The sequence below is a fragment of the Bifidobacterium sp. ESL0764 genome, assembly GCF_029395515.1.
Classification (GTDB): Bacteria; Actinomycetota; Actinomycetes; order Actinomycetales; family Bifidobacteriaceae; genus Bifidobacterium.
Genome location: NZ_CP113919.1, coordinates 288,357 through 346,027, shown reverse-complemented (window position 1 = coordinate 346,027; position 57,671 = coordinate 288,357). Strand labels below are relative to the sequence as shown.

The window sequence follows — 57,671 nt, the reverse complement described above, 5'->3', positions numbered from 1 at the left end:
GCACGCTCGCCGGCTTGTAGCCGATGGCGTGATAGACGGCCTCAACCGGATAGTCGGTGAATTCGCCGGTGTGGCGCATCACGCCGTCCGCGCCGGTCTCGGTGTGCTCGACGTGCAGGCCGACCACCTTGCCGCCCTCGCCCAGAACCTCGGTAGGCGCGGAGTTGAAGTGCATGTAATACTTCTTGGTAGCGGGGTTGCCTTCGAAATCGACGCCGCCGTCGTCTTGCATATCCTCGGCCATATCGCGAATGGCGTAGAGCTCCTCGACCATCTGGCGGGTGAGCTTGTCTTTGCCGGCCTGCTCGATGGTGGCCTCGTCGAGGTCGAAGTCGTCCTCGTTGATGATGATCTGTACGCCCGGCAGCTTCTCGAGCTCGCGCAGCTCCTGCACGCTGAACTTGGCCTGCGCGACGCCTCGGCGGATAAAGAGGTGCAACTCGCGGGCCGCGTTGCCCTTGATGCCTTCGTAGACATTGTCGGGGATATCGGTGCGGGCCTTCAAGTCATCGGCGCGGCGCATCAGTTCGCGCGAAACGTCCATCGCCACGTTACCGCCGCCGATGACCGCGACTTTCTGCGCATCCAGCGGCCAAGTGCGAGCGCCGGTCGGATAGCCGTCGTACCACTCCACGAACCGCGCGGCACCGTGCACGCCGTCGAGGTCGGCTCCGGGGATGGTCAGCGGACGGTCGGCCACTGCGCCAGTGGCGAAAAGCACCGCGTCGTAGCGCGGCATCAGGTCGTCGAGCTTCAAGTCGCGGCCGAACTCCACATCACAATACAAATGGATATCAGGATTATCAAGCGTCTTCTCGAGCGCATCGGCGATGTACTTGATGGCCGGGTGGTCGGGGGCGACGCCGTAGCGCACCAGGCCGAACGGCACCGGCAGCTTCTCGAACAGGTCGATACGAGCGTGGTCGGGCAGCCCGAGGTCGGCGGCCTTCTTCTTCAGCTCGCGCAGGAAGATGTCGGATGAATAGACTCCCGCAGGGCCGGCGCCGACGACGGCGATGCGGAGTTCGTTGCTGTTGTTTTCACTCATGTCTCTAGATTATCGCAACCAGCCCGACCACGAAAGAGCTTGCGCCATTCGAACAACCTGTACACCTGACATTACGCGGCCGGAAAGCCAGACCATTCAGAACGCCCGGAGCACCCAGGACTCGCCGTAAATTCAGCGGCTCTTGGTGAAGCGATCGCGCAGCACATGCGTGACGGCAAGCACCATCAGCGAGATGCCGAGCAACGCCGCCAGCAGCACCAGCATCCGCGGCGACCTGCCGGTGAAGGGAAGGACGGAACCCCGCCTGAACCAGATGGCATATAGGGTGACGTCAGTCTCCGTGGCGGTGCCGCTCTGGTCGAAGTAGGCGTCGGCATCGGTCCACAGGTCGTTGGCCACATCATGCTTCGGCCGTTTGTCGTCCTTGCCTGCTCCCTTAGCGCCCGAATCCCTGTTCCATCCGAGGAGGTCGAACTTGTCGGGTTGCGTCAGTTGCATATCGCCCTGGCCAGGCAGCGTGATCAGCCCGTTCTTCTCGTCGTAGTCGATCAGCGCCCTGAGCTCGCCAGGCGGGGTGCCGGAACCGTTGTGAGCCGCATTCGCGTCGAAAGTCGCCTTGAGCCAAGGCAACGTACCATCCAGATTGGCTGGATCGGAGGCGATACCGCCGACGTTCAGACGCACGATCAGATGATGTTCAGAACCGATATGGAATTTGGCGATGAAGGTCTCCCGCGGGTAGGAGATCTTCCAGTCCTGCACGCCCTTGCCATGCAGCTGGACGTACATGTTGTCGGTGCCGGACGTCTCCTCGCTGTGTTCGGGATAGCCATATTTGGAAATCAGCTTGATTGGCTTGTCCTTGTACTCGAAGTGCTGATCACGACGATAGATCCAGATGTCATAAAGACCGGGACCGTTCTTGAAATCGCTGTCGGAAGTGGTCCACTCCTGGTCTTCAACCCTGGAACCAGGATCGAAATGGCCGCCGATCCTGAATCCGTTGCGCTTGTCGGTTATGCCCATGCTGTGCAATTTGCCGTCGTTGCTGTTTTCGGTGAGCATCTCGATGTTCGAACACAGCGGATTGTCCGGATTGCTGGTCTCGCCGTAGTTGGGGAAATTCGGGAACGGCGAGCCGGCCGGGCAGACCAATGCCTGCACCCAAGTGCCCTGCACACCGGTCGTGAGGCTGTCGGCCGTGCCGGTGATGGCGATCCTGCCGCGGTCGTCAGGGTCGACCTTCATCTTGTCGACCCTGACGCCCGAATCGTTCTCGCAGGCGTTCGAACCGCCCTCGCTGGTCATGCACACGGAAATGACGCCATCGGAATCGTTGCCGGTGTCCACCTTGCCGGTCACGTCCACCGTGTCGGTGGAGCGATGGTAGTGGATTTCCATATCGTAGGGCTTGGGTGGGTCGCCCCATATCGCATAGAGGGTGAGGACGGTGCCATGGCCGGAAGGCGAGGCGGCGCCGTCGGTGGATCGGATCGCCTGTTTGCCTGTCGCGTAGATATTGCCGGACGACGATCCGGCCTTCGGGTCGGCGCTCCAGCCGAGCAGGATCTTCCTGGCGACCGCGGGCATGGCGGCCGCGCCGGGCAAGGTGAGCGTGGAACTGCCACTGCCGCCGTCGACGAACCCGTAAAGGGGCGAGAGAGACGCGGCGGGCCCTCCGTTGGCGCTGTTGCTGTCGAGATTGACCTGCACCCATGGCAGCACGTCCGACTTCCTGGTCACCTTCGAGGTGGCGACGGTGGTGTGGTAGCCGCCGCCGAGCGTGAGGAACGAGGAGAGATAATAAGAGGCGTCGCGGGGGTACCAGCCGATGAAATCGGTCGCCGAGAAGGTGACGCTCCATGGCTGGCTTCCCGCGCCCTGAACCCTCACTTCCTGGGCCTTGGAAACGATGGGGCCGGAGCGCGTCGAGACGGCACCGGACGAGAATGGCGTCGCGGCGACTGAAGACGAGGCGCGGGAAGCGGACTTCGTACTCGCCTTGGAACCCGAATCCGACAAGGACTGCGGGGCGGTGTATTGGTAGCCGTGGGCCACGCGCTGCGGCGTGCTGATGACTTCCCAGTTGCGGCTGCGCGTGAACATCCAGACATCGTAGGAGCCGGAGCCGTTCTTGAAATCGCTGTCGATGGTCGTATATGTGTGGTCATTGGTGTTGTAACGCCCGCCGATGGAGAAGCCGTCCACGTTGGTGCCGAAGCCGCCGCTGCCGCCGTTGGTCAGTATCTCGATATTCGAGCATTTGGCGTTGTCGGGATTGCCGGCATTGAATTTCGGGAACGGGGTGTCGACCGGGCAGACCAGCGCGCCCGCCCAGGTCAGATCGGTGGTGCTGAGCCGGTTGGCGGTGGCCGTGACGGCGAGCTTGCCGGAATCGCTCGGGTCGGGGAAGACCGCACTCACCCGGATGCCGCTGGGCTTGCAGGAGGTGGAGTCCGCCGCGACGTCGGCGCAGACGGTCACGGTGCCGTAATGGTCGTCGAGGTCGTCGGCGTTGCCGGAGACGGTCACGGTGTCGCTGGCGTGGTGGTAGGCGGCCTTGACGTCGGTGGGTGCGGGCGTGGTGCGCCAGACGGCGTACAGCGTGAGCGCGTTGCCCGTCAGCGTCGAAGGATCGTACTGGTGGCTGCCCGGGTCATAGGCGGTATCCGCCGTGGTGGCGGAGGCGCTCGCGGACCATCCGCGGAACGACTGGTCCGAGCTGGCGGGCGTCATGCCCGTGGACTCGGGAATCTGCACAAGGCACATGCCGGCGCCATCGATGCGACCGGTGACGCTGGCCGGCACTCCCATAGCGCCCTTGCCGTCAAACGAAACCGTCAGACACGTATCTCCCGTACCTTGCGTCGAGACCTTGCCGCTCCCCTTAGCCGACGTTGACGCAGCCCCTTCTGGAGAAGACGCGGCCGTGCCATTCCTTGGATTACCAGCCAGATTTGACGGCGCAGACACCTTCGTATTCGTCGTGCCCACGGATTCGCCGGATACAGCCGCCTTGTCTGAACGCAGAGAAGGCGATGAGCCGGAATTCGCAGCGGAAACACTGGAAGAACCCGCACTGTGCCCTTTATCTTGCGCAACACTCGAAGAAACCGGAGCCGAGGCCGACTTTGTCGGAGATGCCGCACCTGCCGGGACCACGCTGAAAAGGCCTGCGGCGACGCATACCGACGCCATAACAACACGCCAGACTTTACTACGCACCGCTTACCTCCAGTAATACATCTTCATCGTATTATATGCCCCTCTATCGGTGCCACAACTTTCAACCACTTCCCCCGTGGAAGTACTTACCACACCTTCGCAGCATATGCCTATCTAACACGATAATATTGCCATACTTTTAGGACAAACGTTATACAACATTCTGTCGGGTAAAAACTAAACAGGGCGCACTGTCTTAAAAAATCTACAGGCAAACACCTCGTCCGCCAGGTTTTCAAAAACCCACTTCGACCCCATAAAAACGTTCTTGCGACTGGCAACAGCAGGTTTGCTCGAAACTCCAACAGCGCAACAACTTGAGCAACAAGAATGGCACACGACGCACATTAAAGAGAAATTGAGCCGTCACATGAACTTCATAAATCGTTTCATTCAGCCATCAGCAATAGCTTTGGTTATCACGAATTATATGTCGTGGACCTCTTGCGAACCCTTGCGGCTATACTGAGCAATGTTCGCGCGGTTGGTGGCAGCAGCTGCGCCAAGACGATAATCCAGTACACGCAAGGGTATGAAAACGGCATCGCGATATGCTCCGTTCCACACCCGGCATCGGTCTGATTCGTCGCGCGGACTCCTCACCTTTCCGCATGCGTCGCCTCGGGCCGCAATACACAGGCAAGGTGATTCACGGTGAGCAACAACAGAGGTTTTTCGCGGTTTTTCGGCAATATCCTGAAGCGGGCAGAGCTTCGGCGCCATACTTCTATAAGTGTCGGCCATAACACGGCCACACCCGATCGCAACTTCCGGCAACGAACGAATCAAAACCGACGCGAAGGCAAGCAGGCGAGTACGGCAGTCAGAACAATCTTGGCAATCATCGCGACGTTCGCGCTCGGACTTTCGTCGGCAGCCTGCGGCAACGCGTCCGGCAACAGCGGCAGCACGGCCGGCTCCAACGGCAAGCCGACCCTGACCTTCATGCTCGACTGGACACCGAACACCAACCATGTCGGCCTGTATGTGGCCCAGCAGCTCGGTTATTTCAAGGACGCCGGCATCAATGTGAAAATCCTGCCGACCGCCCAGGCCGGCGCCGAGACCAGCGTGCAGAACGGGGTGGCCAATATCGGCTTTTCCAAACTGACCGACCTCGCCAACGCCGACGCGCATGGTGCCGACTTGAAGCTCGTCTTCGACCTGACGCAAAAGCCGATCGCCCGCTGGTGCAGCCTGAAGAACCGCAACGATATCAAAACACCCAAGGACTTCGCAGGCAAGACTTTTGTCACCTTCGGTTCGGCCGAGCAGAGCGCTTCGGTGCGTCAGATGATCCGCTACGCCGGCGGTTCCGGCGACTTCAAAACCGCAACGGCAGGCACCAACACCTTCCGCACACTCACCAGCGGCAAAGGCGATTTCGCCGGTTTCTACGCCAACTGGGAGGAAGTGGAGTCACAGCTCAACGGGCCGGCCCTGAACTGCTTCGCCGCCGACAAGTGGGGCGTGCCCGGCAACCCCGACCAGCTCGGCTTCGCGGTGAAGAACTCCTGGCTGAAGAATCCCCAGAACACCGCCAATCTCAAGAAGTTCCTCAAGGCCGCACGACGCGGATACGACTACGCACTGGCCCACCCGGACAAAGCCGCCGACATCCTCGTCAGCCAAACCAAGACCTCGCACCTCGACCCGAAACTCGCCCGCGCCTCCATGGAAAAAGTGGTGCGCGAAGGCTATTGGAGCGGCAACGGCATGGGCGACGAGACGACCTCCGGCAAGCCTAATCAGAAGCTCACCGGCACCGTCAACACCGCAGACGGCCAAAAGTATCTGGACTTCCAATACCACGCCGGCACCTACACCGGCTTGCACGAGAAGAAACTTCCCTATGCGCCTCAGGCCACCGAGCTTTCGACCAACAAGTATGTGCAATGAGATAGCCTCTGCAGAACTTCGGGAGCACTGGGATCGCAACCAGCAAGTGCGTGGAATGAAGGAGCCGATACTCAAAAAGCTCACGCCATCGAGCAAGTTCCTTCCTGCACAACCCAGAAACTGCTCATAATGCATGCTCACAGCTCATTGCAAGCGACAATACAAAATTTGCGCGCCCGAATAACGATGTTGGTGCCACCGAGCACCCTCTATTCCATAGATTGTGCCCCAAATTCTCTGAATTCAACGGCGTTGGTGCCACCAAGTACCCCGATTATCGAAGAAATCAGAGCAATTTGCTCAAAAATGGGGGTCTTGGTGCACCAAGCACCCCAAATATCGAAGAATTAACCCCCAATTGACGAAAAACAGCCATCTTGGTGGCACCAAGATACTATGAAGACAAATGAAGGAGAGATGATCATGGACTCTGTGGCACATCACCAACACCATGCCGCACAACAGTGGTGGCGCAAAGTCCTGCCGCCGACCATCACCATTGGTGCGGTACTCGTGCTCTGGCAGGCCGCGGCGAGCGCACACCTCGTCAATGAGACGACGCTGGCCTCCCCCGCCGCCATCGTCTCGTCGATGATTGCCACATGGCCCGATCTGATGGCGGCGACGGCCGTGACCACCGTTGAGGCTCTGGCCGGCTTCGCGATCGCCGTCATCGCCGGCATCGCCATCGGTATCGGCCTTTATGCCTCAAAAACCGCCAACCGTGCCATCTATCCGCTGCTCGTGGCGGCACAGACCATCCCGATCATCACCATCGCGCCGCTGTTCATGATCTGGTTCGGTTTCAGCCCGGTCGGCAAAATTACGCTGGTAGCCATTTTCGGCCTGTTCTCCATCGCCGTCGACACCTCACGCGGGCTGGCCGCCGTACCCTGCTTCTACCAGGACGTGGCGCTGACCTGCGGGGCGACAAAACTCTGGACAATGTTCCACGTGAAACTTCGCGTCGCCGCGCGCCAGGTCTTCTCCGGCATCCGCATCAGCGCCGCCTACGTTTTCGGCACGGCCGTCACCGCCGAATATCTGGGCGCGACCAACGGCCTCGGCGTATGGTTGCAGGGCGCGTTCAACTCGTTCCAGACGGCGATGATCTTCTCCGCCGCCATCGTCGTGGTCGCATTGACCGGCATCCTGCTCGGCTTGGTCTCGCTGGCCGAACGCCTGCTACTCGGCCCGGCCGACGAGGATGACGCGATCTCACTGGATGACAGCGAAACCTGATAAAAACCCTGTAAAACCGGACAAATCCCGGTTGTTTAACAAAAATGACTGTAAAGTATCCACCTCGATACTCTGGGCTAGACTGAGAATATGTATGAGGCCATATATTCACGATGTTCCTGAATGCTGTGGGTATCCGCCAGCTGTGAATGCATATTGAAAGTGATCTTCAACGAAAGGAAATCGATGAACGACACAAGCTCTGAACAAAACGGAGGCAATGCTTCAGCGGATCAGAATCCGTATAATGGCTATAGCGAAAACAGTCCTTCGAACACTTCCTTTAACCCCGCTGCGACTTCATCGGCACCGCAATATCAATATCAGACGGACCAGCCATCAAGCGATAACTTCGTCCAACCGACGATGCAGCAACCCGCAATGCCACAGCCCGGCGAATCTCAGAATTTCGCCGGCAACCTTCCTCCCCTGCCCGGTTCCGGAACCTCCCAAACCGGTTCGGCACCGCAATACCAATACAGCGCCCCGCAAGCGGAGCAGGGTAACGTTCCGCCCCAATATGCAGGCAACCAGCCAACAGACCAAGGCGGCGCTCCGGCATTCCCAGCCGGCGCCCCGGACCAGCCCCAGCCATACGGAGGGCCGAATCCCAACGATTTCGCCGCTTCAATGGCCGTTCCGCTGAACATGCCCTATTACGGGTGCTCGTTCGTCGATGCCGTCAAGCGTTTCTTCCTCAAATACGTCAAGTTCTCCGGCCGCGCCAGCCGCAGCGAGTTCTGGTGGGCGCAGCTGTTCCTGTTCATCGTCGCCATCGTGCTGAACATCATCGATCAGGCGCTGTTCCACAAGAACGACACCTTCCTCGACACCATCTGGAACCTGGCGGTATTCCTGCCGACCCTCGCCGTAGACATCCGACGCCTGCACGATACCAACAAATCCGGCTGGTGGATCCTGTTTCCTTACGGCCTGGTCATCGGCGGAGCCATTGTCTTCTTCTTCACGGCCATCGCCGCAGGATTGTCGGTCGGCTCGGTCATGGATTCAAGCGAGGCCCTGCTCCGAACAGTCGGTGCCGGTGCCGTGGGCGGGGTGATCGTAGGAGCGATCATTTTCCTGCTCTGCATGCTGGCCGGATTCATCGTCGGCATCGTCTTCATGGTGCAGGGCCCCAACCCGCAGGGTGCACGCTTCGACGAAAACCCGCCTTTGCAAGCCAGCGTCCAAGGCCAGTACATGCCGCCGATGGATCAAGGTGCCCCTATGAGTCAGGGGATGCCGATGAATGCTCAATACGATCAGGCGGCAACACCGGGAGCTTTCGCAGGCAATCCGTATGAACAAAACGCCAACCAGCAGGCCGGCACCCCTGCACAACCTCAATATGGTGCAGGCCAGCAGAGCCAAAGCCAAGCCCCGTACGACCAACCACACGCCTCGGGATTCGGAAACGAAAACCTGAACAACGACGGCAACGCCAATGGCAACGGCAACGGCAATGTCGGCAATGGTTACGATTCCAATCGATAAATCGCAGCCGTTGGTAAATCGTTGTTATGCGGAAGGCCCTTCGTCCTATGCGTGCGGAGGGCCTTCCGCATTAACGGACAGATGGATTGACATCGCTTCCTGAAAACGATTTTGAGCCCCCAAACGATATTGTCTGCAATGCATCAATACAAATGCGTCAACATCAAATCCACAACTATTGTGGCAATAAAAATCACTATACGAAAAAACATAATTCTCACGTAGAAATTTGCCGTGTGCCCTATTACAATAGGTAGCACGAGCCTGTATACGTCCGGCACTTGTTGGAGCCAAATCGGCGCACTACGACGTGTGCGACGGACCAGAAGGAAAGAGCAATGATGACAGATTCAACCAGAGACTTCAAAGATGCAACTCTCAAGGAGCCGCCATTCGATGCGAACACGCGCCCCGGCGGCGGCCATGACGGCAAGACGGAGTTACCGGGCTCAGGCGGGGAACCGGCGCAAGGATACATGGGACCGACCGATATGAACCCTGCCGGCACGAATTGAAAAGCAGCCGAGTAAAGATCGAGCGTTGATGCTCATATGAAACGTGCGTTACCGCGATGTTGTCGATAACGCACGTTTCATATATCCAACCGTCCGGGCCAACCGGAGCCCGCAACCCCTTCGGGTTGGTTTATCGGTCAAGCCCAAGCCTACAGCTCCACCGGCGGCTTGTTCTTGTCCTCCGGAATATCCTTGAATTTCTCGGCCAGCTTGGCCTTCTTGATCTTCTCTTCCTTTTCCTTTTCGGCCTTCGCCACGGCCACCGGATCGTAGATGACGTCATTGTGGTGCTTTTCCCACTCGGCCTTCGCAAGCGGAGAGACGAACCCGGCCACCGCGTCGAGTGAACCATCGTCCGTTCCGGAACCTGCCGCCGCACGATATTTCGCCACCAAATCCTTGAACTGCTGGCTGGTCAGGTACATGCGCGGAATCGACATGCGCTCGCACAATTCGTTGATATAGAGCATGATCGGAGTCGCATTGCACGCGGCGGCATCCGCGTCGTCTGAAGTATCATCAGCGCTTTCGACCAGACCGAACAACCCGTTGATTGCAGCCAATACCACCGCAAGACGCTGGGCGACGGACTCGACGTCGGGACCGTGCGGAGTGGAATCGTCTTCCTGCTCGCTGCCCTGCCCGTCTTCGCCCGACACGGCACTGGCACCCGCGGCCTGCTCGATCTCTTCGAGCGCGGCGGCCACGGCCTTCACCGTCTTTTCGTCCCAACCGACATTGAGATCGCCAGCGCCGGCCATCACGAGCGTTGTGTCGCCAGTGCGGGAATAGTCCTCCATCTGCTCGTACGCGTCGTTGACGTCAATCAGCGCGTCGACCATCGACTGCGGACGTCCGGGAATGCTGACCGCGCCTTCATAGACGAATTCGGCGTCGGCCATGGGGATTTCCTCGCCGGTAATGACCTCGGCGACGGCCCGGCAGACCAGAACCTGCAGATCCTCGGCATATTTCGCGTCGTTGCTGAGCTTCTGAGCCGTGTCCAGCGGCCAAAGCGCAATGAGATCGACGCCAGCCTGCGCCGCATCCCGCACACCGGGCATCAAAGCCAAACGAGCCAATTCGCCATCTTTGATGATGCCACCCTCAATATCAACCGCCATATTCGCTCCTTTGCCTCTACTGCCAATTGCCGGTTCTTGTTCTCACTCTATCGTAATCCATCCGCGCCTATGACAACGCCGACGCGCCTCACTTCACATCCTTCGCCGGGTCAACATAGGAGATGTCAAGCATTTTGCCGGTCGCGCTGTCGTAGGTAATCGAGGTAATCGAGGCGAGCGCGGTGTGACGGAGCAACATATTGTGTTCGGGATGACCGGTTTCCAGCATATGTCGATAACTGAAAATCGGCGATTCGTGACTGACGATAATCACCTGCTCCCCTGGGTGGTTCCGCACCGCTTCCTGCGCAAAATCGCTGACTCTCGCCGCGATGTGCCGATAGCTCTCCCCCCAGCTCGGCCGCCAAAGGTTACGCAACAGCTTCAGGCTTCGCGGCCGCCACAGCGCGGCCTTGCCATAGCCGATACGAAGGCCGCGGAAATCGTTGCCAGCCTCGATGAGCCGCGGGTCGGTTTCGATACCAAGTTCCGCCTCCCCGCGCGAAACCCGTACCGGATTGAGCTCGGCCAGAATCGCCTGCGCCGTTTCGCGCGTACGATCCAGAGGCGAGGAATAGAGCGCCACCGCCTGGTTCATCTGCGCGTTTGCCGCAATGTAACGTCCGCTGGCCTGGGCCATACGCAATCCCAGCCCCGAAAGGTGGAAGCCGGGAAGACGTTCGTAAAGCAGGTGACCGGGATTCTCGACCTTGCCGTGACGGACGAAATGCAACGTGGTCTGCTTCTCGGTTGACGACGATGATGACGACATAGATGGCCTTTCATTGGCTCCGGTTACTTGCTTACTTTTAAAATACCAGCGTATCTGCACGCATCGCGCAACGAGGTTAATCCGCCCCATCCTCCCACCACATCCAACACATTTCTGGCACATCCCCGAATCAGAACGAGGCCGATACTGCATCTTTTCGCCGTCTTGGTGGCACCAAGCCCACCAAAATTTGAAGAATTCAAGTGAAATCATCCATTTTCCAGGTACTTGGTGCACCAAGATACCTCAATAATGAAGAATGGAGGCCCAATTGACCGATATCGGGCAACTTGGTGCACCAAGATACCTGAAAATCGGCAATATTCACAATTCACGGCACCCTCAGCGTCTGGTTTCGAACACCCAAACCGCGTTCTGCGTACGTTCGCAAAAGATTTACGTTTTATTCTTCGTCTACCGCGCAATTCACCGCGTGTCGTGGTGTATGACCGGTAAAGTAACGAGGCTGAGAGCATAGTAAAGGGTTATTCTCATCGCCCTGAATCACCAACCGACTCCCGCGAACAAGACACACGGAATACTCGCGGCACAATCGGGTTCTCTGCTGCCAGCAACCGCAAGACTCCCTATACACCCTGAAAGGAATTCCTAAAGCCATGCGCTTTATACCTGTCTCCGGTCTCAAAGACGCCTCACACCGCCTGTTCGGCGGCTATGCCGAACTCCTGCGTATGCCGCACACCGCGCGCTTCGCCATCGGCTCGGTCATCGCTTGCATGCCCTTCCCGATGGTCGGCATGACCATCACCATCTCCGTGCAGCATTATTACGGCAACTACACGCTCGCCGGGGCGCTGAGCGCGGTGCAGGCCATCGCGCTGGCGATCATGAGCCCGGTGCTCGGCAAGTTGGTCGACAAGTTCGGCCAGCGGCAGGTCTCGATTCCCACCATCATCGTCTGGGTTGTGGCGGCGACGGCACTGGTTTCATGTATTACAGCACGTGTGCCTTCCTGGATTCTCTTCGTTCTTGTACCCTTTATGTCGGCCATACCGCCGTGGGGCGCCATGTCCCGCAGCCGCTGGACGCATCTGCTGCGCGGCGACCGCGTGCGCACCGACCGGGCACTCTCGCTTTCCGGCGTCTTCGACGAGGCGATGTGGGTCATCGGCAATCCCCTGGCCTCGACCCTGGCCGTGATTTCCGGCGTGCTCGCGTTTTCGGTGACCGGCATGTGCGTCATCGTCGGCGCGCTGATGTTCCTGACCGAACTTTCCACCGAACCGCCGTCGCAGACCGTCTTGGCGCGCAAGGCCGGCATCTCGCGCAAGGAATACCGTCAGCGTGAGGCGCTGAAGGCCGCACAGATACGCGGGCGCGAGGAAGCCGCGGAAGAGAAGGCCGGCATCCTGAAATCCGGTCAGTCCATCTGGGGACCGGGCCTGATCGCGATGTGCGTCACCTGGTTCGGCCTCGGCGCCTTCCAGTCCGCGGCCTCGATTTCGATCATCTCGTTCGCCACCGAACAGAACATGAAGCAATACACCGGCTTCATTTTCGCCTGCTTCTCGTTCTCGTCGATGATCGGCGCGATTTTCTACGGCGCGAAGAACTGGACGATCCCGCTGTGGAAGCGTTTCTACTTCTGCCTGATCGTGGTCAACCTCGGCATCGCCTCGTTCATGTTCGCCCACAATATCTGGACCATCATGGTCATCTACCTGATCATCGGCGTGTGCCAGGCCCCGACGTGGATCAACGGCAACCAGCTGATGCTCCACCTCGTGCCGCCGACCCGCTTCACCGAAGGTATGGCGTGGACCAGCGCCATGAACTCCATCGGCGGATCCGCAGGTTCGGCCATCGCCGGCGTGTTCATCGATCGGATGGGTTCGCACGGCGGTTTCCTGGTCGTCACCGCGCTCGCGCTGACCTCGCTGGCGCTTTCCTTCCTCGGGTTCAGGCAGATCAAGCAAAGCACCGAAACCCCGATGCTCACGCAGGTTGAGGTATAAGGGTTCACCCGCCCACACACCACACACGCGACCGCAGCCTCACCTTGCAGCCACAGCCGCATGTCTGCCATGTGCTTACACCGCTAGATACGTCACTAAACACGTCTTTTCCAGCACTCCACGCACATTTATGCTGGAAAAGACCTAATTAGACACGCTAAATGCGTCTTTTCCAGCACCTGTACCCTTGTTAATGCTGGAAAAGACGCATTTTCTATCGTATGAACCTCACAACAGCAAATCCTCACTGCCAGCCCTTGGGAGTGTGGGCTATCGACCACTCGCCCAGTTTTTGCGCGAACGTTTTGCGTTTGGGAGCACAAGCCGCGACCGAACCTGCAGAAACCGTTACGGAGGCGTTGTCCGTGGAGGACGCGCCGGAGCCATTGCTATTACCGGATTCCGAATTCCCGGACTCGGCTTGACTGGTAACCTTGCCATTCTGGCTGGAACGGTCGTCGAGCAACCACTTGCGGATGATGAAGTTCCAGATGGCGACCACCACGGTGGCGACGATCTTGCCGATGTTGGAACGCAGGATATACATGCCATGCTGGGTCATGATGGCGTTGGCGGCCATGCCCAAGGTGCTCATCCAGATAATCCATTCATTGATGCCGAGGCCGATGACGGACGAGACCAGGAAAATCAGCGCCTCCATCCAGCGCGCCATGTCGTCGCGGTGCTTGAAGACGTACTTCATGCTTGCCCAGTAGTTGAAGACCAGCGAAATCAGGAACGAAATGGTGCTCGCCACCACATTGTTGACGTGCACGACAATCAGGATGTTCATGATGCCTTCGTCGATCACGAAGGCGATGACGCCGACCAGGCCGAATTTCACCAGTTGTTCAATAAGCTTTTTCACAAGCAACCATTTAACTACCTGCGCCCGCCAAGCGAGCGGCAGACGGCGCGATTACCACCGATTCATCGCATGAACCGCACGCCGGCACCAGGCCGATGGACCGCAATCTCGCAGCCGGGCAGGCGGTTGAGCAGCTCGTCGGCCACGCGCTCGGCATCGCGGCCATCGCTGAGCACCTTGACGTTCGGACCGGCATCCATAGTCGACCACACGCCCAAGCCGGCATCGCGACGAATCGCCGCTACGGAACTCAGCGCGGCCACGGTCTGCGGCAGCCAATAGAAAACCGAGGGCCGGCTTGCCATCATCGCCGCGTGCATACCAAGCGCGTTGGCCTCGGTGATCTCGCCCAGGCGCTGCACGTCACCGCTTGCGATCGCCGACAACGCTCCATCCAGATCCTTGCCGCACGAATCGATCCACGCGTCATAGAGCGGCGAGGTGGCGATGGTGCGTCGCATGGCCTCACGGCTGGAAATCGGCTTCTTGGCGCTGGATATCAGCACGACGATAATAGCCAAGTCCATATCGCCAGAATCAACGGGTTCGGAGTACGAACTCTCGTCGTCATGCCCGGCATTCCATTTCACCAGACCACCGAAAATCGAGCGACAGGCCGACCCCGAACCGCGACGGGCCAGACGGGAAAGCTCACGAGGCGTCAGATCAAGTCCGGCCGCCTTTGAAGCCGCTGCCGCGAGCGCCGCAAACGCCGACGCCGAGCTGGCCAGGCCGGCTCCGAACGGTACGGTGTTGGCGGAAGTCACACGTGCAGGCAGGCCGATACCGGCCTTCTGCCGCACAATGTCAAGGAATTTAGAAACGCGGGTCAGCGATGAGCCAAGCTGTACTTTGCCATCGATGGTCAGGCAATCAGTAATCGTTTGGCCACCCGGCTGATCATCGGGTTGCGTTCCTGGCCGTCCAAATTCGACCGTGGTCCACGTGGACAGGCCCTCAAGGGTCAGCGAAAGACTTGAGGCACGGGGAATAATCAGACGTTCGTCGGCCTTACCCCAATATTTGATCAGCGCGATATTGGCGTTGGCGACGGCAGTGGCCTTTTTCGACGCGGCTTGACTCACCGGCAGTTGCCTATGCGAAACGGAACGCTCCGACTCCTGTTCCTGCAGTTCCTGCGTTTTCGCCATATCCGTTACACCGATCTTCACAATCTCAAAGTCTATCCCGTCGATGCCAAACAAGGCATACAAATGCGGGACTATCTACCAAACCAGCAGAATTCGCGTCCGTATGCGACGAACGGGACACAGAGCCTTCCACTTACTCCTGCCTAATACGTCTGCCACATCGCGAACACCGCAAGCGCGTTGCACGAAATCCAAGCCCATCAGAACATCACCTGCACATTCCTGAAACGTGATTTTCTCTGCGTGTCCGCCGAAAATACAACGGAAATCACAGAAACCGACCCAAAAACGTGATTTCGTCTGCATGCCTATCGAAGAAATCACAAAAACCAGCCCCAAAACGTGATTTTCTCTGCATGACGGCAAAAAGTACATCGATAATCACGAAAAATCGTCGCAAAGTGTGATTTTCTCTGTATCGATGAAATTACGGCGTAATTACCAATGTCTTTGCTTACCGAGTCAAGATCGGAATATCGTTGTCGTCCGCCTCTTGGCAGAAACTTCTGCACCACCCGCAACTAGGCAAGCGATACGACAGCGGGCCGTGCAGTTGAGTCGGCATCTGCCCCATCATCTGCCTGCGCCTCCGACAACGAATGGATCCAGACTTCGCGAGCGCCTTCGCGCAGCAATGTCGCTTTGACGGCGTTGGCGGTTTGCTCGTCGGCGGCTAAAGCGATCAGGCAACCGCCCAAGCCGCCACCGGTCATTTTCGCACCGCTGGCCCCGGCCGCACGAGCCGCATCGACCAGATGATTGACCAAGGGATGGCTGACGTTGAGCTCATTGAGCAATCCGTGCGCACGGTTCATGCGCTCGCCCAACAGTGCCACCGTTCCCAGCTCGAGATCGGTTTCGCTCGCACGTGCGAGTTCGCCAAGCTCATCCATGACGGACTTGACATGTGCGTGATCCCGCTCATCCTCTTGATGGACGTTGCCCACGGCCTCGCGCGTGCTCCCGGCGATACCGGAATCCGCGATCACCAGGTAAGCCGGCATATCGACACGCATTTTCTCGATATCGCCGGATTCAAACGCGACCAGATCACGAGAGCACGTCGTCGCGGCGTCGAGCCCGGACGGATTGCCGTGCGTAATGATTTCAGCCTCATTGGTCAGCCGCAAGATCTGCTGCTCGCTCGTCTTGACATCACAGGCGTCAAGGATCGCACGAATCACGGCGCCCGCGCTGGCGGCCGACGAACCCATGCCACGCCCAGCGGGGAACGAACTGTCCGTGACCACGTTGAAGGCGAGGCCAGGGTAACCGGCGAATTGTGTGGCGACCTTCACCGCACGTTCCAAGCCGCCGAAACGGCTTCCTGCATCGGAAAGCGAGCCTTCGTAGTTCAAGGCTTTGAGAGTGCCACAAAGGGGATTCGGAGAACCGGAAGCGACAGACGCATTCGCAGCCGCAACGTCAGCCGCACCTATAGAATGGCGGAAATCACTGATGGCTGTGCGCGAAGATCGTGCGCCTGCAAGAGACGAATCCGAGGTTTTTGAAGTACCGTAATCCGAAGCAGCATAATCTGCCGTAGCGTGATTTGCCGTACCGTGATCAGAAACAGCAGTAAAAGTCTCAGCATTATTTTGTGCCGATACCACCGGCGTGACCCAGGCGCGCATCTTCAACGAAAGCAGAGGCGCGGCGACTGCGGGATATCCGTAGACAACGGAATGCTCACCCATGAGAATGACCTTCGCCCAGGTCTCGCCATACCCCATGTGCACCATCAGCACTCATCACCTTTCCTACGTTTCAAGCCAAACGGCCATCAATGCCTCAACAGAACTGCTGGCGGCCATGCGCACGCCAACCCACGGCGAATTCAACAAGCCAAGCCTTCGCGGCGACCTGTTGATGTGCATCAACCAGACATCACCGCTCGTTACCCTCACCGATATCGGCATTGATTGCCTAACAGTTCCTGAGTCTAGAAATCATTTTGTGAACTGGGCGCAAACGAACGTGAAGATAGTGAGAAGGCGATATTGGTTTGTGTGAACTTAGGCTTTGTTCTTTCACTTTTTCTTCACTGTCTCCCAGCCCTCGCTTTCGTATTCTCCGAATCTGCGATGAGACAGTGCAAACAGACGAACACGATTCAGCAAACAGTGATAATCGGATAACGGATTGTTAAACACGCCAGCTATATTGGAAATAATGACGACGAAACAGCACCAACGACCCCGCATCATCGGTCTCGATATCATCAAATCACTGGCGATTTTTCTTGTCGTCCTCATTCACTACTGCTATTACACCAATTTCATCGCCTTCACCCCCGCCAACGAATTCGGCATACTAATCGCTGCCATCGGCGTTCCGCTCTTCTTCATGGTCAACGGCTATCTGCTGCTGCACGCACGCTTCGATTTCGGCAAGCACAAGCACCGTATCGTACAGACACTCGTTGTGCTCCTGGTTTGGGAAATCGTCAGCCTTCCCATTATCTCCTGGCTTAACAACCGCACACCCATCAGTTGGAAGAACGTACCCGGCTATCTGTTGGGAACGCCCTGGACCGATTCACCGTTGGGTTACTTCTGGTTCATGAACGCACTGATCGCCATCTACTTGGTCTTCCCCATGCTCAAGCAGGCATACGATAGTCAGAAAGGGCGCCATTATCTCGGCTGGCTCACCGTTATTCTCATCATTCTGACACTCGTTGCCAACGATGGAAACAATCTCGTCGATGCAATAGGCTTTTACACGCACACTACAATTGCGGAACCGTTCGGCTATCTGGTCGACTTCAATATCTTCGGCAAATATTCCTTTGCGCTTATCTATTTCCTGCTCGGAGGCTTCGTCGAAGACATCTCGGCTTTCCTCACCAAAATCACCGGTAAACGACACTGGCTTGCAAATCTTGCGCTCGTTGTGGTTTTCATACTCGGTTGGCTCATGGCCTTGTGCTTATGGCTTTACCAGCGCGCCAACAAGATTTCGCTCGGTTTCGGTCTCACCAACGGCTACATGACCTTCTCGACTCTGTTCATGACCGTCTCCCTTTTCATTCTGCTGATGGAAATCAAAACCTTGCCGAAAGTGCTGACGAAGCTCATCACGATTGCCGGCGCGAACACGCTAAGTACTTACTACTTGCATATGATGCTGATTCTCATCATCCTCAAAATCATCAGGAAATCAGGCATCGCCACGCCGATGATTCTCAATCTCCTGATCGTCATCGTGATATTCGCCATTGGAACGCTCGCCGGCTATGCCCTACGCAGAATTCCGATTATCGGTATTCTTTTCGGCCGTCGCCTGCCTTCAAAACGTCAAAAAACAAAGAATCAGCGAATAAGCAAGCCAACTGACCGTCAGCGAAAACCAAGCGGATTCATATCGGACGCAGGACGGAAATAGTCACTACTCAGATATTTGTTAAGTACCTTATTATAATCTTATTACGAAAAGCATAATTAAACTGCCGCGTTTGCAGTTTCCATCGAACATTGCAGGATTACCAATTTTTATGAGCGAAGCGCATCACAAAAAAACGGTCAGAAGGAACTCGGCCATGCGTGAGATGGAAAAACCTGTCTTCACAGGTCCAGCGCACCATGGTATTCGCTCTAACCGATACCAAAAGCCACAGCTCAATTGGTTTGTTTATATCATCATCTCTATCTCGCTGATATTCTGCTCGACCCTGTTTGCACAATGGGGTGTATTGGCCAAACCTGAATATCCGACAGGAGCGCAAATAGATCCCGAGACCATGTTCAACGACAGTTTACGCGGGCAACTGCTTCATTTTGTCACCCAAATGTGGACCGATCACGATTTCAAATTCCTGCTCAATTTTATGGTACTGAGCTTGATCTTCATCGTCTTACTGCTCATAATCAACCGTTTCTGGATTTGTGTGGCGATCTTCAGTAGCGTGATCATCGTCTATGCCATAGCCAACCATTTCAAAGTCCAATTGCGCAACGAACCGATTATCCCGGCCGACCTCAACTTCATTTCAGGAGGCAACACAAAACAAATCGTCTCCTTCATTCCTCCCAACGGCATTTCAATAGCCATCGGCGGTGTCTGCGGACTCGTTGCCATAATCCTGTTTTGTATACTTCTCCAATGCACGGATGGACGCAAGGGACTTATCCGGTGCTCGTGGAGGAAACCGGCCCTTATGGCAAAATCCAATCTCAAGCGCATTGTCACAAGATTTATATCACTAATCGTTATCGCAGGCTTTTTGTTCTCGTTTGTGTATTCTCTGGGGAACAAAAACTCATGGGGCCAACAGCTGGCCGATGGCATCGCCGACGATCCGCAAATATGGAACAGTATAGGTGACGCACGCAGTAACGGCGCCCCTATGGCTTTTCTTCGGCTTGTGCACACCAATACAATGGACAAACCACATGGTTACAACAAGACGACCATGCTTGCGCTTTCGGAAAAATATCAGTCTGAGGCAAGCAGAATCAATCGTCAGCGTTCGACGAATCTGACCGATAACACCGTCATCATGATTCTCTCGGAGTCCTATTCCGATCCGACACGCGTTCCCGGAATTTCGTTCAATCAAGACCCCATGCCGAACATTCGCGACATCAAATCCCAAACGACCTCAGGGCTTATGCTTTCTCCCGGTTATGGCGGGGGCACTGCAAACATCGAATATCAGGCGCTTACCGGCCTGAGCCTGGCGAACTACGATTCCTCGCTATCGGTCCCCTATCAGCAGCTTGTCCCCAAGCAGAAATGGGCGCCTTCTTTCAATCAGATTTGGAATGCGAAACGGCCGGCAGACGGCTCCTTCGCGCTGCATACCTATTACCGAAACATGTATTCGCGCGCCGACGATTACCGAAAATTCAAATTCTCCAAGTTCTGGGCGATGGACGGCAAATACAAGCTTACCGATATCAACCCGATTGATTCCTCTTGGTATGCCTCCGACACCTCCACCTACAACGCCATTGTGGATAAACTCGGTCAGTACCATGACGATTCCAAGCAATTCGTACAAGTGGCGACCATGCAGAATCATTCACCGTACGACAACTGGTACAACGACAACGAGTTCAAGGATGCAGATACTTCTACCGGCATCACCGATGACGAGCGTAAAAACATCGAAACCTACGCTAAAGGCGTTAGCTACACCGATAGTGCCACAGCTGATTTCCTCAACAAACTCGACCAGATGGACAGACCCATCACCGTGATCTTCTACGGCGACCATCTCCCAGGTATTTACGAAACAGCGGAAAAAAATCCTTCCAACGCCCTTGCCCTGCATGAGACCGACTACTTCATCTGGTCCAACGCAGCCAGTGCCTCGAGCCACGAAAAAGCCTCTCAAAGCAACTACACCTCATCGAATTATTTCATGGCGCAGGCAAGCGAACACATGAACGCCAAAGTATCCCCGTACCTCGCATTCCTGACGGACATGCACGCTGCGGTACCTGCGATGTCGGTGCCAGCAGCTTCAGGAAACGCCAATGAAGACAACGTCTATCTGGACGACAATGGCAAGAAAATGGACATCCACAAGCTCCCGCAAAGTACCAGAACGCTCCTCGAAGACTACCGATTCATCCAGTACGACATCAGTGTCGGCAAGAACTATCTGCGCGACACCAATTTCATGGACGTTCCTCTGAAGTAACCGGTTCGGCACAAGCCAAGCTCACTGCCATAATCCGTCGCCGATACCAACGGTTTCAACATACCCACGGTCAGCGCTAGACTATGAAACCATGAACTCCACCGAGCAAAACAATGAACATATACGGCTTTTCGTGTCGGCACACAAACAGGCCGTTTTCCCAGACGGCGCTAGTATCATCCCTATTCAGGTCGGTGCAGCCAATACGGAAAATCTGTTTCCTGATACTTTGCACGATAATGAGGGTGAGAACATCTCGGACAAAAACCCGATGTACTGCGAGCTTACGGCGCAGTACTGGGCTTGGAAAAACGCCAAGGCCGATTACTACGGATTCTGCCACTATCGCCGTTATTTCGATTTTTCGGGCATCCATCACGAGCAGAACGACTATGGCGAGATTATCGACGATTTCATCGATAAACGCACAATCGAAAAATACGGATTGAATGACGACTCCATTGCCGCCAGCGTCAAAGGTTGGGACGTCATCACCTCCCCGATCAACGACGTGAGACTCATCGGAGGCTTCTCGAACCTCAAGGAGCATTGGGCCGCGGACAAGCACCTGCGCGTCGAGGACCTTGAGCATATGATGGAGATCCTCTGCCGCCGGCACCCCGATTACCGGCAGGACGCCTCACACGTCCTGAACGGCCATAAAGCCGCATTCTGCAACATGTTCATCATGCGCAAAGACATCTTCTTCGCCTACAACGAATGGTTGTTCCCGCTGCTCGACGAATTCACAAGCACCAGTGACTTCAGCCGTGCCGATACCCAAACGCTGAGAACAGTCGGTCATCTTTCCGAGCGACTGCTCAACATATTTCTGGCGCATCAGCAGCGTATCGGCAAGCATTGGAAAATCAAAACCCTGCAATGCGTGCATTTCACCCACCCAGAGCTCTATAAGACGGAACTTGAGCCTTTGGACAGGAACCCACGTCTCACCGTTCCTGTCGTCTTCGCCGCTGACAACAACTACGTACCGATGCTCACCACCACCATCTATTCGATGCTCAAGAACGCCGACCCCGAACGCTATTACGACATCATCGTTCTTCAAAGGGATATCAGCAAAGAGAACCGGCAAAGCATGGCCGATTTCTTCCGGGCCTTCCCCCATGCCCACCTGCGCTTCTTTAACGTCAGTCAAATCATTTCCGGTTACGAGCTGACCACCCACAACGAGCACATCAGCATCGAGACCTACTATCGCTTTATCATCCAGCAGATCCTTCCGTTCTATTCCAAAATCATCTATCTCGACAGCGATCTGGTGGTCAACGGCGACATCACCGAACTCTACGACACTGATCTCGGCGACGCAGCGATAGGCGCGGTCCACGACCTTGATTTTTTGGGCAATCTCAATATGAAGAACGGGGAGCGAGCGCAATATGTGCAACGCAAGCTGCATATGCACGACCCGTACGGTTATTTCCAAGCCGGCGTACTGGTCATGAACCTGGAACGCATGCGTGAAATTCACACGGTCAAAGAATGGCTGGGAATCGCCTCCGACCCGGACTTTATCTATAACGATCAGGATATTCTCAACGTCGCTTGCGAACGTCAGGTCAAGTATCTTGACTACTCATGGAACGTAATGCATAACTGCGCAGATCGCGTCAACGGCGTCTTCGCATTCGCTCCGGCTCAGGCATATCAAGACTACCTGCGTTCGCGGCGCGACCCAAAAATCGTCCATTACGCCGGTTTCGACAAGCCCTGGAAGAACCCATGGTGCGATTTTGGCCCGCTTTATTGGCAATACGCCGCACAGACACCGTTTGAGATTCAGATGGTGGCCATGTTAAGCGGGCTGAAACCGCCGAAACCGTTGGAACATCACGAGCGTGCCATCGCTGAAGACAGCCCCCTGCGCAAATACGCCGACGCCCTGGCTCCCATCGGTTCCAAGCGCCGTGAGGTACTCAAGGTCACTACGCGCAAGCTTCGGCATCGCGAGTAGCCGACGAATTCGGAGCGATTGTCGCAGCCAAGGCCAACGGAGCGAGGAACACCATGGTAATCAAATAACGCATAGCCTCGTTATTGGCCGAAATCGGTGAAATCCACAACGTCAGGAACGTCACCAGATAAACCAAAAGCCAGGCGACATGGCCGTTTTCCCTTCTCAAACATTCATAGAGCACAAAAACGACAAGCCATAATGCCCAGAACGCCCTTGCGAATATCAGCATGCCGAAAGGCGAACCGGCGAACCATCTGACGGCATTTTCCAGCTTTACTCTCAGACCTCCATGCCCCAGAGCGCTCAATCCGAATTTTTCAGAGCCTTTGAAAACATGACCGACATCCTGAGCCTGAACCGTCATCAGCAAATCGCCGGTATTATTCCCGTCTCGGGCATCAGGCACACCGATCCATCCTCGTTGCAGAGACAGATACGCCTCGAGGTAGGTTCCCGGGAACTGGAATGCTTCCTTGGCCCAGACTTTGAGATAGGCAGACAAATCATCGTTCTGTCTAGCACTCCATGAAAAACCCTTTACGGGATCCACAGTGCCCCAAGCATACCGATCCCCTGCGTTGTGACCGAGCATGGCATCCAATACTTTTCGATCATCTTTAGGTATTTCGTTGCCCCTCCGTTTCATGACCAGCGCCGATTGCTGAAATGCATTGGCCAACATCTCCTGCTTACCGCTCGGAGCGATATGAGCCGCGGGAAGCACAACGCCATTGAACAACGCCATGACCAGCAAGGTCACCAACGCCACGCAACCGGTACGCATCCGCCCTTTGCGGGGCAAGAAGAACAGCAGCAGAACGCAGGAAAGCAGAACGATATAGACACCGGTCTTCTTCGTGAAAGCCATCAACAGTGCGCTTGCGATAAAAATCGCCAGTATCAATGGACGTTTCAGCACTTGACCTTTGCTGCGCGCAGTTTCAATGAACACCAGCGAGAACCATATGCAGAACGGAAGAAACAGCGAATCTTTGGCAAGAGTGATTGTGTAGACCGGAACAATGGGGAACAACGCAAAGAACGCCAGGATGGCGACGCAGAAACGGCGGGTCAGGCCGATATGACGACAATAGAGCACAACTGCGGAAAGAGAGAATGCCATGACCAGGGCTTGAAGAAGGGACAACAGAAACAGCCCGAAATCTCCGCTGCCCAGCAGATTGCCGAGATCGACGAACAACCCGTAAATCGCGGTATCCAACACCGGATGATGGTCCGAAAGATGAGAACCGTCGTTAAACAGGTTCGGCAGCTTGAACCACTGCAGCAACTGCTGCTGCGTATCATACCAAAGCACTCCGGGATAGGTGATCACCAGATACGGCACCCAGCACAAGAACATCACCGCGGCTACGAGGCACAGCTGCGTTGCCGTCGATTCATAGGTGAACCAACGCTTTCCTTTCGAACCCACACTTGAAGCACTGATTTCACGGTCCCTGCCAAGCCAGGCAAGGACGCTCTCCCCGATTTTCGCCAGCACACAGAACGCCAAGGTATAGATCAACGCGTGAAAGAGGTAAATCAAGGAAAAAACGAGCTTGTCCTCGTCTTTGAGCGCATCCACCATCGCAGCCAGCACACCGCAGACAAGCGCAATCAGCATCAACGGCCAACGGTGCACAAGTCGTTTTACGATATCCATTTTCCGACTTTCTATAAACCGACAAAACAATAATCCAAATATATCCGCTTTTGTATTCCGCAGAACTCAAGCCAACAGAACCGCAGAAAACAAATCCCGCAAATCCGACGAATCACTTCCGGTCAAGACGCAAAGCGTGATATAGCGGTTTCTTACATACGGCAATCAGCTGTTTGCCGACCATGACCGCAATCACTGTAATGGCATAAACACACACCGCATAGAACAGAGGATGGCGACCGAGGAACGCAGCTGAATTGGGTTCCATACTCGCGCCTACCCAGTCAATGAGCAGAATATGGAAAAGATAGACTCCAAGCGATGCCGAGGAAAGCAACTTCAGCACCTTCATCACTCCGGCACCAAAATGCTGCAACCAAGGTTCCAACGACTGTGCAAGCAGGAAAAGCGAGAAGGCCTGCAATACACAGAACGGCGAGCTCATGCCCACATAATAGTTATCATAATGTGCCGAAAGTCCGGAAGGCTTATGATACCCGTTTGCCCACAACCCCAGAAACGCCATCGCACAGACCGAAAGAACCAATATAGCCAAGGCGACGGGCACTTGATGTTTGATGGGTTCCCAGTAACGGTGGAAGTAGTACCCGCCGACGAAATAGAGCAACGACACCGAAGCGAACAGCGGCCAACCGAACAAGGTGTCAAAATATTTTGCAGACATCCCCAACCGCTCCGCAAATGGAATGCATATTCCGACCGCCAGCAGCAACGCCAGAAGATATTGCGTGGCACGCTTGTGCTGCATCACATACGACAGAAGAGGAGTCAGAACATAGAGATAGATGATCGAATAGAAGAACCAATAGACGTCATTGATATCGTTGGTCAGGAACCTCTTGACAAAATCCACTATTCCCGCGGTGCCGGCATATTTATCGGCCCCATAAAAAGCGTACGGAAAAACCGCAAACAGAATGTAACAAAACACACTGCCCAGCAGCAGCGCCCGACCCACACGCCAGAGACGCTTGCGGAAAAAGGTCTTGGTCGAGTAACGCTCACGATAGCCCAGAAGGTTCATACCGCTGATCATGAAGAAAATCGGAACGGCGAAAATGGCAAAAGCCTGCAACACCACCATCTCCGTCCAAGTCCTGTTGGGCTGAGGCGTGAAAACCGGCAACGTGGTGTGCAGAATCACGACGGCAAAGCATGAAAGGATATTGAGCATATAGACAAACCGAAGTCTGCGAGGCCGCTCGAGCCGTTTCTCGTTCTTCTGGCGTTCGGCCACTGTTTCCCTCCCAGCTTGGATATGTTCTTGGATGGTGCACTCACCAAAATGAACTATGATTTTTATATAACCTTAGAGAGAGTATACCTTTGCGTCCCTGACCATTGGCCAACCATCATCCGTCAAGGCCGAAACGGTCATCGACATATGCTTCATAAACAGAGCAGTACTCCGGGCTCGGTAACAGAGAAACCCGGAATCGTAGGCCGAAAACCCGTCATGGTAAAATCAACATTATCCCGCGCACAGTTTATTGGAGATAGAGAACAAGCAACATGCAGCACAGAACCGGCACAGCCGCAATCGAAGAGACCGAACGATTGGATACGTCACAGAGCACAACCTGGTATTCCGGAATCGCCTTTCCGATAATGTTGGGCTTCGTGTTCACTTGCGGCACCAATGCGGCGACCACAGCGGCGATTCCGTTTACCACCGTTTATTTCTATCTGCAAATCGCTTTGTTCAGCATCTTTTTCTGGTGTCTGTTCAACATACTTTATGTATGGATCAACGGCACTAAGAAACACGATAGCTCAGCGTGGTATAAAAAGCCGATCAGCCGTGTTTCGAATCTCGTGAACGGGAGGCTTTCACTCCTCAGGTTCGAGCATAGGGAACACCCCGTAGCCGTATGCAGGGACGCTCTTCGAATCCTCTGTTGTTGGTCACCTTACGTGCTGCTCCTGCTTCCCTACAACATCTATTGGGATACCGGAGATCAGATCGCCCAGGCTCTGGGCGTCTCCGCATTCGGCAAACCCGCCGGCACCGTTTGGGACCATCACCCGTTCTTCGATACCTTCCTATATGGCTGGTTCGCAAAATTCGGACGCGATGTGTTGCATTCCATTGATTTGGGTCTCGCTGCTTATGTCATTTGCCAAACCATCGTATTCGCACTCGTCTTCGCGGAGCTCCTTGCCTATCTCAAAGGCAAAAAGATCCGAAACGGCCTGTTGGCGTTCCTGACGGCTTTCCTTTGCCTCTTCCCGGTTTTCCCGATGATGTCCATGACCATTACCAAAGACGTGACCAACGCAGCGGCCATGATGGTGTGGGTGCTCATGTTCGTAAAACTGGTCGATACGGACCTTACGGCTCTCAAGCGTCCCTTGTTCGATTTAGGCTTTTTGATTGCCTGCCTGCTCGCATCGTTGACCCAGAAATTGGGGATGGCAATCGTCGCGGTTTGTCTTATCGCCCTTATCTTCGGCCATTACCGCGCTCTTTTGAAAATCGTGGCCGTTGTTTTCGCCACTTGTACGGTTGTCATCGTCGGGGTTCTCATCCCGAAATACGCCTACGGCCCTCTTCGTGTCATTCCTGGTTCCTCCCAGGCGGCCATTGCCATGCCCATTCAAATGCTCGGCAGGACCGCCCACGAATTCCCGGAGGATGTGACGCCTCAAGAGAAGCGACAAGTGGAATCCTATCTCATGTATGATTGGGGTCAGGTTGCCTATAATTACAACCCATACATCACCGACCCGGTAACAGGGTTCCAACTGCGCAGCGAAAAATCCAATATAACGGACTTCCTTAAGGCTTGGTCCTCAATCGGGCTGAGGCATCCTCTCACCTACTTCAGCGCATTCGTTGCCCTTGAATCAGGTTGGTTCACCTTCAACGGACCGATTCAATGCAAATCTCCCGATGAGCAGAAAAACAAGACCCCTGTGCCGATGTTCATGCGTCCCATTACCCAGACAAGCGCCAACAAAGACACCTTTGGAAAAGTGGACCATATTTTGTCTGCAGGCAAAAGAAGCAAGACCGTAGATCAAATGTATCAGGCGACGCTTGCAATCCCAGTCGTGAATACGCTGTTCTACGTATCCACTTGGACTTCGATTATTCCGTTTTTCACCCTGTACTACCTGTGGAGACGCCGCAAATTCACCATGCTGAATGATTGGATGAGACTTCTTCCTTATTGGATATCCACAGCGAGCTTATTGGTATACCCGGTATCGTTGTCCACGTTGGACAACCAAGATAATCCAACTCGTTACATGTTCCATGCCCTGATGCTGGCCCCTCTGGCTATCGGGCTCATAGCAGTTGCCGGAAAATCCGACTCCAGGCCAGCCTTATCATCTAAGGAACAGAAAGATACATCAGAATCCGAGTAACCCCGGATAAAACCATACGATTAGTTACGTGTACCCGAACTCATGCTTAAGACCGCAAACCATCATTTGCCTGTTACGAAGCATGGGACCGGGAAACATCCATAACTCGGATGATCAACGTTGCAATATCCTGATTGTACGTTCCAAAGGATGCACGATAAGGGTGTCCAACAGGAACGCGACCAAGGATGCGGCCGCGTAGACGATAAGCACACAGGCCACAAAAATCGCAATTTTCGACAAGCTGGAGTGTGGAACGGGGAACATACCCGCAACTGTCGGCCAGATCAGGCGATATAAGAACATGTTCTCATGCAGCAGGTAAACACCGAATGAGGAGGCAGCAAGCTTCAGCGTGAACGTTTCCAGGCCATGCGGCATATGCGACATATCAATCCGATTGACCAGGATGAAAATCGCCGCACCGATAATCATCGGCAGGACTTGGATTCCGTCTTTAATCTGGTTTTGCCAACCAAGAACCTGCACAACATGCACACCACTGGCGGAAACATGATTGAAAACCGCCATACATATGGTGAAAAGGATAATCAGGAACACAAGATTTCTCGTTCGCAGTATTTTGGAGTGCTTGTCGGCATAGTTGCGGATCCAACCACCTATCAGATACCCCAACACGGCATAAGTGACATTGTCCCATGCCTTGCCCCGGTCGAAGAACAGCATCCAGATACCGAATATCGCAAGCAATCCGATAAGGGCGTCAATATAGCGTTCGGAAAGATTGTCGAACAACGCGTTGAGGAATGGCGACAGCAGTAGCATACAGATGTAAGCAGTAATGAACCAATAACTGCCGAAGAAAAATGGTAAAAAGGTCCAAACCAGTGTGGTGATGAGGTTGTCGCCATGGAAAGAATCGCTGATTCCGCCCGGCAGTCGCATGTTCAATGCGCAGATGAAGATGATAGCAAAAACGAGGATCCCATAGCAGAACATCTGGAACCATGTCTTGAAGATTCGCGTCCAGTTGAATCGCTTCCTGACCAGGAAATACCCGGAAATCACGAAGAAAATGGCGACTCCGACCTGTCCGTATTGCACCACCAGATACGATAGGGCGTATCTCCAGCCGGGCTTGAACGCCAAGCCTTTGTCTACATTGAGCATCCAAGGGATATGCAAGATTCCGTGACATGCAACAATGAGCAGCATCGCGAAAATGCGAAGCACCTCGACGTTCAGTCTGCGTGTCTGTTTAGGTTTTGCCAAGATTCCTCGATAGTTACAGGCCGACGCTTATCGCGTATTCATTACCTTGTTAAGAATATCAACATACCCGTATAGACGAAGCATTCCTTTTAGGCTAAAGCTCTCCGTGCGCTGCATACATCGAACGGGCCAACAGGCCAAGACGACATAAAAACCTCAGCCATAGCCGCTGCTATAATAAGACAAAGGTTGCAATGATGACCAACAAGCAAACGGCCGCAACGGTGCATACATAGCATCCACGTAGTCTTATATCATTAAGACGATTGAGTCTCGCGCAGGAAGGTATTTTTCTATCATGACAAATGAATCCAGGTTCGTCGACCATCTGCCTTCTTCCAAAAGGGCGGTACGCGAGCTCTCGGAAAGCGTTTCCATATTACGGCGCGAGACCGAGAATCTCGAATCCAACGTCAAAGACATGTCTGCAAAAGTCAGAATTCAGTATGACAACTCGGAAATCCTGCGTCAAGATCACGAATTGCTGCAATCCCAAATCGACCTGTTAAAAACTTATGATGCCCATATCGAACAGCTTCTATGGACCGCTCTTCGACGTGACGGCGAGGATGAACTCGTCGCGAAGAAGCGGATTTTCAAGAATATGTTTCACGCCACCGGCTCTCTGCGTCTGCTTCAGCTCGGCGGCGCTCAACTGCTCAAGGATTTTGATGCTCTCTGCCGCAAAAACTCCATCGATTACTGGATCAATTGCGGCACTTTGATCGGTGCCGTACGACATCAAGGTTTCATCCCTTGGGACGACGACATGGACCTGGGCATGACACGCGATCAAATCCAAAAGCTCACCGAGCTGATTGACACGAATCCCCAATACAGCAAACGCTTCAAAGTCTCGCTGAACTATGATCCATACGCTTTCTGCCGACAGATTCGTTTCATGTACAACGACCCCAACAATCCCTGCTTCCTTGACCTGTTCATTTACGACTATGCCGAAGGCGACGCCGCAGAACAGTACTCGAAACGAAGCGCGTTGAGAGAAAGCCTTATTGACGCCCTTAAAGCTCTTCCGTTCTTTGAGCAATGGAAAGAGCACGGCTACGTGGCAGCCGGCGATGGGCATAGCGCGCAAGTTGAGGGAATCTTCGAAGATTACCGGCAACAGGCGTTGCAACAGCATGTCATCTCTGAAGACAAGGCAGACATCATCATGTACGGAATGGACAACTGGACACCGGACGACAATCTGTGTGCCTATTCGTCAACCGTTGTCTTTCCGCTCAAAGACCTGTCGTTCGAAGGTTCGAACGTGCTCGCGCCCCAGCATCCAGAAACGATTCTCGAACGGGAATACGGCGACATCTACAATCTCCCCGACGACATGGTCTCTCATTTCGATCATGTCTCACGTAAGCTGTTCAAGAATCAAGCCGTTCTGGAATCGCTGAAAACCTCGATAAAAGATCCTGAAGGATATCTCGCCTGAGAACAGTTCGGAGAAGGCCTCCGGCACAGTCAAAGGCCTTCTCCGAACTCCGAAACGAATCAATCTTCCCGCGGGCACTTCACCGTATCCAGTTCCTTGACCTGCATCGCCCGATCGCTGAGCAAAGCATAGTCTCTGTTGCGCTTGTTGCTGATATTGAAGAAACAGGAATTCTCATCGCTGGTGAACGCCACCATATCAGTGGTATCGTCATGAAGCGGATTGGGAGTACGCAACGAAGTCACGATTCTGAACTGGCCGTTGTTGAACGGGTCCAGCGGAATCTCATAGCGCACCTTGACGTGGCCGTATTCCTTCATTTTCAGGCGTTTCGATCCGGTATCGTAGACTACTCCGCCTCGCTTGACGTCATACATGGCAATCGCCATATAGAAGTCCGTTCCCACTTCATCGAACTGATACTCGATTTCGAATTTGAACGGCTCGGTGCCGTCGACCACCTGGTTGGAAACTGGATTGACGCTTAAAATCGGCACGCGCTTGTTGAGGCCCGTCTCATACGCCTCTGCCTTTCCACCGCTTTCGCCGACCTGCTTTTCTTTATCCTTACGTTTGAGGTTTTCCAGTGTGTAGCGGTCAGCCACATCATTTTTGTTGCCGCTGGCGATGATTTTGCCGTCTTTGATGAGAATGGCATCATTACAGTATTTCTTGACCGATTCCATACTATGGGTGACAAGGATGACCGTTTTTGTCGGATCTTGTTTAACCTCGGCGAAGAAGTTATCGCACTTGCGCTGGAACGCTTCGTCACCGACCGCCAGTACTTCATCGAGCACCAGAATATCGCCTTGCGCTTTAATGGCCACGGAAAAAGCCAAACGCACCTGCATACCGGAGGAATAGTTCTTGAGCTTCTGGTCCATGAAATCCTCAAGCTCGGCAAACTGCACGATATCGTCATACATGGCGTCGATTTCGGCATGAGTAAAGCCAAGCAGCGCCCCATTGAGGTAGACGTTCTCGCGCCCTGTCAGTTCTGGGTTGAAACCGACACCAAGCTCAATGAACGGGACCAGTTTGCCCGTGACATCCACAGTTCCTTGTTCTGGCACATAGATACCGGAAATGATTTTGAGCAACGTCGATTTGCCGGAACCGTTTCTGCCTACGATGCCGAAGAAATCACCTTGATGGACGTCGAAGCTGATGTCCTTGAGTACCTTCTGCTCGGTGTATCCCTTGATGCCTTTGGTCCAATTGAGGAACGCCATCTTGATGCCCGTAGCCTGTTCGGTAGGCAGCCTGAACGATTTCGAGACGTTTTTCACCGAAAGGACGACGGGTGATTCACCACGTGACCTGATGGCTTCGTCTTTGGCAGTGCCGTTCTTATCCATAAAATTTTTTGCTGTCATGCTAAAGTACCTCTGCAAACTTGCTGCTGTGCTTGCGGAATTCGTGAATACCGAGCCAAATGATAATGACGGAAAGAACGTAGGGAATCAGATCGATCCAAGTCGTGTTGACAATCGACCAAACGGTGTCGACGTATTCAGGCGAAAGCAGGTTGTGACGAATGTCCATGATGGCCTGCGTGCTCGGATTGAGCATCAAAAGTTTCGCGGCCCACGCGAAATGCGGATTTTGGGTAACCATGGAAATCGGATAGATAACCGGTGTGGCATAGAAAAGCGCCTGCAGCGCGACCTCCCAGATATGGGCGATATCACGATAATAAACGTACATCGTCCCCAGCAATAACGCCACGCCAAGGGCGAGCAGATAAAGCTGAATGATGCTCAAGGGCACGAGCAAGACGCGCCAGGTGTAATGGGCATGTGTGAAGAAGCCGAAAACGATGACCACGACCATGTTAATCCCCAGGGAAATCATGGAGCCCATGGTGGTGGCAGCGACGATAATGTAGTTCGGGAAATGAATCTTGCGCAGCAGATCACCACGGTCGACCACGGAACGCATACCCATCGAAGTCGCCTCGCTGAAGAAGCCCCACAGACAGTTGCCACAAAGCAAAGAAATGGTGTAAGTCGGGGTACCATCCGTGAATTTGAGGAACTTGACGAACACCACATACATCACGCAGAACAACATCAGCGGCTTAAGGACCGACCATAGAACACCGAGGAACGAACCCTGATAACGCAGCTGGAAATCGGTTTTCACCAACTCCTTGAATATCACAATCGCATAGTGGTACCTCTTCTGGAGGCGTTTGATCAACTCGGTCACGAATATTCCTTTTGTCGGCTGACACTCTTCAAGCAATGATACTGACGACTTATTTTAAGAGCACCGTTTGTCATGAGAATTGGTTAGAGCATAAAATTGATAAAATCTTTTCTTTTCCGGAATTTCAGCTATCGCCATTTCTAGCAACCACTCGCTATAATCACTCTACAGATAATTACTTTGGAACGGTAAAGGCAAAAGGCATATGGATTCGAAGGCTCAGGAAAATCAGCCCCGCATAAGGATTTTCATTTCCTCGCACAAGCACGTCAATGCACCGCAGGGCGAGTGCATGCAGCTCGTGCAGGTCGGTGCGGCACACGCTCCTGAACATTTCGAAGAGATGGCCCACCACGATGATGAAGGCGAGAACATCTCCGAGAAAAACCCCATGTACTGTGAGCTGACCACCCAGTATTGGGCATGGAAAAACGTTGATGCTGATTACTACGGTTTCTGCCATTACCGCCGGTACTTCGATTTCAGCGACGTAAAACACGAAGAGAACGCCTACGGCGAGGTCATGGACAGCTACATCGACCAAGCTGCACTGAACAAGTATGGCATCAACGACGAAACCATCCAACGCATCGTTCCGGGCTATGACGTCATCACCACGCCTTTCGGCGATTTGCGCAGGATCATCGACCAACACAAAACACCCACGGCCGTATGGCACGCCGCCACTCAGCTGCATGATGACGATCTGAAAAGGATGCGGGACATCATCGGCAAGTTGCAGCCGGAGTATCTGAAAGATGCCGACACATTCCTGAACGGCAATAGTTCCTGCTTCTGCAACATGTTCATCATGAAGAAGGAAATCTTCTTCGATTACTGCGAATGGATCTTCCCCATCCTCGAAGAGTTCGAGCGCGAGACGGACATGTCGAAATACAGCAAGGAGGCGCTGCGGACTCCCGGGCATCTGGCGGAACGTCTGCTGAACATCTACCTGCTGCACCACAAGCGGGTCGGCACTGATTGGAAGATGAAAGAACTGCAATGCGTGCATTTCACCCATCCCGAACCAGACCAACCCTTGGCTCCGATTGCCGAAGTCGGCAAGCCACTCGTGCCGGTGGTTTTCGCAGCGAATGAGAAATATGTTCCGCAACTGGCAACGGCCATCTATTCTGCCATGTCCAACGCCTCGAAAGACAGGCATTACGATGTGGTAGTGCTCCAGCGCGACATCACGCCAATCAGCCAGCGACGTATGCAGATGTTCTTCGAACGCTTCGAGAACATGACATTGCGTTTTGTCGACGTCGACCGTGAAATATCACGGTATCATCTGAGTACCAACAACCCTCACATCAGCATCGAAACCTATTATCGCTTCGTCATTCAGGGTATTCTGCCCTTCTATGACAAGGTCCTCTATCTTGATGCCGACATTATCGTCACCGGCGATATCGCAGAGCTTTACGATACCGAAATCGGTGACAACCTTCTCGCCGCAGCTCATGACATCGATTTCCTGAGCAACCTCAACGTCAAGAACGGCAAACGCCCCCAATACGCAACCGAGACGCTCAAGATGCACGACCCATACGCCTACTTCCAGGCCGGTGTTCTGATTTTGAACACCAAAGCGATGCGTCAGTATCATTCCGTCGAGCAGTGGCTCACACTGGCCACAAATCCGGATTACATCTATAACGATCAGGACGTGCTCAATGTGCAGTGCGAAGGGCGAATGACATATCTGCCCTGGCAATGGAATGTGCTGCACGACTGCGCCGGCCGTGTCTCCGAGCTATTCGTATCCGCACCCAACAACGCGTATGACGCGTATATGCAGTCTCGGAAAGACCCGAAGATCATTCATTACGCCGGTTTTATCAAACCTTGGAACGACCCTGACTGCGATTTCGCCTATCTCTATTGGGAATATGCAAGGGAAACCCCATTCTATGAACAGCTCATCAAAAAAGTGGTTGTCTCCGACCGTCCAAAGACTCGGAAAAAGAAGTCCGGCAAACCCCGTGCGGTAAAGAAAAACAGCGGTCTGCGCAGAATACTGGATCCGATTCTTCCGATAGGGTCGAAAAGACGCGAATTCTTCAAGGTCATAGGACGTGTTATACGGCACTGAGCTGATACATCCTATTCTCGATGAACAGTAACCTAAAGATCATAATATAAATAGTGTTGGTTGCTTTTGGCTTTGCGAAACTACAGACGCCTTCCTATTCGGTCTATCAGCTATAGTTACGTTTATGCCGCAAAACAAACAACCGCGTATCGCCGTGCTTCTCCCCTGCTATAACGAAGAAGTGACCATAGGCAAGGTGGTACGCGATTTTCATAGAGCTTTGCCCGATGCGGCAATCTATGTCTACGACAACAATTCGACCGATAAAACCGCCCAGATCGCCAGCAGTGAAGGTGCCATCGTCCGCAAGGAACCGCGTCAAGGCAAAGGCAACGTTATCCGCGCGATGTTTGAGGACATCGACGCCGACGTGTACGTGATGGCGGACGGCGACGACACCTATCCGGCAGAATCCGCACCGGAAATGGTTCAGAAAATCGTCGACGGCTACGACATGGTCATCGGAGATCGGCTGAGTTCCACCTATTTCGAGGAAAACAAACGCCCATTCCATAACTTCGGCAACCGACTGGTGCGCGGTTCCATCAATTTCCTTTTCGGTTCGCATGTACATGACATCATGACCGGCTATCGGGCGTTCTCGTTCACATTCGTGAAAACCTATCCGGTGCTCTCCCACGGCTTTGAAATCGAAACCGAAATGACGATTCACAGCCTCAACAACAACCTGCGTATCTACGAAATGCCGATTCAATACCGGGACCGCCCCGCAGGATCGGTGAGCAAACTCGACACGGTCGGCGACGGCATCAAAGTGCTCAATACGATTTTCCAGATGATTCGTGAATACAAGCCTCTTCCGTTCTTCGGAGGCTGTGGGCTGGTCGTCGCTCTTGTCGGCTTGGGTTTCATGCTGAGTGTCATGATCGATTTCTGGCATACAGGTATGGTTGCGCGCTTCCCGACATTAATCGGAGCTGTGATGCTGGTGATAGCAGGACTCCTGCTCTTTATAACCGGCATCATTCTGGACGTCATCGCCAAAAACGAGCGCAAGCTGTTCATCAGCGACAGCAATAAATTCGCCTACATGTGCAGGACACGTCACTTTATCAACCATTACAGCACAGTATCCGCCGATTCCACGCCTGCCAATACACCAAAGGAACTACGATAATCTGCTCGTCCCCAATCACAGCAGAGAAAAGATGAATCAAGAATTCATCTCTGAATCGGAGGAATATCGCAAAGCTCTGGATAAATAAAAGTTTCTAAAGACAGCAAAAGGGCCCAGAACAATAATGTCTGGACCCTTTTGCTATCTATCGAATCCCCGCATATTTCATTTCTCACCGATGCAAGGCGACCCAACGCTGGACGACCGTCCCATTATCGTTATATGTCTGCACCGTATTCCCGTTGAACATACCAGCACCATAAATGTCCAAGACGAGTCCCGAATCCAACGCGGAGACCAGTTTGAAAGCATCGCCGTCCTTGACCGCAATCCATTTCTGTGCATAGGTCCCGTTGGATGAATACTGCTGCATACTCACGCCAGGACGATCTTGGGCGCTATTGATGTCAAGAACTTTACCCGACGAGACGTTGGTAAACGTGATATATCCAGCGCCATCGTGGCTGACGCGCCAACGCTGTGCGCCCGTTCCGTTGTTGGAATAGAGCTGCACGCGAGCGCTGTCCCACCAAGCCGCACCGCTGACATCGAGTACCATCCAATTGTTGTACTTGGAGCCGATCACATAGGTGCCATCCGTCAAATCGGAACGATGTGCGGCCGCAAGTTCATCAATCATCTGACGCCGTGTCTTGACAGTCTCGATGGCCCAGCGCTGCGCGTAAGTGCCATTGCCATCATAAAGCTGCACCTTCTGGCTCCTAGTAGCATTGCCGCCAGGAATGTCTATCGCCTTATCGGCGGCGCAAGTGGTATAGAAAGCGTATTGTCCGCTGGACTGTTCTCGAAGCGCCCAGTGCTGGGCACAGGTTCCGTTAGCCGCATACTGGTCAATCATCGCGCCGTTTGCAGTATTTGCGTTACCCAAATCAACGGCTTTGCCAGAATTGGAATTCCTGATTTCGTAGATGCCATTACCCACCCAGTTGAAGGTATATTTCTGCGCATCCGTATTGTTCCAATCATAAACCTGCAGCCTCGCAGTATCATACAACGCGGCACCGGGTACATCGAGAACCACATTGCCCGCAAGCGAACGAATACGTTTATTGCCTCCGGAAACTGATGAAATCGTGCTGAAAATAAACTGCTGTGCCCGAGTCAGATTCGGATCCCAGAGTTGCAGCTTAGTACCACTTCTCGTACTGGCATTTGGCAAATCAAGTACGAAGTTACCAAGCTTCGATTGGATATACATTCCGCCTTTCCCTGCATTACGCAGATACCAACGTTGAGCGTCGCTCCCATTCGCATCCCATTGTTGGACAGGAGCACCGGCGTAGGCCTGCGCGCCACTGATATCCAACACTTTGCCGGAATTGACATTCTGGATTTCATATGAACCATCATCACGATGCCGAGTCAATTTATATTGCTGCGCTTTCGAACCGATGGCATCATAAAGCTGGATTTTCGTTCCTGAAAGACTTGAACCATTAGGAATATCAAGACCGGCTGAATCCCTGGCTGACGAACTAATATAATACGTATCATTCGGCAATGCTGCAGCCTGATAACCGCTCATCTGTGGCGCAACGGCAGACATCCCCATACCGCTGTTGGAATAGTTGTAGTTGCCGAAGGCGTTGATATCCACGCTGCCGCTGATGCCGCTGATACTGCCGTTGTCGGCGTACTGCCAGCCTCGGTCGTTGGTGGAATAGCCGAAGCCGGTGCGGGCGCCGTAGCTCGCGACCCAGCGAGTGCTGCTGCGAATATTGTACGAATTGAGAGGCCCGTTAAGATACGCGGTGTATGAATATACGGACAGGTTGTTGTAACCATTGGCCTGCATACGCCACCACCAATTGTTGACGATGCTGTCATAGGTACCGGAATCATTGGGATGGTAATGTCCTGACCAAGGCGCATAGCCCTCCAGATCATAAAATACGGGATAGCTTAAATCTCCCGGATTCACGCCCGCGTTACGCAACAGCGAAGCCGTGTCATTGCCTTCAGCTGCACCGGTGTTGCCGTCGTATGCATACGAATAGATATAAACGCCGAACGGAATGCCCAACCGCTTGCATTCGTTGATATTGCGCCGAGCCTGACTATCGTATCCGTTGCCCCAGCCAAAGCTCAGACGGATAATCGCGCCCTCTACTCCGGAATTTTTAACGGCCTGCCAATTGATGGTGCCTTGCCATTGCGAGACGTCGATCACGCCCTTGGCCTGCTGGGCGAAGAGATTGCCACCGGCCTCGAAGAACGCCGGAGTACCGTTGTAATGCCCCCAATAGGCGCCGTATTGGTTGTTCTGCAGCGCAACGTTGCGAACGCTGCCGCTCGTCGCTTTCGCTTTCTTCCCGGTCTGAACGGCCCTGTCGGCCTTTCTCCTCGTAATGTCCGAGGCGCCGCTCACTTTGGAGGACGAGGCAGAGGAATCGGCGTTGCTGTTGCTGTTGCTGCCACCATTCGCACCATTGTTGCCATTCGTGTCACTTCTGCCGCTGTTAGCCGTATCCGTCGCGTTGGCATCGCCGCCGTTCTTTTCAACGGCCTGCTTCACCTTATCGGCTTCGACCGGGATAAAACGCTTGCCGTCGGTCTTCGCCAACGGATCAGCGGGCTTATTCGGGGTGCCGACGACCTTCGGATCGGTCACGGGCTTGCCGGTTTCCACATTCTTGACCTGTCCGTCCTTGGTCACGGCCAGATCCTTCGAAACCACGGTCGCGTCGTCTGGCACGGCGGCGCTGACCTTGTCGGGAAGCTTCTGGCTTGGGTTGTCCGGCATGGCGTCTTTCGGCGCATCGGCGGCCGGCAACGTCTTTTGGTTGCCGATAGTTTTGGCGCCGAAGCCGCTGCCCTGCCCGCCAAGCTGACTATTCGAAGCCGCAGATCCGATACCAGCCTGGTCGAAATCGCTCAGATTGGTGTCCTGCGCCGCCTGCGCCGGCACCGCAGTCAATGCCAGCCCCAACGCGGGCACCGCCACCACAGCCGCAAGTTTGGTAGCCGCTGCCACTAGCTTGTCCTTCATCTTCCCGCCTTTCAAACCGGTCCGCGTCAATTGAGAATCCAACTTGCCCGCGGATGCTCTACTTGCGCCCTGCCGCAACTCTTGGTTCGACATGTTCGCCATCTTTTACTCTCTTCATTCTTCGCCCGATGAAACGGACATCGCCGCTGGTAACCGGGCAAATCTGTTCAATCTACTGTAATCGTAATGCCAATAAAGGGAATCGCGGAAGTTCCGCCCAAAATATTAGCGAAATCATAACAGTTTATTGTTATTTAGTGGAAATCACTATTCCGAACAACACACGTCTCTCTCGAAAACGCGCAACGATCGGTGCGATCCGCCTAGCTACAATCGCAACGCTTGCCTCGCTTTGTCCAGAATCGCAACAATCCAAGAAAATCGAGCATACCGAACTGGCTTGCGCCACTATCGAACGCCCATTGACGACAACCACCATCCCATATCCCTCAAATTACTTGATCGGTCGTTTCGATTTCATAGGTCTAACAGAACATTTTAAATGTTAAGTTCAAGACATTTATTTACCGGTAATTCATCAACTAAATAAATTTTGTCGGAATTCTATCAAAGAAGCGTTATCGTGAGAAATTCTACAAAATTCAGAACTTCGTGCCATTGGTCATGTGCTACACTGAATGAGTCGACACGGCAAAGTGTCGGAAAGATATGAATGAGTTATTCGCACAAAAAGGCTGTTCACCGTAACATCCCATCAAACGCAATAACCCGTTGTCTATTGGCAAGAAAGTCGATAGGAAGGAATGCATCATGGCAGATGACAAAACCATCGTCGTCGATCCGGCGCTGTACGGCGAAACCGCAGCTGAGAAGACCGCAGAGGCCAACAAGGTGGCCCGCAAATTCGGCATCGGGGACGACGCCCTTGCCAAAGTCGAGGATTTCAAGAAGGAACTGACGGACCATAACGCCTGGGATTTGCCTTTTATGGGCTATATCGACGAGGACGGTTACGGCTATGCCTACGTTCCCGACAAGGCCATCGCGCCGCCGAACTGGGATGCGCACGCGGCTTTCAAGTCCCTGCCTTACGACGCTCAGACCGCGTTCGCGATCCGCATGCTCTTCACCCACCGCGACGTCGACCGTTACGGCGCCACGATGTTCCTGCACTATGAGCGCAACTTCGACATCAAGTTCAAGGAAGACGAGCTCAACTGAGTTTTCAGTAACCTTCAGCAGCATCAGCAACGTCAACAACGGCACGTCCCCGGAAGCGGTTATCGTTCCAGGACGTGCCGTTTCGTTTGCCCGTATGAAGCTGATTATTCCTGCAATCAGGCAGCTTGACACCGTCAAGGATTTGCTACAGCAGCTTCAACCGCCACGCCGATGCCGAAAATTGCTTGCGAAGCTCGCGGGCTCATGGTATCTTATTTAAGTTGTGTGTTGTGAAGTCTGCTTGCAGGCTTGGCAATGTGCATGCTGGAGAATTCGCCTAGTGGTCTATGGCGCACGCTTGGAAAGCGTGTTGGTGTAACAGCCTCACGAGTTCGAATCTCGTATTCTCCGCCACCTCGAAACCCCTTGATTTTCAAGGGGTTTTGTCATATCTACGACACTGCCGAAAACGGCTCTATGTTATTGCTCTGTTATTAAAACGAAGTGGTCATGTTATGCCTTTGGAAAGCCGTGTGGGCCGCCAACCGAAGCTGACAGCCCACACAGAAGACAAAACCATAAAGCACACAGTCTATTTTAAAAAAATCAGTACATGATTTCTTGGGAGTGGGCGGTGTGACGAGCGTGGGTTGGCTTGCGGAAACGGCGGCGGCCGCGCCAACGCGACGGCAGGCCGATAAGCGAGGCGTGGCGGACCGGGAACGGACGACGCGCGGGGCGGAGCACACGGCTTAGGATCGCGGCGATGAGGCCGAAAACGAGAATGGCGATGGTGGTCAATATTGCCAGGATCACGGGATCTCCTTTGGCGTTATTCGGGTCGGGAATCGGGTCCGGGATGGGCTGGCGGGTGCCGGTGATGACCAGGCGCTGAGTGTTGACACCATAGGGCGTGCAGGTCATGAGCGTCACCAAATCGCGGCCGGGCACGACCTTATATAAATGGGTATCGCTCGGGTCGATGACGTGACGGCCGACCACGCGGTAGCCCATGGTGCGGTTCAGGGTCTGCACATAAAACACATCGCCGGGGCGCAGCTCGTCGATACGCGTGAACAGCAGCGCCGTGCTCAGGCCGCGGTGGCCGCTTAAGACGGCATTGGTGGATTTGCCACCTACCGGCAGACTCGTGCCGTACAGGTGGCCCACGCCTTTGAGCAGCACGTCGTCGGAAGTGCCATGATAGATCGGCAGGTTCACCGAGACCTTGGGGATGCGTATGGTGCCCATAATGCCGGTGCCGTCGTTTAGAAGCGACTGGTATTCCGCGTCTTTCGCGCTCTGCGGCTTAGATTTGGTAGCGGCTTTGGATTTCTTGGCACCGGACGCGCCGGAACCGGAGCTGGAATTGCCGGAACCAGACGTTCCGGAAGCGCCCGCGCCACCCACGTCGGCGAAGGGATCGGCGAACTCCCCCAACGTCGTCTGCCCCGAATCGGCGATCTTCCTGTTGTAGGCCTGCGCGCGGTGGTATTCGTCGATGGTCTTGCCCTGCGGCCACTTCGCGATGCGGTTGACGGCGGCGTTGACCTCCTGGTTCTCGCGATAAGCGTGCACCAGCCAGATGGTCGGGAACCACGAGATGGCCACGACCAGCGCCACCAGGCAGCAGACGATCAGCACGTCGATGATGACGGCGAGCCTGCGACGCCACGGGCTGATACGCGCCTCGCTGCCGTCGATGATCGTCTCGAACATCTGCAATCTCAGCGGCAGAACGTTGTCGGGTTCTACTACCATCGTTGTCTTCCTTTCGGAACCTGGACCATTCGGCGAATAAAAAGTATTGGTGAAAATATTGGGTATCTGTACCCATAGGAATATCGGATAAAGCACCCGCAGAAATATCAGGTAACTAACCCGCGAAATATCAGGTAAAAGTACCTGCAAAACTTTCGGAAAGCTTTCGGAGCGCTATCCGAAACGTTGAAAAATGCTGTCGACGCTATATAGAAAAAGCATTAGAACGATATTCGTAAATTATCGGGAAAATATTCGCTGCGATATCGAAATAGATACCGAAACTATCGACAGAACTACCCAAATAAATATTCGTAATACTTTCATCAAAACGCAGGAGGCGGACCCGTCTCCGAGTTCCGCCCCCTGCAGATCAGCGAATCACTTGGCATGTATCGACGTCAACGTACGGCATGTGCATACCAAATGCACGATGCATGTCAGTCAAGCACACGATGCACGCCAGGCAGCTCTCACTGAAAGCGCTTGCCAGATTACTGGCTTACCGCTTACTGGCGAATCTTACGACGTGCGGTGATGAGCAGCGCGGTGAGCGCCATCAGCGCGACGACGACGAGCAGACCGAGGATCGCGCCCGCGCCACCGGTCATCGGCAGCTGCGAGATCGAGGTGACGTTGCGCACCACGATGGCGTTGGTGTTGTTGGCGCTCTCAATGATGCTCGCATCCGGAGTCCAGTTCACATCCTTGCCGTCGTGGATGCCGTCGGTGAACAGAGTCGTCGCGTCCTTGCTGGTCAGGCCCCAGAAATCGCCCTTGGAAACCTTGACCTGGAACTGGACGTCACTGGTCACCTTGGCATCGGACGGACGCGGAGTGGTCTTATCCACGGAAAGCTTGACCTGGAAATCAGGCAGGAAGGAGTGGGAGTAATCCGTCGCTTCCTTGGTCTGCGCAATCTCATAGACGCCTTCGCCGAGGCCGGTGACGGTGATCTTGCCCTTGCTGCTTGTGGACAGCGTGGTGGACACCGTGGTGTCGCCTTCCTGCGGGGCGACGACCTTCTTGTAGGAGCCGTCGGCGAGCTTGCGGAAGGAGATGTTCTCGCTGTCGTCCTGGGCGGACGCACCCTGAGACACGGACTTGATGGTGAACGTGGCGCCGGTGAGCGCGGTGCCGTTGAGCTTGTCGGCATTCAGCAGGCTGAAGTGGCGGAAGTGGATCTTCGCGCCCGTTCCGCCGTCGGTCGGCGAAACGGAGGCCACGGAACCGTTCGCAGCACCAGAGTTCACGGCACCGCCGTCACCGGCGGTGGCGGCCGCATTCTTGGTCTGGTCGTTGACGTCGTTGGAATAGGAGAGCGAGACGCCGTTGGATAGGCCGTCGTTCTCATCGGCGTTGTCGTTGACGGTCATCTCGTAGGTGACCACGATCGGATCCTGCCAGATGTACTGCTGGTCGGTGATGACCGAGGAAAGATCGAAGTCGATGAAGTCGGTGTCGCCCGTGCGGCCAGCGGCGCTGGAATCACCGGTCTTGACCGTGTAGCCCTTGGCGGTGCCGGTCTGGGCATCCACGTCATGGCCGTTGATGGTCACCTTTTCGCTGCCCTGCTTGTAGGTCAGGCCCTTGCCAGGCTTATCGACCATCGTGTAGATGAAGTGGTCGAAGCCGGTGGTCAGCGGCACCTGGCCGGTGAGCTGGTACTTGACGGTTCCGCCGATCGAGGCGTCGGTGGACACAATCTTCTTGTCGATGGTCGGGTTGTAGCTCTTCATCTCGATGCTGCCCAGCGGATCGCTCATGTCTGCCATCTGGGTGTACTTGGTGTTTGCATCGATGGTGATGCCGGTGCCCACGAGCATTGGGATGGAGTTGGAGTTGGCGCCGGACTTGGTGCTGGTGCTCGTCGCCTCCCCGGTCACGTCCTCGACCACGTAAAGGCCAGGAGCAAGACCCGAAATGGTGACGGTCGACTTGGAAGTATCGCTGTCGGTCTGCACGTCTTCCGGCTTGGTCGCAGTCGCCTTCTTCACCAAATCGGAGAAGTGGGTGGTGCCATGCTCGGCCTTGGCCAAGTTGGTGACGAACTTACGCAGGTTACCGTCGCGGCCCCAAGCATCGGCCTTGGCACCGCTGTTGGAGACCTTGTCATCGCTGGAGGCGGTGGTGGAGGTGGGCGCGTAGCCGAGCCACTTGGAGGCCACCTCGCCGACCGGGTTGCCCTTGTACTTGGCGTCCTGGTCAGCGGGCTTGAGAACGCCGTCCAGAGCAGACTGCGCGAGGTCCTTGACCTCAGCGTTGGTCTCGACGCCGATCTCGCTGAGCTTTGCGCCGTTGGCGCTGGCGTAGGCATAGTCGCCGATCTTGACGGCGGCGAAGCTGTGGCCGGTCATCGAAGCGCTGTCGCCGTGGATGGCGATGGTCTCCTGCTTCGCGGTCGGCATGGTGATGCGTGGATCGTCTTTGGTCGAGATATCGACCTGTCCGGCCGCGTTAGCGACGCCGAACGGTGCCAGCGCGAGCAGCGTGGCCGCCGTAAGTGCGACCCCCGCCGCACGGCGAATCGTCTTATCAAACAACATGGAAGGATACCCTTTCTTATTGGTTTCTTTTTCATTCCATAGCGGTCCACGCGCTCAAGCCGCAAGGCGGCGGTCATGGACCAAATCTTTGGTTATCGCTGCATTGGTTTATGAGTTCAGCGACATTTTTCATTTATGAGACTTTTATTATTTATTTGTCTAATTATCGAACAGCGGATTCAACCCGCCTATTTGCCATCTCGATTGTCGCCATGAAGCCGATAGCCGCCAGATTCTAGCATTGCTCTGCAACGCAAACTGCCAGGATATCGGCCTCACAGCAACTCAGACAAGCCGCAACTCACCTCACGTGCCGAGCGCTCTGGCCGCGAGACCGGAACCACACCAGCGAGATGCAGGCAGCAATCAGCAGCGCCGTCACCCCCGCAAGCAGCAGCATCGTCCCGAACCAGCGCGCGCCACCGGTAAATGGCAGCTCGGTGATGGGCAGCGGCTCTTTGAGCACGGCCTTCACCAAGTCGGACTGGTTGTTTTTGATATCCAGCTTGTCGTCAGTATAGTTCGTGTTATACGTGCTCTGCAGCTGACCCGCCCGGTCGGCCGCTGTGACATGGAACTCACCAGGCCATGTGCCTTTCGGCACATCAACATGCCAAGTACCATCCTTCTCACTCTGCGCGGAGGAACGCGACCCATCCTGCCAAATCACCGTCACTTTGGACCCGGACTTACCGGCTATGTTGGCGGAATCCGGAATATCCGGCGACGTAGCATCCTCGGGCATCTCCACAGTTCCGTTCACACCAATAGATCGGTTGACCGAAGTCACCTTGACGATTGGCGGCACCATGTCGATGATCCTGTTGACGACACGGCCGATGGCAGGCTTGCCGCCCACGGTATCCTGAAGGACCGCGTAGACCTTGTACAGCACGTTGCCCTTCGGATTGGCCTTGGTCGGGAAGACCGACGGATCAACAAGACATGACCAATTGGCCTGATAGCGCGCCGGGTTCTTGGGATCGGGCTTACCATCACTGGTAGTGGTACCGGTGCCGTCAATCTGTTTCACGTCCTGCAATTTGTCGACGGTCGTTTCCTTGCCTCCTGAAGAATCGTTGAAATTCTCGCAGTTGAGCTGGTACTTGGCGTTGGGGATGTGCAGCCCGTTGGGCGCCACGCTGTTGTTGCCGTCGACGATCACGGGATTGCTGGGGTTGTCGTCGGGCGAACCGGTGGTGCTTCCGTTCTCGCCAGTGGTGTCCGAAGCGGTCATGATCGTGTCCTGCGGGACGGCGAAGAGGCTGAACTTGTCGTTTATATGGTTCGCTGAGGTAATGTCACCCTTAATGATGACTTTCGCGCCGTCAGGCAGGCTTGTCTTACCCGCATTCGCCCCGCTGGCAGCCACCGAGCTATGAGGAGCATATACCTCCTTGACCGATGGGTTCGAATTCATGCTGAGCTGGAAACGAGCCGCCTCGATATTGGAGAAGTCCGATGTGACGTGAACCGGGGTGTTATCGGCCTGCCAGGCATGGTAGCGTACCTGGTCCTGCTGGTCCGGATTAATGGCAAGAGGGTCGTCAATAGTCCATGTTCCGTCATCGCCCACTGGTACCGTGCCGACCTCACGACCTCTGGTCTTGATATTGTTCGCATCTTCCGAATCAATGGGATTCTTCGGATCCTCAGCGAATACCGTGACGTTATAACCCTTCGTGCCGGTTCCCGTCACCGTACGCTTCTTGGGATCGGAATAGCCCGGGAACGGATTGACCACCGGAGCTGCCGGACGCACGATATCGAAGTCGTAGTAAGCCGTGTCGATGGTCCAACCCTTGTCGATCTGCGCCTGAACCCCGCTCGGGTCATTCTTGGCCATGTCGTCGGTGATGCCCTCGGTTTTCGGGTCAGGATTACGCAACGGATCGGTCGCCTTGCACGCCTGATTGACCACCGGCCAGGTCACGAGCTTGAAATAGCCGTCAAGGTTCTGCTTTTCCTTGGCCATCTTGAAGTCGATGCTGCCGTCGGCGTACTGAGCCTTGCTGCCATCGCCAGCGCCGGGCACGATGAGCTGGCCCGCGGGCGCGACACCGTAATAATTCGTGGTGCTGTTGAAGGCCATCGACGCGGTCGTGCTTCTTGCATCTAGATTGCTCACAGCACCTGAGGAGTTCAAACCGCCTGGTTGGTAGTCATTGCTTGATTTTTTCGATCCTAACACCGGCATATTGGAAACCGTCAGCGCCTCCGGCGTAAGCGAATCGACCGGCACCCACTTGTTGTTCTTCAACCCGATCCACTGATATTTGAACCCGGTCACCTGATAGCAAGCCTCGTTGACATCAACACCGAGCGCGGGGTTGTACCATCCGACGAAGAAGGAGTTCGGCGGTGCCACACCAGGCTTCGTCAGCGGTGGCTTATTGCCACGAACTGTAGTTGGACCAGCAACGCCCCTATCAGTCGACATGCCCCAATTAGCCTGCCTGGTTGACCATAGAGTCGGCCAATCACTGTCAAAACCAACCCAAGCGTTGGGTATATCGCAGCCATGTACCGTTTTGAAGTCCGAGACATCGCCAGTCGGCGAACAGGTTCCCGGATAAGCCGTGATGGTCTCCGAATCAGACATGTCTCCAGCCAGAGACGATTGCGAAAGTAACGTGGTGGCGTGATCTGACGTTGTGCTGTCGCCACCGCCCCAATCCCATTTATTCTTTGACAGGGTATTATCCACACTGTTGTTGCTTCCGGTGGCCAACGGACCGACCTCGACCCAAACGTGCTGCCTCCAAGAACGCCCGTTGTTATAGCCAGGACTGCCTTTCTTGTCTTGACTGGTCCAAAAAGGCTTCGACTCGTCCCTGATGTTCATGTCTCCCTGAACGGAAACGGTCACATAGTCATAAAGGCCGGCATGCATGATTTTGGGGATGGTGAAATACTCATCATAGTTATCTGCCCAATGATTAGCGTTTGTAATAGCAGTCGAATCAGAAGTCGAGGAATCAACATAGGTGTTCATATACTTCATCATGCGGGTATAATCCGGATAAATCGTACCGGTACTATCCGTTTTATTGCCGTCACCAAAGTCGTAACGAATCTTCATACCGATGCTCTCAGGAGTCGTGCCTGCTGTCGGTTTCACCTCGTCATGTGCCACACGCACCACAAAATCCATACGCAATTCGTCACGCAACGTATCGATTTTGTTGTTGGCCGCGAGCAAACGGTACAGCATTGGCGTGCGGGAAGCGCCATCCGGGTCGGTCGGGCACTCGGTGGCACGCCAATCCTTTGCATACTGGGCACTTGTGCAGGGATCGGTGGTCGTCGTTGACGCGGCGCTGGCCGTGGTTTGCACAACCGTGCCATTAAAGGTCGCCAGCAGCGTCGCCAACACGATCAGCACGGCAAAAACGCACGTCGCGGCCTTTGCGGCACGGCGGCGCTTCACGCCTTGCCCGCGCTCTGACACGTCGAGGCCTTGCTGCCTTGTGTATCCATCGTTGCTTTTCACCACAATCACCTCTAGTGCGGTAGTCCGCGTGACATCGAAATTGTTGTACTTGTTGTCGTACTTCTTGCTAAGTTCTCTGGTACCTATCGATATAAAATTTTCTGCTGTGCATCGATGGCCAAGCAAAGACGTCAAACGGTCTACATAGCTTCATCGACCACTGTCGCCTTCCAGCGGAAACGCATCCCGTTTTTAGACAACGAGAGACAAAGATGCCATACCAAGCTGACAAAAAGGTTCACACATAGAATAATTATTTGTCTAAATAATTAGAGTAATATTTATCAACTTTTATAATTTCGCGCAATGAACTTTCTCTTGCGCTTTCTGAAATCGTTGGAATTCCAGCGTTGTTCGCATCACAATGAAAAACGACTTTATATCACAGCTTCATCCGCGACGGTGCCGAACAAGCCACGAATGTGACATACCACATGCCACCAATGTGAGTATAACCACATCAATAAATCCGCGTGTCAAACGTTTTCTACATGTCCGCATTATTCTTATCGAACTGGGTAGCAGCTTCGACGATGGTACGTTGCAGACAGAAGGGACTGACAATAATCCAACTATGCGTTGAAAAGCAGAAAAAGTCGGTAGCAAATCTGCTTATCAACGCAAGACCGAAACTGCGTGCGTCGAAAAGCAGAAAAACAACCCCTAAATCTGCTTTCCAACGCATTCGTTGCACTCGAACGCTTACCGTTCAGGACCGGCCGCCCGACAACCGCTCAGATGGCGTCGCCGTCACGCTCGCCGGTACGCACGCGGACCACCGAATCCAGCGGGACGACCCACACCTTGCCGTCGCCGATGGTGCCTGTCCGGGCGGTTTTCACGATGATGTTGACCAGGGTCTCGGCGTCGGCGTCGCGCACCGCCACCTCCACACGGATCTTGGGGATGAGGTTGACCGAATAACTCGCGCCGCGATAGACCTCGGTATAGCCGTGCTGCTCACCGCAGCCATTGACCTCGCTGACCGTCATGCCCTCGACGCCCGCGGCCGCAAGGGCGTCCCGGACTTCCTCAAACTTCGCTGGTTGAATAATCGCGGTAATCAGTTTCATCGTTCCATCTCCTGGCTTGCCGGTATCGGGTTGGTTCGGCAGCAACGGACGAGACGTCCTTCAACAATTGGTCTCATTGTTCAGTCTCCTTCGCGATTGCCACCGCCGTCGGCTTGGCAACGACCGACCTGACATTCTCAGAGTTGCCATGCACCTTGGAATAGCTGGGATAACGAACCGCCAGATCCATAAGCGTTCCACCCTTGCTCGTACTTGCCAAATCGTACGCGCTCTCGCCTTGGTCGGCAAGGTCGACGCCGGCCAGTTCCTGGTCCCCGTCCACCCTCCAGCCGACGGTCTTTTCGAGCGCGAAAGCGATGACGAACGTGACCACGGCGGAGTACACGACCGCGGCGAGCGCCACTACCACCTGCACCGCAAGCTGACGCCAGCTACCGCCCGCGAAAAGCCCCGCACCCTGCGCAAAGAAGCCGATGAGGATGGTACCGGCTAAGCCGCCGACGCCGTGCACGCCGACCACATCCAGTGAATCGTCGTAACCGAAACGGAACTTGAGCCCGCACGCCAGGCAGGTCAGCACGCCGACAATCGCGCCGATCGCCATGGCCCAGAGCGGCGAAACCACATCGGCGGCGGGCGTGATGCCGACCAAGCCGGCCACCATGCCCGAGGCCGCGCCGACCGCCGTGTAGTGGCCCGTGCGAATCTTCTCGGTAAAGCCCCAGCTCAGCATTGCCGCAGCGGCGGCCAGCGAGGTACTGACCCACGCATAACCGGCGACGCCGTTGGCCGCGAAGGCCGAACCCGAGTTGAAGCCGAACCAGCCGAACCAGAGCAGGAACGCACCGAGCATGACGAAGGGGACGTTATGCGGACGGATCGGGACTTTGCCGAAGTCCTTGCGCTTGCCGATCAGCAGGACGATGACCAGAGCCGCCACGGCCGCGTTGATGTGGACGACCGTGCCGCCCGCGAAATCGTGGACCGGCGCACCGATGAGCCTGGAGATCAGACCGTCGGGCGAGAGCAGGCCGCCGTTCCAGACCATGTGGGCCATGGGCGCGTAGTCCAGCGTCACCCAGATGGCGACGAAAATCATCCACGTGCTGTATTTGATACGTTCCGCAAGCGCCCCGGAAATGAGCGCGACGGCGATCATGGCGAAGGCGAGCTGGAAGGCGACGTCGATGCTCACCGGGTAGTTGTTGCCATTGGGGGTCAGGCCAGTGGTGGTGAAAACGCCGTCTTTGCCGGCCTTCATCGTGTCGCCGAGCAGGAAGCCGGTGGACGGTTCGCCGAAGATGCCGCCGATATCCTTGCCGCCCCAAGCGATCGACCAACCCCACAAGGCCCAGATGATAGTGCTCACCGCAAGCGCACCCGCCGAAAGCATCAGCATGTTCAGCACGGCCTTGCGGCGCACCATGCCTCCGTAGAAGAACGCCACCGCGGGCGTCATCAGAAAGACGAGCGACGCCGCGATCAACATCCATGCGGCATTTCCTGTATCCATGTCGTGTCCCCTCACCAACCCCAAACGCGTACCTGGTCTGATGCGCGAATCATATGGAGACATACAACACGGTCAACGTAAGGGGAAGTTTGACACGAGATTACGGCGATGTAAAGCACGCATCATCGCCGAAACATGATGGTTACGTATCAAGCAGGATTGCCGGGTTCCATGCAGAGACAATCACATAATTGCGCCTCAAACTGTGATTATCTCCGCACATTCGCATCGGATACAGAGCTAATCACAGAATAAACCCCAATACTGTGATTAGCTCTGCATATCCATGCCCGATACAGAGTTAATCACACAATGAGGCCCAAAACTGTGATTAACCCAGCACACCCACAACACAAATCACACAACCACGCCCCAAACCGTGATTAACTCCGCATACCCACAAAACAAATCACACAACCACGCCCAAAACCGTGATTAACTCCGCACAATCCGTTCCGTACAGAGAAAATCACACTATCTGCCCGACGATACGAAACCGCGCACCAACCATGGCTGGCTGATGCACGGCCGAAGTTTACCGTCTCGCACAAATTGTGCTGACTTGCCTCAGGCGAGAATGCCGTCGACGAAACCTTCTGGGTCGAAGGGTGCGAGATCATCGGGGCCTTCGCCCAGGCCGACCAATTTCACCGGCACGCCCAGTTCCTGCTGCACGGAGATGACGATGCCGCCCTTGGCCGAGCCGTCGAGCTTGGAGAGCACGACGCCGGTGATGCCGATGGCCTGCGCGAACACCTTGGCCTGGGCCATGCCGTTCTGGCCGGTAACCGCGTCGAGCACGAGCAGCACTTCCGAAACCGGCAGGTTCTTTTCGGTGACGCGGCGAATCTTGCCCAGCTCGTCCATCAGGTTGGCCTTGTTCTGCAGACGGCCGGCGGTGTCGATGATCAGCACGTCGGTGCCGTTCTCCTTGGCCTGCTTGGAGGCGTCGAACGCGACCGAGGCAGGATCGCCGCCCTCCTTGGCGCTGCGAACGACGGGAACACCGACCTTCTGGCCCCACGTCTCGAGCTGGTCGGCGGCGGCGGCGCGGAAGGTGTCGGCGGCGGCGAGCATGACGGATTTGCCTTCCGAGACGAACAGGCGCGCGAGCTTGCCGGCGGTCGTGGTCTTGCCAGTGCCGTTGACGCCGACCATGATGATGACGCTCGGCTTCTTGGCGCCGGGCTTGTCGGCCTCGAGCGCGCGGTCAGATTGGGCATTGACCAGGTCGATGAGCTTGGAACGCAGCGCCTCGCGCACGGCCTTCGGGTCCGAAGTGCCGGTGATCCGGGCGTCGTTGCGCAGCTCATCTACCAGCTTCTCGCTGGCGGCGCTGCCGACATCGGCCAGCAGCAGCGTGTCTTCGACGTCCTCCCAATCGGACTCGGAAAGCTGGTCTTTGGCGAGAATATTAAAGAGTACCCGACCGAACGGGTTCGACGACTTGCTCAGTTTCTCCTTGAGGCGGACGGCACGTGAGGCTTTGGGCTCAGGAGTCTCGACATCTGGCTTCGCGTCAGTTTCTTTGTTTTTTCCGTTATGAGAAGATTCGGCACGCGATCCCGGCTTGGTTGCGTTCTTGATTTGGGGGTTCTGCTCCGACTCGCCCTCGGCGCTTGGCGTTCCGCCCTCCGGAGATTTATCGGAGCTTTTCTCTTCCTTGGCTTTGCCGAATTTGCCGGCTTTTTCGGTATTCTTAACGGCTTTGCTTGATTCCTTGTTGTCGGCATCATCTGACGAGTCGGCTTCCGTGCTTTTTGCATCGGCGGCAACATTGGCGTTCTGCGCATTTGCGCCGTTGTTCTTGTGCGCATGCGCCACCAACGCAGCCACGGCAATAAGCACGACGGCGACGACAACCAGCGCCGCAACGATAATCATCGGATTGATCATAAGAGTCATGCTTCAAGATTATTGGCGAGACCCGACGCAAAGCGCGCGTCCGAACCCATGGTTTCCAAAAGAAACTGTACAAATTTCCATGGTATCGTTCAATAACCATGGGCTAGGGTGAGTCTGAATGTGGAAGAACACACTCAAACCAGAAACAAAAACATCTTTTATCAAGCAAAGTAATCATCGATCAACAATTCCGTTTTGGGCGCGTGCGCCGCATACAATATAACTATGTCAAATGCTTCCAGAATGACCTCGTACCAGCGCCGCGAACAGCTCATCACCATCGGGCGCGGGCTTTTTGCCGCCAAAGGTTACGAAGCGGTGAGCGTGGAGGAAATCGCGGCCGCCGCGAAGGTCTCGAAACCCATCGTCTACGAACATTTCGGGGGCAAGGAAGGCCTTTACGCCGTCATCGTCGACCGAGAGATGCAGAAGCTGACGAGCACGCTGATCAACGCGCTTTCCGCCGGCGACACTCATCCGCGCCAGATCGTGGAGCGCACGGCCCTGGCACTGCTCACCTATATCGAGGAAAATTCCGAGGGCTTCAACGTGCTCGTGCGCGACTCCCCCACCACCGACCCGGCCGGTTCGTTCAGCTCGCTGCTGGGCGACGTCAGCCTGCGCGTCGAGGAGATTCTCACGAAGGCGTTCAAACAACATAAGCTGCCGGCAAAAGGCGTTCCGTATTACGCGCAGATGCTCGTGGGCATGACCGTCTTCACCGGCCAGTATTGGGCCGCGAACCAGAAGAAGATCGACAAGGAACAGCTCGCTGCACACATCGTCAACCTCGCCTGGCACGGCCTCTCGCGCCTCGAAGCCAAGCCGAAGCTGCAATTCGAGAACGACCTGAACGACGATTTGGGCGACGACGCGGGCGCCGGCAAAGGCGACGGAGACGGCAAAGGCAGCAAAGGCGACAGCACCGGAAACAGCGAAAAGAGCAACGCCGCAAATGCCAAAGACGCCGAAATACGCAAATAATACAAATAACGCGGCTCAATCAAACAAATCAGGCAATAGAAAATAGTCCGTCTGACGACAGTTTCGCGCGATACACCGCCGAAAGTAATGCAGCTCACGCACGCAACCCCGCCATTGACGGGTTTACATGGTAAATTAGCTGGTGTCCGCCGCACCAACGCGGCGAATTCCGATAATGAGGAATCATGCCGCAAACTAGCTTGAAAACGCTTACTTTCGTTGTGCCCGCATTCAATATGAGCGCCTACCTTGAGCGTTGCGTTTCGTCGTTGACAGCCATTGACGACAACGACGACATCGAAGTACTGATCGTCGACGACGGATCGTCCGACGGCACGCCGGAACTTGCGGATCGGCTTGCGGCGGCGAAACCCGGCATCGTTCACGTCATCCATCAGAAAAACAAAGGTCACGGCGGTGCGGTCAACACTGGCATCGCCAACGCCGAAGGCATGTATCTCAAAGTCGTCGACGCCGACGATTGGGTAGGTGCAGCCTCACTGAAGCAGCTTATGAACGTAATGCGTCGGCAACACAACGCCAGCGAACCGATCGACATGTTCGTCACCGATTACGTCTACGACAAAGTCGGCAAGCGACGCAAGCACGTCGTCAAATTCGACAGCGTCATGGCCGCGGACAAGCGCTTGGTCTGGGACGATCTCAAACATTTCGGCATCGCGCAATACATGATCATGCACGCGCTCATTTTCCGCTCTGACGTGCTGCGGCAGGCCCAGACCCAGCTGCCCGAGCACACGTTCTACGTCGATTTCATCTACGCCTACCAGCCGTTCCCGTGGGTGCGAACGCTCATGTACGTCAGCACGCCGTTCTATCACTACTTCATCGGCCGCGACGGGCAGAGCGTGCAGACCGACGTGATGATTCGGCGTGTGGACCAGTTGGTGCGCGTCAACCGCGCGATGGTCGCCGCCACCCCCGAGCGCAAGAACGTGCCCGACGGGCTTTACCGCTATATGATTCACTTCCTCTCCATCGAAAGTGTCGTCGCTAGCGTGTTCCTCATCCTTTCGCGCCAGCCCGCAAACTACCAGATCAAGCGGGAACTGTGGGACAACCAACGCGCGGTTTCGCCTCAGATCGCACGCGACGTACGCCGCCAGTTGCCTTCCCGCGCCATCAACCTGCCCGGTTCGCTCGGCCGCTGGATCATCCGCATGGGCTACCGCATCTCGGAACATATCATCGGTTTCAACTAAACACGTTCAAACGGGAATACAAACTCGTATCAATATGAATACGGACAGGCCGATGAACATGATTTCGCGATGGCCGTCGTCCTCGCTCTGACTTTCAGCCATATAGCGGTCTCAGACGATTTTGGGCATCGGGGTCGTGAGCGAGGTGGTGAGATTGACCTGCACCACGCCGGCACCGAAATGCGGCTCGACTTTTTTGAGTGTCACGGTGCGCTCGTCGGCTGCGGCGGAATCGTTGTCGGTCATCGTGGCCGGGGATTTCACCGCCACCACCGCGAGGTCGTCGACGCTCGTGCCGACGCCGTTGCAAAGCTCGGTCGCGGAGGCAAGGGACTCGGCGAAACCTTCCTTGAACAGCACGCGGTCGGCAGGGACGCCGTAAGCGTTGCCAGCAATCCACTTCACGTCCTCGACCAAGCCCATGCCCTTGTGGCTGGCACGGTTGTTGGCGGCTTCCGGATCGGCTGCATCGGCCGGAGCCGACGCGTTGGTAATATTCTTGGAACCATTCGCGTCTTCGAGCGCACCGACGAACGCATCAAGCTGCGGGGCCAGCGCCTCGCCACCATCACGGAAGAGATTGCCGATGATGGGATTGCGGAAGTTGAGCGACTTGGCGGTGTCGCGCAGGGAGGCGATCTGGTCGTCCTCGCCGTCCCAGAGGTTGACCAGCGGGAAGGTCGGAATACCAAGGCTTTCGAGGCGGTGGACATGGAAGGGGTAGCGCCAGGAAAGCGTCGGGTCGTCGCGCCAGGTCGAGGCGCGGGTGACCACCACCGCGGCGGCCGGCCACTGGGCACCGAACTCGCGGCAGGCGATGTCGAGCCACTTCTGGGCCCCGGCATCCGCGCCGTACCCGGCCTCGACGACGACGACATCGTGCAGCGCGCAGGCCATCTCGACCGAAATCAGGCTGGGAATGCCCAGCGACACGTTGGCGAACGGACCACAGTGCACGTAAACCGGAGAGCCGTTGACCGTCTCGGTCTTGGCTGGCTTCACCGCGTCGCCAAGGATGCCGGTGATGCGCCAGAGGTCAATGAACTCGCCGAAAGTGACGGGCTTGCCGTCCTTGGTGCCCGCCACCATCTTTGAAACACGCTGCGAAATCTCGTCCATGGAGCGCGAGAGCACGACGATCTGCATCAGCTCGCAGGTCGGGGTCAGCACCACGCGCTCGGGAACGTTGCCCTTGCCACGGTCGACGGCAATCTGGCGCAGCGAACGCGACGGCACTTCCGAGACGCGCGGTACCAGAATCGTGTCGATAAGCCCATCGTCAATGGCCTTCTCCGCGAAGGAAACCAGCAGGTTCTGCGCGTTTTCGATGGCGGCCATTTCGCCGCACAGGCCCCAGTCAATCAACTCGGGATGCGAAAGCGAGGACTTGCCGCCGCCCGAGGCGCCGCCCTTGGAGCCAGCCGCGGTGATGCCCATACTCGGCTGGCGCAGCACGGCGGTCGCGTCGATGCCGCGGGCGCGCAACGCGTCGATGAGCGCGATGGTGGTGGTGGTCTTGCCCTCGCCGCGCGAGGCCTTCAGCGGGGTGTCGGCGGTGACGAGGATGACCTGGCCGTGTTTGCGCGGCTCGTCAGCGTGGTCGCGCAGGTAATCGAGGTAACCGAACGCGTCGATTTTCTGAACCAGCCCGTACTGGGTCGTGAATTGATCGATAAGTGCCATGCCATACCTGCTTTCAACACGTTGGAAATACTCTAAAATCCCGCGGAGCCTTATCGGCACATGCGCTTAAATCTGCGCGCAAGCCAACGTCCGATATCACCGCGGCCAATATCCCAAGCCTATCAGCAGACGTCGCCGCATAGCACAAAAGTCGGCCGACATGAAATCTAAAACACGGAATACCGCCGTTCCTAGTTTCGTATCGACCGACCTTTGTGCTCAGTTCGTCAGTTATCAGACCTGTTGAAGCCGTTGGCCATCTTCATCGAGACCGTGTAGAGCACCGTGTCAAGCAGCACGTCGGTCTCCTTCTTGACCTGGTCGGCCATCGACTGGTTGGCGGCGCGCAGGATCTCGCGCACTTCGGCGTTGCGGGTCGAGGCGATGACTTGGTCGGGCTCCATCGGCTCGACGTCACCGTCCGGATTGCCGGCGTTGAGCTCGGCCTGGGCCATCGATTCGGCACTGGCCTCCTGGTCGCCGCCCAGACGCGCGACCTGCTCGTCGGTGGCGGCGACCATGCGGTGCGCCATACCGCCGGTCAGTTCCTGGTAGCGCTCGATGGCGTTGGCGGTGTCGGAGAAGGCGGAATTGCACAGCGCCGCGATGATGCGGTTGGCCCAGTAGAAGTTCTCGCTCGTGACGCGCGTGGTGGTGGCCTCGAGATAGGCCGGCGTGGCGTCGACGTTCGGGTAGAACGGCACCAACGTGTTGAACGGGTTGGAGCCGTAGGAGACCCACTGGATCGCGCGGTCGGACTGCGGGCGGTACGGACGAATCTGCATCACGGAAAGCTGCGACTGGCGGTTGATGCCGATGGTGCGGTACATGTGGCGGGTGTGCTCGTCGCCGCGGTGGCCGTACGGATCGTAGGGTGTGCCCTGGTAGTGCGAGCTGAGCACATACTTGACGTCCTCGATGGTGATCTTGCGCTCCGGCTGGCGGGCCCACGGAATGTCGTCGGACTCCGGGGTATGGTCGGCCTCGGGGCCGTCCCAGACCTCGTCGTAGGGGTTGAGGGTCCGCTGCATGTACCAGGCGCGCGGGGTGTTGTAGACGTGGTCGGAATCGGAGTGCGAGCCGAAAGCGTCGCGCGGGTTGAACGGCGTGGTCGCCTCGACGGCGAGGTCGAGATGGTTGGCCTCGATGAACTCGTTCAGGTCGGCCGAGCACATGCAGTTCTCCTGCTCGCCCAAGGCGTCCTCGAGGTCGAACTCGTCGATGCCCAGCTGATTCGGCATCGTCACGTAGGCCTCGTCCGGCACGCGCTTGGCGATCCAATGATGGCCGCCGACG

General features: G+C 55.4%; 36 protein-coding genes, 1 tRNA gene and 1 pseudogene (2 of these 38 cut by a window edge). 17 read left to right on the top strand and 21 right to left on the bottom strand.

All coding sequences use genetic code 11. The features are described from left to right. Window positions 1-1,048 carry the 5' portion of an FAD-dependent oxidoreductase gene (locus OZX71_RS01170; protein WP_277160189.1) on the bottom strand. 431 nt of this gene lie to the left of the window's left edge, so only the first 1,048 of its 1,479 coding nucleotides appear in the window; its start codon is at window positions 1,046-1,048; its stop codon lies beyond the left edge, outside the window. A gap of 132 nt (window positions 1,049-1,180) precedes the next feature. Continuing rightward, complete coding sequence (locus OZX71_RS01165) at window positions 1,181-4,207, bottom strand: hypothetical protein (RefSeq protein ID WP_277160188.1); 3,027 nt, start codon at window positions 4,205-4,207, stop codon at window positions 1,181-1,183. 861 nt (window positions 4,208-5,068) lie between these two features. On the opposite strand from OZX71_RS01165, the gene OZX71_RS01160 reads away from it, so the two are divergent. The 4 genes from OZX71_RS01160 to OZX71_RS01145 all read left to right on the top strand — a co-directional run bounded on the left by OZX71_RS01160 (window position 5,069) and on the right by OZX71_RS01145 (window position 9,384). Beyond that, complete coding sequence (locus OZX71_RS01160) at window positions 5,069-6,133, top strand: ABC transporter substrate-binding protein (RefSeq protein WP_277160187.1); 1,065 nt, start codon at window positions 5,069-5,071, stop codon at window positions 6,131-6,133. Between the two features lie 423 nt (window positions 6,134-6,556). Further along, window positions 6,557-7,375: an ABC transporter permease subunit gene (locus OZX71_RS01155; RefSeq protein WP_277160186.1), complete on the top strand. Its 819-nt coding sequence runs from the start codon at window positions 6,557-6,559 to the stop codon at window positions 7,373-7,375. 366 nt (window positions 7,376-7,741) lie between these two features. Further along, the gene (locus tag OZX71_RS01150; RefSeq protein ID WP_277160185.1) at window positions 7,742-8,869 is read left to right on the top strand and encodes a DUF805 domain-containing protein; all 1,128 of its coding nucleotides are present in this window, start codon (window positions 7,742-7,744) and stop codon (window positions 8,867-8,869) included. A 338-nt stretch (window positions 8,870-9,207) separates the two neighbouring features. Further along, window positions 9,208-9,384, top strand: a complete 177-nt coding sequence (locus OZX71_RS01145) for a hypothetical protein (protein WP_277145775.1) — start codon at window positions 9,208-9,210, stop codon at window positions 9,382-9,384. A gap of 149 nt (window positions 9,385-9,533) precedes the next feature. Here OZX71_RS01145 and OZX71_RS01140 read toward each other — a convergent pair whose 3' ends face one another. Both OZX71_RS01140 and OZX71_RS01135 read right to left on the bottom strand, forming a co-directional pair. Further along, on the bottom strand, window positions 9,534-10,508 hold the full coding sequence (locus tag OZX71_RS01140; RefSeq protein WP_277160184.1) for a hypothetical protein: 975 nt from the start codon (window positions 10,506-10,508) through the stop codon (window positions 9,534-9,536). 88 nt (window positions 10,509-10,596) lie between these two features. After that, window positions 10,597-11,280, bottom strand: a complete 684-nt coding sequence (locus OZX71_RS01135) for a histidine phosphatase family protein (RefSeq protein WP_277145777.1) — start codon at window positions 11,278-11,280, stop codon at window positions 10,597-10,599. Between the two features lie 617 nt (window positions 11,281-11,897). On the opposite strand from OZX71_RS01135, the gene OZX71_RS01130 reads away from it, so the two are divergent. Continuing rightward, entirely contained in the window at window positions 11,898-13,256 is a 1,359-nt protein-coding gene (locus OZX71_RS01130; protein WP_277160183.1) for an MFS transporter, read from the top strand. A gap of 244 nt (window positions 13,257-13,500) precedes the next feature. Here the strand turns inward: OZX71_RS01130 and OZX71_RS01125 are convergent, their stop codons facing one another. The 3 genes from OZX71_RS01125 to mvk form a co-directional block, all read right to left on the bottom strand. Then, complete coding sequence (locus OZX71_RS01125) at window positions 13,501-14,124, bottom strand: GtrA family protein (RefSeq protein ID WP_277160182.1); 624 nt, start codon at window positions 14,122-14,124, stop codon at window positions 13,501-13,503. A 62-nt stretch (window positions 14,125-14,186) separates the two neighbouring features. After that, window positions 14,187-15,296: a diphosphomevalonate decarboxylase gene (gene mvaD, locus OZX71_RS01120; protein WP_277160181.1), complete on the bottom strand. Its 1,110-nt coding sequence runs from the start codon at window positions 15,294-15,296 to the stop codon at window positions 14,187-14,189. Between the two features lie 500 nt (window positions 15,297-15,796). Continuing rightward, entirely contained in the window at window positions 15,797-17,017 is a 1,221-nt protein-coding gene (gene mvk, locus OZX71_RS01115; RefSeq protein ID WP_277160180.1) for a mevalonate kinase, read from the bottom strand. On the opposite strand from mvk, the gene OZX71_RS01110 reads away from it, so the two are divergent. The 4 genes from OZX71_RS01110 to OZX71_RS01095 all read left to right on the top strand — a co-directional run bounded on the left by OZX71_RS01110 (window position 17,007) and on the right by OZX71_RS01095 (window position 22,903). Next, window positions 17,007-17,288 (top strand): hypothetical protein, encoded by a 282-nt coding sequence (locus tag OZX71_RS01110; protein ID WP_277160179.1) that lies wholly within the window; start codon window positions 17,007-17,009, stop codon window positions 17,286-17,288. The two genes, mvk and OZX71_RS01110, sit on opposite strands and share 11 nt — an antisense overlap. 159 nt (window positions 17,289-17,447) lie before the next feature. Further along, complete coding sequence (locus OZX71_RS01105; RefSeq protein ID WP_277160178.1) at window positions 17,448-18,662, top strand: acyltransferase; 1,215 nt, start codon at window positions 17,448-17,450, stop codon at window positions 18,660-18,662. Between the two features lie 109 nt (window positions 18,663-18,771). Continuing rightward, the gene (locus OZX71_RS01100) at window positions 18,772-20,925 is read left to right on the top strand and encodes an LTA synthase family protein (protein WP_277160177.1); all 2,154 of its coding nucleotides are present in this window, start codon (window positions 18,772-18,774) and stop codon (window positions 20,923-20,925) included. Between the two features lie 91 nt (window positions 20,926-21,016). Then, the gene (locus OZX71_RS01095) at window positions 21,017-22,903 is read left to right on the top strand and encodes a DUF4422 domain-containing protein (RefSeq protein WP_277160176.1); all 1,887 of its coding nucleotides are present in this window, start codon (window positions 21,017-21,019) and stop codon (window positions 22,901-22,903) included. Here the strand turns inward: OZX71_RS01095 and OZX71_RS01090 are convergent. Both OZX71_RS01090 and OZX71_RS01085 read right to left on the bottom strand, forming a co-directional pair. Then, window positions 22,875-24,572, bottom strand: coding sequence for a DUF6020 family protein (locus OZX71_RS01090; protein WP_277145786.1), 1,698 nt, complete (start codon window positions 24,570-24,572; stop codon window positions 22,875-22,877). The two genes, OZX71_RS01095 and OZX71_RS01090, sit on opposite strands and share 29 nt — an antisense overlap. A 112-nt stretch (window positions 24,573-24,684) precedes the next feature. Beyond that, window positions 24,685-25,767, bottom strand: a complete 1,083-nt coding sequence (locus OZX71_RS01085) for an acyltransferase (protein WP_277145787.1) — start codon at window positions 25,765-25,767, stop codon at window positions 24,685-24,687. 338 nt (window positions 25,768-26,105) lie between these two features. Here OZX71_RS01085 and OZX71_RS01080 point away from each other — a divergent pair, with 338 nt between their 5' ends. After that, window positions 26,106-27,965: a DUF6020 family protein gene (locus OZX71_RS01080; RefSeq protein WP_277145788.1), complete on the top strand. Its 1,860-nt coding sequence runs from the start codon at window positions 26,106-26,108 to the stop codon at window positions 27,963-27,965. A gap of 114 nt (window positions 27,966-28,079) precedes the next feature. Here the strand turns inward: OZX71_RS01080 and OZX71_RS01075 are convergent, their stop codons facing one another. Continuing rightward, window positions 28,080-29,198, bottom strand: a complete 1,119-nt coding sequence (locus OZX71_RS01075) for an acyltransferase (RefSeq protein ID WP_277145789.1) — start codon at window positions 29,196-29,198, stop codon at window positions 28,080-28,082. Window positions 29,199-29,496: 298 nt separating this feature from the next. On the opposite strand from OZX71_RS01075, the gene OZX71_RS01070 reads away from it, so the two are divergent. Then, the gene (locus OZX71_RS01070) at window positions 29,497-30,648 is read left to right on the top strand and encodes a LicD family protein (protein ID WP_277160175.1); all 1,152 of its coding nucleotides are present in this window, start codon (window positions 29,497-29,499) and stop codon (window positions 30,646-30,648) included. A 59-nt stretch (window positions 30,649-30,707) separates the two neighbouring features. Here OZX71_RS01070 and OZX71_RS01065 read toward each other — a convergent pair whose 3' ends face one another. Together OZX71_RS01065 and OZX71_RS01060 are read right to left on the bottom strand one after the other, a co-directional pair. Further along, window positions 30,708-32,009: a polysaccharide ABC transporter ATP-binding protein gene (locus OZX71_RS01065; RefSeq protein ID WP_277160618.1), complete on the bottom strand. Its 1,302-nt coding sequence runs from the start codon at window positions 32,007-32,009 to the stop codon at window positions 30,708-30,710. A gap of 19 nt (window positions 32,010-32,028) precedes the next feature. Then, window positions 32,029-32,862, bottom strand: a complete 834-nt coding sequence (locus OZX71_RS01060; protein ID WP_280925181.1) for an ABC transporter permease — start codon at window positions 32,860-32,862, stop codon at window positions 32,029-32,031. 205 nt (window positions 32,863-33,067) lie between these two features. On the opposite strand from OZX71_RS01060, the gene OZX71_RS01055 reads away from it, so the two are divergent. Then, on the top strand, window positions 33,068-34,963 hold the full coding sequence (locus tag OZX71_RS01055; RefSeq protein ID WP_277145791.1) for a DUF4422 domain-containing protein: 1,896 nt from the start codon (window positions 33,068-33,070) through the stop codon (window positions 34,961-34,963). Between the two features lie 124 nt (window positions 34,964-35,087). Further along, on the top strand, window positions 35,088-36,101 hold the full coding sequence (locus tag OZX71_RS01050) for a glycosyltransferase (protein ID WP_277145792.1): 1,014 nt from the start codon (window positions 35,088-35,090) through the stop codon (window positions 36,099-36,101). 172 nt (window positions 36,102-36,273) lie between these two features. Here the strand turns inward: OZX71_RS01050 and OZX71_RS01045 are convergent, their stop codons facing one another. Next, window positions 36,274-39,111: an RICIN domain-containing protein gene (locus OZX71_RS01045; RefSeq protein ID WP_277160174.1), complete on the bottom strand. Its 2,838-nt coding sequence runs from the start codon at window positions 39,109-39,111 to the stop codon at window positions 36,274-36,276. Between the two features lie 771 nt (window positions 39,112-39,882). On the opposite strand from OZX71_RS01045, the gene OZX71_RS01040 reads away from it, so the two are divergent. Continuing rightward, window positions 39,883-40,293, top strand: coding sequence for a glycerophosphodiester phosphodiesterase (locus tag OZX71_RS01040; protein WP_277145794.1), 411 nt, complete (start codon window positions 39,883-39,885; stop codon window positions 40,291-40,293). Window positions 40,294-40,559: 266 nt separating this feature from the next. After that, a tRNA-Ser gene (locus OZX71_RS01035) sits at window positions 40,560-40,647 on the top strand. 192 nt (window positions 40,648-40,839) lie between these two features. Here the strand turns inward: OZX71_RS01035 and OZX71_RS01030 are convergent. From OZX71_RS01030 to ftsY, 6 genes and pseudogenes are all read right to left on the bottom strand, one after another. Further along, window positions 40,840-41,994: a class C sortase gene (locus OZX71_RS01030; protein ID WP_277160173.1), complete on the bottom strand. Its 1,155-nt coding sequence runs from the start codon at window positions 41,992-41,994 to the stop codon at window positions 40,840-40,842. A gap of 509 nt (window positions 41,995-42,503) precedes the next feature. Continuing rightward, a complete protein-coding gene (locus tag OZX71_RS01025; RefSeq protein ID WP_277160172.1) occupies window positions 42,504-44,540 on the bottom strand; it encodes an isopeptide-forming domain-containing fimbrial protein in 2,037 nt (678 codons plus the stop codon). A gap of 301 nt (window positions 44,541-44,841) precedes the next feature. Further along, window positions 44,842-48,033: a hypothetical protein gene (locus OZX71_RS01020; RefSeq protein ID WP_277160171.1), complete on the bottom strand. Its 3,192-nt coding sequence runs from the start codon at window positions 48,031-48,033 to the stop codon at window positions 44,842-44,844. 734 nt (window positions 48,034-48,767) lie between these two features. Further along, window positions 48,768-49,106 carry a P-II family nitrogen regulator gene (locus OZX71_RS01015; RefSeq protein ID WP_277145798.1) on the bottom strand — a complete coding sequence of 113 codons (339 nt, stop codon included), beginning with the start codon at window positions 49,104-49,106 and terminating at the stop codon, window positions 48,768-48,770. Between the two features lie 205 nt (window positions 49,107-49,311). Beyond that, a pseudogene (locus OZX71_RS01010) lies at window positions 49,312-50,580 on the bottom strand (ammonium transporter); the annotation flags it as partial. Window positions 50,581-51,147: 567 nt separating this feature from the next. Beyond that, window positions 51,148-52,464 carry a signal recognition particle-docking protein FtsY gene (ftsY, locus tag OZX71_RS01005; protein WP_277160617.1) on the bottom strand — a complete coding sequence of 439 codons (1,317 nt, stop codon included), beginning with the start codon at window positions 52,462-52,464 and terminating at the stop codon, window positions 51,148-51,150. A 246-nt stretch (window positions 52,465-52,710) separates the two neighbouring features. Here ftsY and OZX71_RS01000 point away from each other — a divergent pair, with 246 nt between their 5' ends. Further along, window positions 52,711-53,469: a TetR/AcrR family transcriptional regulator gene (locus tag OZX71_RS01000; RefSeq protein WP_277160170.1), complete on the top strand. Its 759-nt coding sequence runs from the start codon at window positions 52,711-52,713 to the stop codon at window positions 53,467-53,469. A gap of 185 nt (window positions 53,470-53,654) precedes the next feature. After that, window positions 53,655-54,692 (top strand): glycosyltransferase family 2 protein, encoded by a 1,038-nt coding sequence (locus OZX71_RS00995; RefSeq protein ID WP_277160169.1) that lies wholly within the window; start codon window positions 53,655-53,657, stop codon window positions 54,690-54,692. Window positions 54,693-54,803: 111 nt separating this feature from the next. On the opposite strand, the gene OZX71_RS00990 is transcribed toward OZX71_RS00995, so the two are convergent. Together OZX71_RS00990 and OZX71_RS00985 are read right to left on the bottom strand one after the other, a co-directional pair. After that, a complete protein-coding gene (locus tag OZX71_RS00990; protein ID WP_277160168.1) occupies window positions 54,804-56,375 on the bottom strand; it encodes a formate--tetrahydrofolate ligase in 1,572 nt (523 codons plus the stop codon). 227 nt (window positions 56,376-56,602) lie between these two features. Beyond that, window positions 56,603-57,671, bottom strand: partial view of a C69 family dipeptidase gene (locus tag OZX71_RS00985; protein WP_277160167.1) — the 3' portion only. The gene runs 548 nt beyond the window's last position; only the last 1,069 of its 1,617 coding nucleotides appear in the window; its start codon lies off the right edge, out of view; the stop codon is at window positions 56,603-56,605.

Excerpts from the sequence above, each read along its gene's own strand:
- OZX71_RS01070 (WP_277160175.1), top strand. The coding sequence starts at position 29,497 with ATGACAAATGAATCCAGGTTCGTCGACCATCTGCCTTCTTCCAAAAGG.
- OZX71_RS01110 (WP_277160179.1), top strand. The coding sequence starts at position 17,007 with ATGTGCACCATCAGCACTCATCACCTTTCCTACGTTTCAAGCCAAACG.
- OZX71_RS01135 (WP_277145777.1), bottom strand. The coding sequence starts at position 11,280 with ATGTCGTCATCATCGTCGTCAACCGAGAAGCAGACCACGTTGCATTTC.
- OZX71_RS01030 (WP_277160173.1), bottom strand. The coding sequence starts at position 41,994 with ATGGTAGTAGAACCCGACAACGTTCTGCCGCTGAGATTGCAGATGTTC.
- OZX71_RS01040 (WP_277145794.1), top strand. The coding sequence starts at position 39,883 with ATGGCAGATGACAAAACCATCGTCGTCGATCCGGCGCTGTACGGCGAA.
- OZX71_RS01100 (WP_277160177.1), top strand. The coding sequence starts at position 18,772 with ATGAGCGAAGCGCATCACAAAAAAACGGTCAGAAGGAACTCGGCCATG.
- OZX71_RS01140 (WP_277160184.1), bottom strand. The coding sequence starts at position 10,508 with ATGGCGGTTGATATTGAGGGTGGCATCATCAAAGATGGCGAATTGGCT.
- mvk (WP_277160180.1), bottom strand. The coding sequence starts at position 17,017 with ATGGTGCACATGGGGTATGGCGAGACCTGGGCGAAGGTCATTCTCATG.
- OZX71_RS01000 (WP_277160170.1), top strand. The coding sequence starts at position 52,711 with ATGTCAAATGCTTCCAGAATGACCTCGTACCAGCGCCGCGAACAGCTC.
- OZX71_RS01090 (WP_277145786.1), bottom strand. The coding sequence starts at position 24,572 with ATGGATATCGTAAAACGACTTGTGCACCGTTGGCCGTTGATGCTGATT.
- OZX71_RS01145 (WP_277145775.1), top strand. The coding sequence starts at position 9,208 with ATGATGACAGATTCAACCAGAGACTTCAAAGATGCAACTCTCAAGGAG.
- OZX71_RS01055 (WP_277145791.1), top strand. The coding sequence starts at position 33,068 with ATGGATTCGAAGGCTCAGGAAAATCAGCCCCGCATAAGGATTTTCATT.
- ftsY (WP_277160617.1), bottom strand. The coding sequence starts at position 52,464 with ATGATTATCGTTGCGGCGCTGGTTGTCGTCGCCGTCGTGCTTATTGCC.
- OZX71_RS01105 (WP_277160178.1), top strand. The coding sequence starts at position 17,448 with ATGACGACGAAACAGCACCAACGACCCCGCATCATCGGTCTCGATATC.
- OZX71_RS01045 (WP_277160174.1), bottom strand. The coding sequence starts at position 39,111 with ATGAAGGACAAGCTAGTGGCAGCGGCTACCAAACTTGCGGCTGTGGTG.
- OZX71_RS01015 (WP_277145798.1), bottom strand. The coding sequence starts at position 49,106 with ATGAAACTGATTACCGCGATTATTCAACCAGCGAAGTTTGAGGAAGTC.
- OZX71_RS01155 (WP_277160186.1), top strand. The coding sequence starts at position 6,557 with ATGGACTCTGTGGCACATCACCAACACCATGCCGCACAACAGTGGTGG.
- OZX71_RS00990 (WP_277160168.1), bottom strand. The coding sequence starts at position 56,375 with ATGGCACTTATCGATCAATTCACGACCCAGTACGGGCTGGTTCAGAAA.
- OZX71_RS01050 (WP_277145792.1), top strand. The coding sequence starts at position 35,088 with ATGCCGCAAAACAAACAACCGCGTATCGCCGTGCTTCTCCCCTGCTAT.
- OZX71_RS01150 (WP_277160185.1), top strand. The coding sequence starts at position 7,742 with ATGCAGCAACCCGCAATGCCACAGCCCGGCGAATCTCAGAATTTCGCC.
- OZX71_RS01085 (WP_277145787.1), bottom strand. The coding sequence starts at position 25,767 with ATGCTCAATATCCTTTCATGCTTTGCCGTCGTGATTCTGCACACCACG.
- OZX71_RS01065 (WP_277160618.1), bottom strand. The coding sequence starts at position 32,009 with ATGGATAAGAACGGCACTGCCAAAGACGAAGCCATCAGGTCACGTGGT.
- OZX71_RS01025 (WP_277160172.1), bottom strand. The coding sequence starts at position 44,540 with ATGTTGTTTGATAAGACGATTCGCCGTGCGGCGGGGGTCGCACTTACG.
- OZX71_RS01095 (WP_277160176.1), top strand. The coding sequence starts at position 21,017 with ATGAACTCCACCGAGCAAAACAATGAACATATACGGCTTTTCGTGTCG.
- OZX71_RS01165 (WP_277160188.1), bottom strand. The coding sequence starts at position 4,207 with ATGGCGTCGGTATGCGTCGCCGCAGGCCTTTTCAGCGTGGTCCCGGCA.
- OZX71_RS01080 (WP_277145788.1), top strand. The coding sequence starts at position 26,106 with ATGCAGCACAGAACCGGCACAGCCGCAATCGAAGAGACCGAACGATTG.
- OZX71_RS01130 (WP_277160183.1), top strand. The coding sequence starts at position 11,898 with ATGCGCTTTATACCTGTCTCCGGTCTCAAAGACGCCTCACACCGCCTG.
- OZX71_RS00995 (WP_277160169.1), top strand. The coding sequence starts at position 53,655 with ATGCCGCAAACTAGCTTGAAAACGCTTACTTTCGTTGTGCCCGCATTC.